Annotated in this window: 45 protein-coding genes and 1 tRNA gene (1 of these 46 running past the window's edge); 15 read left to right on the forward strand and 31 right to left on the reverse strand. The window is 44.8% G+C overall.

Annotated elements, in window-relative coordinates; all coding sequences use genetic code 11:
• Positions 1–1,661 (forward strand): DUF11 domain-containing protein (locus AC23N5_RS20070; RefSeq protein WP_487756982.1); only part of this gene is annotated, 1,661 nt, incomplete at its 5' end.
• A gap of 105 nt (positions 1,662–1,766) precedes the next feature.
• On the opposite strand, the gene AC23N5_RS20075 is transcribed toward AC23N5_RS20070, so the two are convergent.
• Positions 1,767–2,489, reverse strand: coding sequence for a hypothetical protein (locus AC23N5_RS20075; protein WP_487756983.1), 723 nt, complete (start codon positions 2,487–2,489; stop codon positions 1,767–1,769).
• Positions 2,490–2,637: 148 nt separating this feature from the next.
• Between AC23N5_RS20075 and AC23N5_RS20080 the strand changes: the two genes are divergently transcribed.
• On the forward strand, positions 2,638–3,954 hold the full coding sequence (locus AC23N5_RS20080) for a hypothetical protein (protein WP_487756984.1): 1,317 nt from the start codon (positions 2,638–2,640) through the stop codon (positions 3,952–3,954).
• Between the two features lie 60 nt (positions 3,955–4,014).
• On the opposite strand, the gene AC23N5_RS20085 is transcribed toward AC23N5_RS20080, so the two are convergent.
• The 4 genes from AC23N5_RS20085 to AC23N5_RS20100 are packed head-to-tail and all read right to left on the reverse strand — an operon-like array spanning position 4,015 to position 11,925.
• Complete coding sequence (locus tag AC23N5_RS20085) at positions 4,015–6,195, reverse strand: ATP-binding protein (RefSeq protein ID WP_487756985.1); 2,181 nt, start codon at positions 6,193–6,195, stop codon at positions 4,015–4,017.
• 35 nt (positions 6,196–6,230) lie between these two features.
• Positions 6,231–8,423 (reverse strand): ATP-binding protein, encoded by a 2,193-nt coding sequence (locus AC23N5_RS20090; protein ID WP_487756986.1) that lies wholly within the window; start codon positions 8,421–8,423, stop codon positions 6,231–6,233.
• Between the two features lie 11 nt (positions 8,424–8,434).
• Complete coding sequence (locus tag AC23N5_RS20095; protein ID WP_487756987.1) at positions 8,435–10,558, reverse strand: ATP-binding protein; 2,124 nt, start codon at positions 10,556–10,558, stop codon at positions 8,435–8,437.
• Positions 10,558–11,925, reverse strand: coding sequence for an ATP-binding protein (locus AC23N5_RS20100; RefSeq protein ID WP_487756988.1), 1,368 nt, complete (start codon positions 11,923–11,925; stop codon positions 10,558–10,560). Before AC23N5_RS20100 ends, AC23N5_RS20095 begins: the two co-directional genes overlap by 1 nt.
• Positions 11,926–12,030: 105 nt before the next feature.
• Here AC23N5_RS20100 and AC23N5_RS20105 point away from each other — a divergent pair, with 105 nt between their 5' ends.
• A complete protein-coding gene (locus tag AC23N5_RS20105) occupies positions 12,031–15,144 on the forward strand; it encodes a cyclic nucleotide-binding domain-containing protein (protein ID WP_487756989.1) in 3,114 nt (1,037 codons plus the stop codon).
• 115 nt (positions 15,145–15,259) lie between these two features.
• Here AC23N5_RS20105 and AC23N5_RS20110 read toward each other — a convergent pair whose 3' ends face one another.
• The 6 genes from AC23N5_RS20110 to AC23N5_RS20135 form a co-directional block, all read right to left on the reverse strand.
• Entirely contained in the window at positions 15,260–16,387 is a 1,128-nt protein-coding gene (locus AC23N5_RS20110) for a DNA alkylation repair protein (RefSeq protein WP_487756990.1), read from the reverse strand.
• A gap of 52 nt (positions 16,388–16,439) precedes the next feature.
• On the reverse strand, positions 16,440–17,165 hold the full coding sequence (locus AC23N5_RS20115) for a response regulator transcription factor (protein WP_487756991.1): 726 nt from the start codon (positions 17,163–17,165) through the stop codon (positions 16,440–16,442).
• Between the two features lie 50 nt (positions 17,166–17,215).
• Positions 17,216–18,520 carry a sensor histidine kinase gene (locus AC23N5_RS20120; RefSeq protein WP_487756992.1) on the reverse strand — a complete coding sequence of 435 codons (1,305 nt, stop codon included), beginning with the start codon at positions 18,518–18,520 and terminating at the stop codon, positions 17,216–17,218.
• Positions 18,521–18,741: 221 nt separating this feature from the next.
• Entirely contained in the window at positions 18,742–19,008 is a 267-nt protein-coding gene (locus AC23N5_RS20125; protein ID WP_487756993.1) for a hypothetical protein, read from the reverse strand.
• Between the two features lie 83 nt (positions 19,009–19,091).
• Positions 19,092–19,712, reverse strand: a complete 621-nt coding sequence (locus AC23N5_RS20130) for an NADPH-dependent F420 reductase (RefSeq protein ID WP_487756994.1) — start codon at positions 19,710–19,712, stop codon at positions 19,092–19,094.
• 15 nt (positions 19,713–19,727) lie between these two features.
• The gene (locus AC23N5_RS20135; RefSeq protein ID WP_487756995.1) at positions 19,728–20,666 is read right to left on the reverse strand and encodes a bestrophin family protein; all 939 of its coding nucleotides are present in this window, start codon (positions 20,664–20,666) and stop codon (positions 19,728–19,730) included.
• 86 nt (positions 20,667–20,752) lie between these two features.
• On the opposite strand from AC23N5_RS20135, the gene AC23N5_RS20140 reads away from it, so the two are divergent.
• Positions 20,753–21,136: a GxxExxY protein gene (locus AC23N5_RS20140; RefSeq protein WP_183971256.1), complete on the forward strand. Its 384-nt coding sequence runs from the start codon at positions 20,753–20,755 to the stop codon at positions 21,134–21,136.
• Between the two features lie 180 nt (positions 21,137–21,316).
• On the opposite strand, the gene AC23N5_RS20145 is transcribed toward AC23N5_RS20140, so the two are convergent.
• On the reverse strand, positions 21,317–22,075 hold the full coding sequence (locus AC23N5_RS20145; protein ID WP_487756996.1) for a type 1 glutamine amidotransferase domain-containing protein: 759 nt from the start codon (positions 22,073–22,075) through the stop codon (positions 21,317–21,319).
• 411 nt (positions 22,076–22,486) lie between these two features.
• Here AC23N5_RS20145 and AC23N5_RS20150 point away from each other — a divergent pair, with 411 nt between their 5' ends.
• Positions 22,487–22,834, forward strand: a complete 348-nt coding sequence (locus AC23N5_RS20150; RefSeq protein WP_310586958.1) for a winged helix-turn-helix transcriptional regulator — start codon at positions 22,487–22,489, stop codon at positions 22,832–22,834.
• Between the two features lie 60 nt (positions 22,835–22,894).
• Here AC23N5_RS20150 and AC23N5_RS20155 read toward each other — a convergent pair whose 3' ends face one another.
• Positions 22,895–23,464, reverse strand: coding sequence for a hypothetical protein (locus AC23N5_RS20155; protein ID WP_183971258.1), 570 nt, complete (start codon positions 23,462–23,464; stop codon positions 22,895–22,897).
• An 18-nt stretch (positions 23,465–23,482) separates the two neighbouring features.
• Positions 23,483–23,800 carry a DUF4890 domain-containing protein gene (locus AC23N5_RS20160; RefSeq protein WP_183971259.1) on the reverse strand — a complete coding sequence of 106 codons (318 nt, stop codon included), beginning with the start codon at positions 23,798–23,800 and terminating at the stop codon, positions 23,483–23,485.
• Positions 23,801–23,896: 96 nt separating this feature from the next.
• On the opposite strand from AC23N5_RS20160, the gene AC23N5_RS20165 reads away from it, so the two are divergent.
• Positions 23,897–24,235 carry a winged helix-turn-helix transcriptional regulator gene (locus AC23N5_RS20165; RefSeq protein WP_487756997.1) on the forward strand — a complete coding sequence of 113 codons (339 nt, stop codon included), beginning with the start codon at positions 23,897–23,899 and terminating at the stop codon, positions 24,233–24,235.
• 10 nt (positions 24,236–24,245) lie between these two features.
• Here AC23N5_RS20165 and AC23N5_RS20170 read toward each other — a convergent pair whose 3' ends face one another.
• From AC23N5_RS20170 to AC23N5_RS20190, 5 genes are read right to left on the reverse strand one after another with little or no spacing between them, the layout of a single operon-like run.
• Positions 24,246–25,025, reverse strand: coding sequence for an alpha/beta hydrolase (locus tag AC23N5_RS20170; RefSeq protein ID WP_487756998.1), 780 nt, complete (start codon positions 25,023–25,025; stop codon positions 24,246–24,248).
• A gap of 11 nt (positions 25,026–25,036) precedes the next feature.
• The gene (locus AC23N5_RS20175; RefSeq protein WP_487756999.1) at positions 25,037–26,143 is read right to left on the reverse strand and encodes an alcohol dehydrogenase catalytic domain-containing protein; all 1,107 of its coding nucleotides are present in this window, start codon (positions 26,141–26,143) and stop codon (positions 25,037–25,039) included.
• Positions 26,144–26,183: 40 nt separating this feature from the next.
• Positions 26,184–26,510, reverse strand: coding sequence for a HopJ type III effector protein (locus AC23N5_RS20180; protein WP_487757000.1), 327 nt, complete (start codon positions 26,508–26,510; stop codon positions 26,184–26,186).
• Between the two features lie 28 nt (positions 26,511–26,538).
• Entirely contained in the window at positions 26,539–27,285 is a 747-nt protein-coding gene (locus AC23N5_RS20185) for a hypothetical protein (protein WP_183971264.1), read from the reverse strand.
• A gap of 18 nt (positions 27,286–27,303) precedes the next feature.
• The gene (locus AC23N5_RS20190; protein WP_183971265.1) at positions 27,304–28,314 is read right to left on the reverse strand and encodes a bestrophin family protein; all 1,011 of its coding nucleotides are present in this window, start codon (positions 28,312–28,314) and stop codon (positions 27,304–27,306) included.
• A 192-nt stretch (positions 28,315–28,506) separates the two neighbouring features.
• On the opposite strand from AC23N5_RS20190, the gene AC23N5_RS20195 reads away from it, so the two are divergent.
• Together AC23N5_RS20195 and AC23N5_RS20200 are read left to right on the forward strand one after the other, a co-directional pair.
• The gene (locus AC23N5_RS20195) at positions 28,507–29,706 is read left to right on the forward strand and encodes an NAD(P)/FAD-dependent oxidoreductase (RefSeq protein WP_487757001.1); all 1,200 of its coding nucleotides are present in this window, start codon (positions 28,507–28,509) and stop codon (positions 29,704–29,706) included.
• Between the two features lie 144 nt (positions 29,707–29,850).
• Entirely contained in the window at positions 29,851–30,969 is a 1,119-nt protein-coding gene (locus tag AC23N5_RS20200; RefSeq protein WP_183971267.1) for a DNA polymerase III subunit, read from the forward strand.
• Here the strand turns inward: AC23N5_RS20200 and AC23N5_RS20205 are convergent.
• Genes AC23N5_RS20205 through AC23N5_RS20220 form a run of 4 tightly spaced genes read right to left on the reverse strand, consistent with a single transcriptional unit; the run spans position 30,937 to position 37,273 of the window.
• Positions 30,937–31,578, reverse strand: coding sequence for a hypothetical protein (locus AC23N5_RS20205; protein ID WP_487757002.1), 642 nt, complete (start codon positions 31,576–31,578; stop codon positions 30,937–30,939). The two genes, AC23N5_RS20200 and AC23N5_RS20205, sit on opposite strands and share 33 nt — an antisense overlap.
• Positions 31,578–32,675: an efflux RND transporter periplasmic adaptor subunit gene (locus tag AC23N5_RS20210; protein ID WP_487757003.1), complete on the reverse strand. Its 1,098-nt coding sequence runs from the start codon at positions 32,673–32,675 to the stop codon at positions 31,578–31,580. The genes AC23N5_RS20205 and AC23N5_RS20210 overlap by 1 nt, the downstream gene beginning before the upstream one ends.
• Before the next feature lie 5 nt (positions 32,676–32,680).
• A complete protein-coding gene (locus AC23N5_RS20215) occupies positions 32,681–35,872 on the reverse strand; it encodes an efflux RND transporter permease subunit (RefSeq protein ID WP_487757004.1) in 3,192 nt (1,063 codons plus the stop codon).
• A gap of 18 nt (positions 35,873–35,890) precedes the next feature.
• Positions 35,891–37,273: a TolC family protein gene (locus tag AC23N5_RS20220; protein ID WP_487757005.1), complete on the reverse strand. Its 1,383-nt coding sequence runs from the start codon at positions 37,271–37,273 to the stop codon at positions 35,891–35,893.
• Positions 37,274–37,457: 184 nt separating this feature from the next.
• Between AC23N5_RS20220 and AC23N5_RS20225 the strand changes: the two genes are divergently transcribed.
• Entirely contained in the window at positions 37,458–38,135 is a 678-nt protein-coding gene (locus AC23N5_RS20225; protein WP_122929110.1) for a response regulator transcription factor, read from the forward strand.
• On the forward strand, positions 38,132–39,502 hold the full coding sequence (locus AC23N5_RS20230; protein ID WP_487757006.1) for a sensor histidine kinase: 1,371 nt from the start codon (positions 38,132–38,134) through the stop codon (positions 39,500–39,502). The genes AC23N5_RS20225 and AC23N5_RS20230 overlap by 4 nt, the downstream gene beginning before the upstream one ends.
• Positions 39,503–39,523: 21 nt before the next feature.
• Here AC23N5_RS20230 and AC23N5_RS20235 read toward each other — a convergent pair whose 3' ends face one another.
• From AC23N5_RS20235 to AC23N5_RS20255, 5 genes are all read right to left on the reverse strand, one after another.
• Positions 39,524–42,937, reverse strand: coding sequence for a VCBS repeat-containing protein (locus tag AC23N5_RS20235; protein WP_487757007.1), 3,414 nt, complete (start codon positions 42,935–42,937; stop codon positions 39,524–39,526).
• Between the two features lie 24 nt (positions 42,938–42,961).
• Entirely contained in the window at positions 42,962–43,615 is a 654-nt protein-coding gene (locus AC23N5_RS20240) for a hypothetical protein (protein WP_487757008.1), read from the reverse strand.
• Between the two features lie 76 nt (positions 43,616–43,691).
• On the reverse strand, positions 43,692–44,456 hold the full coding sequence (locus tag AC23N5_RS20245) for a glycosyltransferase family 2 protein (RefSeq protein ID WP_487757009.1): 765 nt from the start codon (positions 44,454–44,456) through the stop codon (positions 43,692–43,694).
• Between the two features lie 89 nt (positions 44,457–44,545).
• Positions 44,546–46,399: a RagB/SusD family nutrient uptake outer membrane protein gene (locus tag AC23N5_RS20250; RefSeq protein ID WP_487757010.1), complete on the reverse strand. Its 1,854-nt coding sequence runs from the start codon at positions 46,397–46,399 to the stop codon at positions 44,546–44,548.
• Between the two features lie 18 nt (positions 46,400–46,417).
• Positions 46,418–49,642 carry a SusC/RagA family TonB-linked outer membrane protein gene (locus AC23N5_RS20255; RefSeq protein ID WP_487757011.1) on the reverse strand — a complete coding sequence of 1,075 codons (3,225 nt, stop codon included), beginning with the start codon at positions 49,640–49,642 and terminating at the stop codon, positions 46,418–46,420.
• 556 nt (positions 49,643–50,198) lie between these two features.
• Between AC23N5_RS20255 and AC23N5_RS20260 the strand changes: the two genes are divergently transcribed.
• The 3 genes from AC23N5_RS20260 to AC23N5_RS20270 all read left to right on the forward strand — a co-directional run bounded on the left by AC23N5_RS20260 (position 50,199) and on the right by AC23N5_RS20270 (position 52,447).
• Complete coding sequence (locus tag AC23N5_RS20260; RefSeq protein ID WP_183971272.1) at positions 50,199–50,669, forward strand: ATP-dependent zinc protease family protein; 471 nt, start codon at positions 50,199–50,201, stop codon at positions 50,667–50,669.
• Positions 50,670–50,786: 117 nt separating this feature from the next.
• Positions 50,787–51,689: a 30S ribosomal protein S6--L-glutamate ligase gene (gene rimK / locus AC23N5_RS20265; RefSeq protein WP_183971273.1), complete on the forward strand. Its 903-nt coding sequence runs from the start codon at positions 50,787–50,789 to the stop codon at positions 51,687–51,689.
• 50 nt (positions 51,690–51,739) lie between these two features.
• The gene (locus AC23N5_RS20270) at positions 51,740–52,447 is read left to right on the forward strand and encodes an NUDIX hydrolase (RefSeq protein ID WP_183971760.1); all 708 of its coding nucleotides are present in this window, start codon (positions 51,740–51,742) and stop codon (positions 52,445–52,447) included.
• Between the two features lie 277 nt (positions 52,448–52,724).
• Here the strand turns inward: AC23N5_RS20270 and AC23N5_RS20275 are convergent, their stop codons facing one another.
• From AC23N5_RS20275 to AC23N5_RS20285, 3 genes are all read right to left on the reverse strand, one after another.
• Positions 52,725–54,014, reverse strand: coding sequence for an adenylosuccinate synthase (locus AC23N5_RS20275; protein WP_487757012.1), 1,290 nt, complete (start codon positions 54,012–54,014; stop codon positions 52,725–52,727).
• 108 nt (positions 54,015–54,122) lie between these two features.
• Complete coding sequence (locus AC23N5_RS20280; RefSeq protein ID WP_037302452.1) at positions 54,123–54,626, reverse strand: Fur family transcriptional regulator; 504 nt, start codon at positions 54,624–54,626, stop codon at positions 54,123–54,125.
• Between the two features lie 107 nt (positions 54,627–54,733).
• On the reverse strand, positions 54,734–56,992 hold the full coding sequence (locus AC23N5_RS20285) for a RelA/SpoT family protein (protein ID WP_183971275.1): 2,259 nt from the start codon (positions 56,990–56,992) through the stop codon (positions 54,734–54,736).
• Positions 56,993–57,244: 252 nt separating this feature from the next.
• On the opposite strand from AC23N5_RS20285, the gene AC23N5_RS20290 reads away from it, so the two are divergent.
• Positions 57,245–57,326 (forward strand) — tRNA-Leu (locus AC23N5_RS20290).
• Positions 57,327–57,464: 138 nt separating this feature from the next.
• Positions 57,465–57,671, forward strand: the start of a protein-coding gene (gene tig, locus AC23N5_RS20295) for a trigger factor (protein WP_487757013.1). 1,140 nt of this gene lie beyond the right edge of the window; 207 of the gene's 1,347 nt are visible here — the first part of the coding sequence; its start codon is at positions 57,465–57,467; its stop codon lies beyond the right edge, outside the window.

Consider the following 57,671-nt stretch of genomic DNA (forward strand, 5'->3'; position numbering starts at 1 on the left):
TTCCAACGGGTCTGACTTTGTCGGACGCCAACTGGACGGCAGTTGGGGGCATTGCCACGTTGAACACGCCGATTGCCGCTTTGGCCGCGGGAGCCAGCACGACGCGAGACATCAGTTTTACGGTGAATGCAGGCTTTACGGGCACGGTAACTAATCTAGCTGAGATTAGCAGTGCGAAAGATACTAACGGTAATCCTCAGACAGACATAGATAGTACCCCAGATAGTAACCCCACGAACGATGGTAACCCTAAAAACGATGTCATTGCTGAAAACGGTAAAAACGGCGGTGATGAAGATGACCACGACCTGGAAGTTATTAATGTTTTGTGTATCAAACCAATTCTGACTACGGGTAACATCGTTTGCAATGGCACTACGTACAGTGTGGTCTTTTACAGCAACGTGGCCAATGTAACGACTAATGTAGGCACAGTGGCCAACGGTATGGTAACGGGTATTCCAGTTGGCAGTAACGTGACCCTGACGGCCACGCAATCAGCAGGTTGTGTTACGATTCTGACAGTTCAAGGGCCAAGCAGTTGCCAGGTTAATCCAAGTTGTACTATGCCAAGCTTGATTGTGGGTCAACCCGCCTGTGAAGGTAATAGTACTTATACGGTTAGTTTCTATGTGGACCACGGCACAGTTACGGTGAGTGCTGGAACCATCAGCGGCAATACAGTGATTAATATTCCGATTACTCAGGATTTGACCATTAATGCTACTGATGGTACCTGTGTTTCGACAAGTGTGGTGCCTAAACCAGCCAATTGCAGCGATCCCTGTGAGAATCCATCCGTGAGTTTGAGCGGGCCTGTTTGTGATAACAGTACAACGTACCATCTGAATTATGCCCTGAGTCCTGGGGCAACGCTGTTGAGTAGTGCTGGCACAGTGAGTAACGGTCAGATTACGGGTTTACCTACGGGCACTAATGTGACACTGACCGTACAGATGGCAGGTTGTGTGGATAAGATAATCGTTTTCCCGCCCGTCTATTGCAATAGCTCGAAAGTAGATCTGGCTTTGAAAAAACTAATCAGTAAAAAACAGGCTAAAATCGGTGATTTTATTGACTACACCATCAAAGTCTGGAATGAGTCTGCGACGCAGGCTACAGGGGTAGAAGTGACTGATTCCTTGAATACAGGAGTGCAATACATTAGTAGTAGTGCTACACGCGGAAGCTATAATCCATCGACTTTACATTGGACGATTGGCAATATTGGAGCTAATGGGGATACCGTCACGTTAGTGATTCGGGTAAAGGTGCTTTCTCAGGGAGTTTTGTTTAACACGGCTGAAATCACCAAAACAAATGAGCCAGATGTGGATTCAACGCCAGGCAATAAAAAAGAAAGCGAAGATGATATATCTAGCCAGTGTTTTACAGTACCAATCGGTTTATGTGCATCAGAGCAAGTAGAGGCTATTATACCTGCTCAGTACACGGACGTAAAATGGTACAAAAATGGTAGTAGTGTTCCAATTGCAACGGGTAATGTCGTATTGTTTAATGAAGTAGGAACTTATACATATACTTCAACAAATAATACCTGTCCAGCGGGAGGATGTTGTCCAATCATCATTGAGGCGGGTACAAACTGTTGCCCAGCAACATTATGTGTGCCTTTCACTACCAAAAAAATAAAGAAATAAGGTAAACGGTATCAAGTAAGTACTCAACCCCGATAACATCGTTGTCGGGGTTGAGTTTTAGTTTGCACATGAGAAGAGCTAATCTTTATCCTTTAAAAAGCTTCGTTATAACTCATAAAACCACTGACAGAACGTTTGCCAAAAAGGAAACTTGTAGAAATTGAGCACAGAGTAATGATAGACTAAAAGAATCCCGAGGGCAAGTGGAAATACATTTAGCCGTTTGTGCGACCGCCAATCCCAAATACTGAGCGCTATCAACAGCAAGTCGGCCAATAAGAAACCTGCTACGGGCGTGATAGGCCATCCTTCTAATGTGGGCAGATAAGCCCGAATCCCACGGGCAAAATGACCAATGAGTCGGTCGGTAATGGGGGTAACCATGGGAAAAGCACTACAAACCAAGTACCGTGCGTGAATGGTTGCCTGCTTTTTGTAATAAATCCCCAAACCGTACAAAATCAAAAAAGCAATGAGTGCGTTGATTACCAATGCAATAAAGAAATATTCCATGGTTCCTAACGCCTGGCTTTTGTCAATTTGGAATTTGAGCAAATCCAACGTAGTGAGGATAATCAACGGAACCAATACGTACGAATACTTCCCAATTTGGCGGTGCAATGCCGTTTTCTTTTGGCGAATCAGGTAAGGTTGTACAACCAACATAGCGCACCACAAAATGAGACTGATGCCGTGGGTGTGCATTCGATAATTGGCTTGGTCTAGCAATCGTGAAAAATAACTAAACCAAAAGCCTCCGACCATCAACAGAAAAAATCCAATGAAGTAGAAGTGACTCTTTTTAAATAGCGCGGTTTCGAGTTTCATAAGTAAAGGTGTTTTTAGGGGAATAGATTGCGTGAATACGATTTATTAAATAGTTGACTCTCTCTTGAATATTTGCAAAATACCATTAAAATTATTACAATTGTACTTGTGAATCAATACATTAACCACACATTTCTTGTTGGCTGCTATGAAAAACTTTCTGCTGTTTGTATCGTTTTTGTATGTACTTGGCAGTTGCCGAGACAAAAATGAAAACCCTCAACCCAGTGTTTATCCTGAGTTACAAATCAAGGCTATTCATTTCCCTGGCATTCCAGATGAAAATGTAACAATTGACCCTCTTAAATGGACTATCCATGTCAAAATTCCTGCGGCTTTAAGCGCGACTCATTTTATCCCAACTTTAGAACTTTCTGATGAAGCGCAACTGTATGATTCTTCTGAGCTTACTGAGTTGAGTAGGGTCTATAGAATGAAATACCCCAATGAACAAGACTTGAGTGTACGAATTAAAAGCAAAACCTCAAACAGAAAAATAACATATACGATAAAGACAACACCGAGTGCTCCGCTCAAAATTACTCAAACAGAGCCTCTCGTAGATTTTGTTATTGGTGATTCTTCTTATATCAATATCAATGCTGAAAATACCGCTGGAAATGAAGTCCCTCAAATGGCTATTTTTAGGAATAAGAAATCTGGGACTGAACATACGTTGAATTTTAATTCAATTGGAGCACTTGGAACTATTCATAACAGATTAAGGCTCTCTGCGGGAGCGCTCCACTTTGAATTAGGCGAGTATGAACTGTCTTTTCTGATGGCGGATGGAACCGAACTGAAAGTAGGGCCGACGGTCAGGATACTGCAAGGTAAACCTAGCTTAAATATGAGTGCTGGTAGCAGCATGATTAGGCTGGTAGGTAAAGATTTGGCAGTTGGTGGAATCAATTTGTTTGAAAACACGGTTACTTTTCGGTTACATTATCCCAATGGTACAACGGTTCCGTTGCAAGCCAATTATTCCTTAAATGGACGAGCGGCTTCTTTGTCAATGATTTCCTCGTTGGCTCCTGGTTATTATGGTATTGAGATTCTTCGGGACAATCGGCCTTTGGGTATCAGTTACCGATTGAGTATTTTAAAAAATGACGTACAAACGATGATTATGGCCTTGAACAATTTACCCTTTAGTAACTATCCCAGTGCAGAACCGATGGTTTTGGCTCGTAATCAGCGTATTTCTGTGCATTTTAATGCGGTAGTGCCTTACGGGATTTATGGTGTAACCGATAAATACGTGATGACTTACACCGACGAATCAAAACCTACATCTGTTTTTCGTTTTCCGATTACGATTCCCAATGAAGCGACACCTCACTTTACAATTCCCGCCGATGTTCCTCCTGGACGTTACAAAGCTATAATTCAGGAAATTAATCCTGCCACCAAAGAAGTAGTACAGCAAAGCGAGCCTTTTGAACGAATCGTGGTATTGCAATAATGACTTAAATCCAAATGCTTCCGTTTTTTGGGCGGGTTATTATACTCAAACGCATGGCTTTTACGATGACTTATCTAACGGTAGTTTTATCGTAAACGTTGTTCCTTTTCCTTCCACACTTTCTACCTCCAACGTTCCATCGTGCCCTTTGGTGATGATGTCATAACTCAGCGACAAACCCAGCCCCGTGCCTTCACCCGTGGGTTTGGTGGTGAAGAAAGGCTGGAATATTTTGGGCAAAATGTCGTTTGGAATCCCGTTTCCGTTGTCGCTTACTTTTATTTCGACCGCGTTTGCAAGGCGTTTTGTTTGCACCGATACGGTTGGGTTTGGTAGGGACGTTGCATGCAACGCCCCTACGGTATTTCGTTGGTTGACGGCGTAAAAGGCGTTGTTAAACAGATTTAACAATACGCGGCCAATGTCTTGCGGTACGATGTTGATTTTGGAGAGGGTAGGGTCAAGATGAATCTGAAAATCAGCATTAAAAGCTTTGTCTTTTGCCCTCATTCCGTGGAAGGAGAGTCGTAAATATTCATCACAAAGGGCGTTGATGTCGGTGGGTTGTCGTTCGCCTGTACCCATGCGCGAGTGCTCCAACATGCCTTTGACGATACTTGAGGCGCGCTTGCCATGGTGGTTGATTTTTCCAAGGTTTTGCGAAATATCGGCCAATATTTCTGCTCCCAACCCCTCAATATGGGCTTCTTCCTTGAGTTCATCAATAAGTTCGACGGACAATTCGGCGAAGTTATTGACAAAGTTCAACGGGTTTTGAATCTCGTGAGCGATGCCCGCCGTGAGTTCGCCGAGGCTGGCCATCTTTTCTTTTTGAATCAATTGATTTTGCGCCGCCCTCAATTCTTCCAATGATTGCTCAAGCTGCGACGTTCGTTCGCGTACTTGTCGCTCAAGCGTTTCGTTCTGAACTTCAAGTAGTTGCTGCCTTTCTTGCTCTTGCTGTAGCGTTTTTTGGGTAAGGGTATTGTTTTCTTGCAGCTTCTCAATCAGCACTTTATTGGTTTGAGAAAAACTAATGGCCAAATAGAGCGAAATCGACAGCGGTACGCACAAAACGGCGATTTGATAAGTGAAAATGCCTCCAAATCCTTGAGGAAACAAGGGTGCAAAACCGTAGTATGCAAGGAGAAGGTCAAAATAAAACAGCATAAACATCACCAACGAAATCCCCATTCCAATCATAATGAGGCGAGCCCCAGGGAGATGTTTCCGTAAAGCCACCACCGTCACTCGAATCACCTCCGCCGTCATCAGTAGTTCGGTGCCGAGCTCGGCCCAAATGGAGCCTAATGAGTAGGGGGTAAAAAGGCTTAACATAATGACCGCCCCAAAAACGACAATGAGCCAAAAGAGTATCCCTGTTTTTTGGTGATAAATCTCATAAATGGCCCGTATCAAAAACAGGTACGCAATGGGGAAAGAAAGGGTCTGAATGAACTCGACAATAAAATAAAGCGAGAGGGTTTCGACAAACTCAAAAGAAAGGGGAATGCAAAAAAAAGCAATTCCCAACGCCAAGGTTGTTCCTGAAAAATAGAGGTTGGCGCGTTGGGTTCGGTAGAGGGAGAAAAAGGACAAGTGCAAAAAGGTGAGAATAAAAAAGACCCCGACCTGAAACCAACCGTAATCGCTTTGCTGGCGCTGGTAAGCTTGGCTTTTGGGGGCGTTTTCGGTTTCAATCAGCGTGGCTCGGAAACAATGGTTCTTGTTGAAACCCACACGGTTATAAAAAGAGTTTCGCTCGTATGCTACCCGTACTGCGATTTGTACAAACGGATAACTGACCGAATAAGGCAATCCGATGGAGTTGTTGTGGAAAATATTGGCCGCTTGAGTAATGCCTCGTTTGGCGTCGATGTCGCCGATTTTTCGGGCCAAAATGCCGTTGATATATACTTCAGAAGCTACACTTTGGCTGATTTGGAGGGTGGTTAATTTTTGGGCAACCATCGGCGAAAACTCAATCGTGGTGCGAAACCAGCCGTAGCCCTTTCGAGAGAGTTCTGGGATGGCGTTGACGTCTTGCGTAGGGTCAATTATTTTCCAGTCGCTGTCATCAAATTCGGGGTCAGCCCATTCGTGGTTGTCGCCTACGTGCCATTTCCATCCGTTGGTAAGCACCAAACCTTTGGATGGAATGCTGTCGATGTTGTTTACATTTTGGCCTTGGGCCCCGACCCAAAACAGCAAAAAGAAAAGGATTAAAATAGGGTTTTTCATGGAAAGGCTGTATTGAAAAGAATGGTTTGGAAATGCTAGGAAACGGCAACGGGCGCGGTTGCTATGGGAAGCCGAATCGTAAATGTGGTACCGTTGCCCTCCGTCGATTCTACGTCGATTTTGCCACCGTGGCCTTTGGTAATAATATCATAGGCCAACGACAACCCTAAACCAGTGCCTTGGCCTGTGGGTTTGGTGGTAAAAAAGGGTTGGAAAATTTTGGCTTTGACTTTGTCGCTCATTCCCCCGCCGTTGTCTTTGACTTTAATAATGAGCTGGTTGTCGCTTTTTTCGGTGAGCACACTTACCTTAGGTTTGAAGGATGGGCTAGAAGCCCGTGCTACATTGACGGCATAAAAGGCATTGTTGATAAGGTTAAGTAGGACACGTCCAACGTCTTGAGAAACTACACTGATTCGGGGAAGGTCAGGTTCGGTAATGAGTTCAAAATCAGCGTTGAAACTTTTGTCTTTGGCGCGCATTCCGTGGTAAGAAAGGCGCAGGTATTCGTCACACAAGGCATTGATGTCGGTGAGTTGGCGCTCACCCGTACCTATCCTCGAATGCTCCAGCATTCCTTTGACAATACTACTGGCACGCTTGCCGTGGTGGACAATCTTTTGCAGGTTTTGCTGTAAATCGCCCGCAATGGCTTTCACTTCTTCGGTGTCGCCGCGCTCGATTTCTTCTTTCATTTCGTCGATTAATTCCGTCGATACTTCTGAGAAATTATTGACAAAATTCAACGGATTCTGAATCTCGTGGGCAATCCCCGCCGTCAATTCGCCCAATGAAGCCAATTTTTCCGACTGCACCAACTGCGCTTGCGTGGCTTTGAGGCTTTGCAATGACTTTTTGAGTTCGGACGTACGCGTGGCTACTTGTTTTTCGAGCAACTCATTTTGGGTACTCAAGAGGTGCTGTTTTTCTTGCTCTTGGGCTAAGTTTCGCGCTGAAAGCTCTTCGATTTCGGTGATTTTTTTGAGCAACGAACGGTGTGTGCGGGTGTATTCTTTTACCAACGACAAAGAAAGTCCAACAGGAATGCTCAATACAAAGATGAGGGCTAAAATTCCTAAAACGACCAAGAAGTATTCGCTAGTAGATTGAATCGAGTCAATGTTGTAAGCCAACATCCCAAAAAGAATGGATACTGCAAAGAACACCACGATACAAACCGCCATCGCGATGAGGGTATTGACGGGCACTTTGGCGTTGGGGTGGCGTCGGCGGTCGGCAAGAATACTGACCCGAATAAAATCAACAAATAACAAAACGAAGAAAGTCCAAGTTTGAAGCTCGAAGGGAAGCGTGATGTCAAAAATCGTGGAGGTCAAGGCCAACACCATGAGCCCCGCTTGCAGGTAAAAGAAATACTTGAAGGGCTGGTCGAGGTAGAGATACAGCGAAACATTGATGAGAAGCAGGCCAAGGTAGAGCGTAATCAACGTGATTAACTCATTGATTTCGTGTCCACTAATGGTGGTAATATGGTCGTCGAGAAAGTCGGCGAAGAACGAAATTCCAAAAAATAACAACGTAAATCCCAGCGATAAGCTAACCTTTTGCTGGCGATTGGTTGAATAAAAAAGAAAGTGTAATAAGCTAAAAATAAAGAAAACGCCAATGCAAAATGCCAGCGCTCGACTCATTTCTAGGTTATCCCGATAAAAGGAGCCTCCCCAGCGATTAATGTCGTGAAGTTTGATTTTGAAAAGCTCTTGGCCCGTGCCTGGAAAATAAAAATTACTTTTCGTAAACGAGTAGCGAATGGCCAATACGTGCTGCAACGTGTCTGGAAGCGTGATTGGAAGCAATTCGGCCAGCACCTTGGTTTTTTCTACGGCAGGATTGGTACTGACGACCCCAATCTTGTGGAGTAGCTTGCCGTCGAGGTAAATCTCCGAGGCACCCATTTGCTCGATATTAAGGAACAACGTCTTTTTAGCAAGGCTCGAATCGAGTCGAATTGGTTTGCGAAACCAACCAATTTGGGCTTTGCGTAGTTCGGGAAAATGGCTGATATTTTTGTACAAAACGGGGGCATCTTTCCAAGTAGAGTCATTGAACGACGGAGCCGCCCACGCAGCGTTGTCGCCTTCTTTCCATTTCCAAAATTTAGACAGGGAAAAGCCATCTGAGGAAATGCTTTTGATAGGGGCGCGGCTTTGAGCCCAAACCTGACAACCGACTAAAATGAAAAGAAAAACTTTAAATAAATGCTTCATAAAAACTAAGATTAGGAAGGGTCAGGTAACGTAATGGTAAAGGTCGTTCCTTCTCCTTCAATGCTGTCGAGTTCGATGGTTCCTCCGTGGCCTTTGGTGACGATGTCGTAGGCCAAACTTAGCCCCAAACCTGTGCCTTGTCCTGTGGGTTTGGTGGTAAAAAAGGGTTGGAAAATTTTGGATTTAAGTTCTTCTGGAATACCCGTTCCGTTGTCTCCCACTTTGACGACAATTCCTTGCTCGGTGGTTTGGGTATGTACCGAAACCGTGGGGGAATAGTCCTTGATTTCTAATTTTTCTTTGGCTTGTACGGCGTAAAAAGCGTTGTTGATGAGGTTGAGCAATACCCGTCCAAAATCCTGTGGAATGACGTTGACTTTGGGCAAAGATGGGTCAAGATACGTATTCATTTTGGCATTAAATGATTTGTCTTTGGCGCGCAATCCGTGGTAACTCAGGCGTAAATATTCGTCGGCGAGGGTGTTGAGATTGACGGGTTCTTTTTTGCCCGTACTCGCCCGCGAATGCTGGAGCATCCCTGTTACAATGCTCGATGCGCGTTTGCCGTGGTAATTTATCTTTTCTAGGTTTTGGAAAATATCATCCAAAATCTCGTTCTCCAATTCTTCGTCGCGCTCTTCTTTGGTACGTTCTGATTTGAGTTCGTCGAGCAGTTCTACTGATACTTCCGAAAAGTTATTAACAAAGTTAAGCGGGTTTTGTATTTCGTGGGCGATGCCCGCCGTAAGTTCGCCCAAACTCGCCAGTTTTTCCGACTGAATCAGTTGTTGTTGGGTGGCTTTTAGGTGTTTTAGCGATTGGGTGAGGGCAGAGGTTCGTTCGGCTACTTGTTTTTCAAGCACGTCATTTTGCTGAGAAAGAATGCGTTGTTTTTCCAACGACAACTCTTCTAGCTCTTTTAGTTTTAACTGCAATTCTTTTTCGGTGGTTGAAATACTACGCGCAATCAACATGGAAAGCGTCAGCGGCGTACACGCATAAAAAGCAATCATCAAGAAATTGGCCCAGTTTTGAACCGAACCGACCTGAATGGTTCCCGAAATGATGAGCAAACGAGCGCTCAAAAAAACAATCATTAAGACAAACGAAAGAATCAGAGAACGAGAGTCGAGCTGATTGGATTTGCGGGCAAGTACGACTTTTCGGACGACTTCTATCAATAGACCAAGAATACTCCCGTAATAGATGTATTGGGTGAGCGGAGCGTTGGGGGCAAGAATGCTTACAGAAGTAACACTTAGAAAAACGACGCCTAACACCTTAAAAAACCAAGAGATGGGCTGCTGTAAGTAGCTGATAATAGTATAGCAAAGGATGAGTAAATAAAGTGAAATAAAGAGACTGTAACCAAAAGTGAGAAGTGAGGCGGTAAAAGGATGGCTGGTGCCAAATAAAACATCGCCTGTTACAAAATGTAGGGTGGCAAACAAAAGACACAGGGCAAAGGTGCGGTTGTAGCTTTTGGTTGTATTGTAGAGATAAAGGATAAAATGCAAAACGGCCATGACCAGAAATAATCCCGCCAATGACCAATGATACCAAGCGACGTATCGACCCGATTGAAAGGCTTTTTCAAAACGCCCCGTTGGGTCAATCAGCGTACATTCAAACAGCGCCTTTTGGGAAGGAAATAACGTTTGAAAAAACGTCGTTGGACGACTGGTGTACGAATGTCGAACGGTGAGGGTATAAGTTCCTGCTTTGGGAAAAACAAGGTAGGAAATACTGCCCAAGCCCGTCGAATAGGTGCTTTCGGCGGTAGGGTCTTCACTTACTTTTCCAAGTTCACGAATGCGTTTTCCGTTCAGATAAACTTCGGATGCACCTGCCTGACGGGTGAGGATGGCAAGCGGGCGTTGACACAAGCTGGAATCTATTGTTAGGGTAAGTCGCAACCAGCTGACTTTTGAGGACGCAAAGTCAGGGTTTTCAAAAAAGGGTAAGGACACGTCGATGGGTTTCCAGACGGTATCTTTTGCGTTTTCTGACCGCCAACTCCATCCTTTATCAAAGCGGACGCCAGTGGCTGGTAGAGAGTCCACTTGGAGAGGAGGAAGTTGCGCATTGGCGAGGGTGGCAGCGCAGAAAAGAAAAAAGAATAAAAAATGCTTCATCAATGATTGGGTAAGGTAATGGTAAAGGTCGTTCCTTCTCCTTCGACGCTGTCGAGTTCGATGGTGCCGCCGTGGCTTTTGGTGACGATGTCGTAGGCCAAACTTAGCCCCAAACCTGTGCCTTGCCCCGTGGGCTTGGTCGTAAAAAAGGGTTGGAAAATTTTGGATTTGAGTTCTTCTGGAATCCCCGTTCCGTTGTCACCTACTTTAATGATGATTCCTTGGTCGGTATTTTGGGTACTAACCGTCACGGTAGGCATATAGTTTTCGGGTTGGCTGATGCTTCGGGCTTGTACGGCGTAAAAAGCGTTGTTGATGAGGTTGAGCAATACCCGTCCAAAATCCTGCGGAATGACGTTGACTTTGGGCAAAGATTCATCAAAAAACGTATTCATTTTGGCATTAAACGATTTGTCTTTGGCGCGCAATCCGTGGTAACTCAGTCGTAAATATTCGTCGGCGAGGGCGTTGAGATTGACGGGTTCTTTTTTGCCCGTACTTGCCCGCGAGTGTTGTAGCATTCCCGTAACGATGCTGGACGCGCGCTTTCCGTGGTGGTTTATTTTTTCTAAATTTTGAAAAATATCGTCCAAAATCTCATTTTCAAGTCCTTCGTCGCGGTCTTCTTTGGGTCTGGCACGTTCCGCTTTGAGTTCGTCGAGCAGTTCAACCGACACTTCCGAGAAGTTATTGACAAAGTTGAGCGGGTTCTGAATCTCGTGGGCGATGCCCGCCGTGAGTTCGCCCAAGCTCGCCAGTTTTTCCGACTGAATCAGTTGCTCTTGGGTGGCTTTGAGGTGTTCGAGGGCTTGTTGTAATTCTTCTTTTTGTTTGGTGATTTCGGCAGTACGTTCGGCTACTTGGTATTCCAAATCCAATTTTTTGGCTTCCAAGATTCGGTTGTTTTCTTCTTCTTGGACCAATTTTTGGCGTTGCTTGTTAAACTCTCGTTGCTGGTTTCGGGCAATAATGGCAAGCACAAAACTGAGGACAAAAACGATGGATTTGGCCGTTTGAAAGAAGAGATCGTAGTTTTCGTAGAAGCGAGGCATCCAGTATTCGGCCAAGTTATCAATAAAGAAAACAACTCCCAATGGCACAATCATCCAAAACAACAAGCGGGCATTAGGGACTTCTTCTTTTAAAAGATAGGCGGGGTATGCCACCAAAATAAGTAAGCCAAAAAAAACGGGTGGGGAGATTTTTTCTCCATCGGTCACAACCTCCACCAATAATAAACCAAATGCAATCAATCGCCCGATGCGAATTCGGTCGTGCCACTCGGGCAGGCGCTCAGCAGTTTGTAAAAACTTTTGAACAAAAGGCAGCAAAAAGAAGGCTACCAGAAAAGGGAGTATAAAGCTCATAACCGTGACCGAACGAGGTTTTGTTAGGAATAAGTTATATCAAAGGTCGCAATAAGTTGTTTTTTGTCCAATATCTGTATTTTTGTCCAATATTGCTTACTCGCTATGTCTTTTTACCCACTATACCGTTCGTTAGGCATCAGGGCTGAAGAAGTCCGAACCGTAGGACTGTTTTTCTTGCACCACTTTTTTTTAGGCTTTGGTACGATGCTTATTTACGTGTCGGCCAACGTCATTCTCCTTGAAAATCACCCCGAAACGAGTCTTCCGCTGGCGTACATGGCTTCGGCGGTGGGGATGATGCTAGTAGGGAAAATCTATAGTTATTTTGAACACCACTTGTTGCTCGACCGCCTGGTGATTCGGGTGCTTGGGGCAGTGCTGGTGCTGACGGCCGTCATTTTGGCGTTGGTTTATTTTGGGCATTCGGTGGCGGCCTCTGTTGCTATCATGGTGGGTTTTCGAGCGATTTATTTATTAACAAATCTTGAATTTTGGGGCGTCTCAGCGGTGGTATTTGACGTGCGTCAAAGCAAACGGTTGTTTGGGGTAATCAGCGCGGGCGATATGCCAGCCAAAGCCCTTGGGGGTGTTTTGGCAGTCTTAATTCATGGCCATACCGAACTGCTGGTGCTTATTTTATTGGCATTTGGGTTCTTTTGGGCGGCGATGTACACCGCCGTGCAAACGTTTCGGTCGCACAAAGTCGCCACCGAACACGGGCACGCTCCTGTGCGTCGTACTCACATGCCCCGCCTGATTGCGCAGTTGTTTGGAGGGAGCGAGTTGATTTTTGCCATGTGTCTGAGCCTGACCGCAGTAGCCATCATGGCAACGGGGGTAGAATACGCCTTTTTTATTAACGTTAAATACAAACTTCACAGCCAAGCCGACGTGATGAAATACCTCGGTATTGTATTGGCACTCACGTATTTATTGGCAACATTTGTGAAACTGATTGTCTCCCGCCAAACGGTCGAGTACTTTGGCATCAACCGAATGTTGGCATTGCTTCCCGTAGGAGGATTGTTGGTGTCGATGGCATTGGGCGTGATTTTCTTCACGGAGGCCGATGTGTCGGTGCAATTGGTGGCTTATTGCTTTGTCTATTTAGGCTTTGAGGTTGTGCGTCGGGCTTTGTTTGATCCCGTTTTTTTGGTGCTTTTTCAGCCACTTTCTACCCACCAACGTCTGCGCGGACATACCCTCGCCAAAGGGTTCTACGAGCCACTGGGGCTAGGAATTGGGGGGGTGATGCTGTACTTGAGCCATCATTTATGGCAAGGTGGCGACTGGTTTTTGGTAGAAGAAATTGTGATTGGGGCCTTGTTTGCCTTGTGGTTTTTGAGGAGAACGTACCGTCAATACGTGCTTACGTTGCAAGAGGCATTGAGCAAACGTTTTATGGCGGCCGAAGATTTGGCCGTCCCCGATGAGGCTGTTCATGCGGTGTTGAAAAACTTGCAAAGTGATAAACCTAAGGAAGTGATCAACGCGATTGAATGGTTGGTGGCCAATCGCCCCAAAAGTGTGTCGTCTGATCGTTTGTATCGGTACGTGACGGAGTTGGTAGGGCATTCCAACGAACGGATTCGGGTAAAAGCCCTTGACATTGCCGACCAACTTAAAGTAAAGCTTAAACCTGCTCAGCTTCGCATGATGATTTTGCATGATGCTGAAGCCAGTGTACGGGAGAAAGCGGCATTTGTGTTGAGTAAAGATTCGGAATCGGCGGCGGTAGAGTTTTTGTACCACGACGATTTGGTGGTTAGAAAGGGGGCATTGCTTGGGTTATTGACCACCCATCCTGAGCAAGCACAGGGGCAAACCGCGCTCAAAGCGATGTTGCAAAGTGAGCAGGTGAAAAGTCAGTTGGCCGCCCTCGACATTGTAAAAGAATTGGGCTTGTCAACCCACAGTAAACTGATAGGTGACGCACTAAAACAGCCTGACCCCGCAGTGGTCATGTCAGCGATTGAGACAGCTGGAAGGCTGAAAAACCCAGCGCTGACTGATCAAGTAGCGGGATTATTAAATGAAAAAATATACTGGCGGCAAGCAGCACGAAGCTTGGCCAAACTAGAAGCGATACCCGTACTAGCTGCTTTAGAAACCTCGGCTAACTCCCTGACAGTGACCCAGCGGGTGATAGCTACGGCGGGACAGATGCAGTCGGAAGAAGCCCATGCTTTGTTGGTAGAAATGGTGCAACGCCCCGACGTGACGGTTCGAACTTCGGCTTTGCAGGCGTTGCGAAATTATCCCAATGCGCGAGGAAAGGCTGCTGTTTTTGAGCAATTACTGAAAGAAGAGTTTTTGTTGGCACAACGTTTATTGCACGCTAACAATGAAACAGACCTTGGCAATGACCTGAAAAATAGCCTTAACTACGAGCAAGAAGTGCTCATTCAGCGGATTTTTGGCTTGCTGATGCAACAATATGACCAAGAGGCGATTCTGAGCACGCAGGCAAGTTTATTGCACAGCTCGCGCGAACGCCGTGCCAATTCGCTGGAATTGCTTCAAAATGTGGTGCCTCGTCAGGTATATGCGAATTTACACGCGCTGCTCGACAACGTTGCCGATGCCGACAAAATTCGGATGATGGATGCTCAATTGGGAACATCTACGGTTACAGGTTCTATCAAAGACTATATTTTACAGCAAGGAACACGCTATTTTACCGATTGGACTATCCGATTGGCTTTGCGTGGTATCCCGCTCGAAACCCTATTTCAATACCCCGATTTACGCCTTATGAGTCATTCTTCTGCCACCGCTACGGTTTCGATTACGGAACGGGTTATGGTTCTAAAAAACACCGAACTTTTTGCCGAAACCCCCGAAAACGTCCTGAGTAGCATTGCGCCCATCATGCGCGAAGTTAGCTACCACGAAGGTCAAACGATCTTTGACAAAGGCGATTTGGGGACGAGTATGTTTGTGATTTATGACGGCGAAGTTGGCATTTACGATGGCAAAGTTCAGCTGGCAACCTTTGGTCGGGGAGATGTTTTTGGAGAACTAGCCCTGCTTGATACAGAACCTCGCTCGGCTGGCGTGGTAGCGCTATCAGATGTACAATTGTTCCGCATCGACCAAGGCGATTTTTATGATTTGATGGACGAACGCGGCGAAGTGCTTCGGAACATCATCAAAATTCTTTGCCAACGGATTCGCACCCAAAATACCAAGCTACGCCAGCTTTCGACGAAATAAAAAAACGCTGGGAAAAGCGTCGGGTTTTGAGAAACCCTCGACACGATAATCGGGTTGTGAGCAACCCTCCACACATTTAGATTGCTCACAACCCGACGAAATCAATCTTCTGTTTTTACACTTCCAACTCAAACTGAAAAGAAGTCAAAACCGACCCATTGATTTGAATATCAATCTGATGAGTTCCTGCGTATAATTGCCTGGTAGTCATGTTGGGACGAAAAACATGGCGCTTAGAAAGCGTTTGGGGCGCTTCGGGATGAAGGGTAAGCGTTTGTAATTTAAAGACTTTTTTGCTGGTCATCACTCCTTGCTTATTCTGAAAATACAGAATATAGTCCACCACGGCGGTTTTGGTTTCGGTGCTGCTTAGTTCAAATGAAAACGAAAGTGCGTCGCCTACTTTCACCCGCGTATCAAACTGCACAGCACTGAGGTTGAGGTTGGTGCTGTTTCCAAATCCTAACATACGCAGCGCTTCGGGCTGACCCATTTTTACCAATGTTCGCAAGGAATGTTTGGTCATAAAATTCATTTCAGCCTCGGTCTGCTTGCCCGACGATTGCCATTGTTTTAAGGTAGTTAGCACCAATTCAGGCTGAATTTTGGCAATATCATTGAGGTGATTAGCGACACTTCTTGTAACAAAGCGGGTTTTATCGGCATAAAGACGATGAAGAATGGGCAAGGCGTCTTCGGCGGCAATATGAATTTTTTGAGCCCACGGCAATTTAGGCCGACTCCCTTCGCTGCTAAGGCGCCGAACGTGGTAATTGGGGTCGTTGGCCCAGTTGAGGAGGGTAGCTAAGGTTTCTTGGGGAAAGGCATTGATAAAAAATCGAATAGAAAACTCGGCAGAAAAACGTTTGGTCATTTCTTTGATGGCTTCCAACGAGAAATGAAGCTGTTCGCGGGTGCAGCCATAATGCGCCACAAAGTCGCTGAAAGGGGCATAGATAAAATCCCCGAAGTCATTGTCGCTCAAGGTTTCGTCCAAAGGCGCGGGAAGTGCTTGAAGCAGAATGTTGGTAGCCTTTTGATAATCTTCGGGTAAGTATTTCCGAAAACACTGCCGAATGTGTGCGATGCGTTCTTTCAGTTCTAGTTGAGGAAAGGCTTTAAGGACTTCTTGTTGAAATAGTTCTTGTTCAAAAGCAGGATACACATTGGCGATTGAACGAGCGAGAAATGCCACCTTCGACGGGTTAAAAAGATGGTCTTTGAGGGAAAATTTTTCTTCCATGAGTAATTTGTTTTGTAAGGCTGTTGACCCTGCAAAGATACAAATAGCGGTGCTAAACCTCGGAAGAAATTGGCAAAATAGTGTCGGTTTGTACATTTAGAATGAAACCCACCCGAAATACATTGTCGATGCTAATGCGGGAGTCGTGCTGGAGCATTTTGCGGAGTTTTGAAATAAAAACGTCAAAACTGCGACCTAAGAAATAATCCTTTTTGCCATAAATTTTTTCCACCGCATCTTCACGGCGCAGGATTTGGTTTTGGTGCTGACACAGTAGTTTTAATACTTCGTTCTCGGTTTCGGTCAAGCGCCACGTTTCGTTTTGGTACGTTAATTCTTGCCGCGAGTAATCAAACACATACGCACCGATGGAAAACCGTTGGCTGGGCACGGCGGTAGCAGGGGAGACTTGCCGACGCAGTAGCACTTTGATACGGCACAGCAACTCGTCTTCGTCAAAGGGCTTGGTAATGTAATCTTCGGCACCCAACTCAAACCCTTTGAGTTTGTCGTCTTTGAGAGACCGTGCTGTTAAAAATAAGAATGGAGTGGTTGTTGATTTTGCTCGACAATGTTGTGCCAGCGTAAAACCATCCATGTTGGGCATCATTATGTCAAAAATACATAGGTCAAACGGGCTACGTTGAAGGGCGACAAGTCCACTTTCTCCGTCGCGGCACAGTTTTACTTCAAAGCCATTATCCTCCAAAAATTCCGTCAACAAAAAGCCCATGCTGAGGTCATCTTCTACCAGTAAAATGCGTTGTTTTTGTTTCATTTTCAGATGATTGTGGGTGTTAGTTAAGGCCATTGATGGTCAGACGGTAGTCAGACCATACTTTGACGATTTTTCACGGTCTGACTATCGTCTGACCTAGTCAAACCCTCGTTTGATACCGTAGGGAGATATACCTCAAACTTACTTCCACGATTTTCTTCGCTACTAACCCGCACAAAGCCGTTGTGCAGTTCAATCATACTTTTAACGTAGGACAATCCTAGCCCAAAACCTTTGGCAGCGTGCTTGTCTCCGTGATGAATGCGTTGAAATTTCTCAAAAATCATTTCTCGTTGATTCGTCGGAATCCCAATGCCGTTATCCTGAACCGCTATTATTACGCCTTTATCGTCGGTTTTAGCTGAAATCCGAATCAAGGGTCGTTCTTTGGTGTATTTGAGGGCGTTATCAAGCAAATTGCGGAAAACATTTCCCAAATGTTGTTTATCTCCAAAGATATAAAGGTCGTTAGGGACATCTTCGAGTAAGAGCGTAGCTTGGCGCTCGGCAATTGGCATGGACAAGCTATCAATGGCATTTTGGAGGAGCTGGCTTACCGATACGTGTTCTTTTTCGAGGGCGTAGTCGCCATTTTCAACTTTGGCCAACTGTAAAACTCGCTCTACTTCGTGCAGCAGTTGCTTGTTTTCGCGACGGATGATGTCTATTAATTGATTGCCTTTCAGTTCGCCGTGTTTTTTGGATAACATGTTTACGGCCAATCCGATATTGCTGAGTGGAGTTCGGAATTCATGGGCCATGTTATTGAAAAAATCAACGTTGGTTTGTAGCAAGCGTTTTTGTTTCATCAACGACCAGTTGACAAGTAATAGGAGTACTGTCACAAAAATCAAAATTATGACCGTAGCGAACATCATCAAGTTCATACTGCGAAGAATGAAGCTTTTTTTATTGGGAAAACTCATTCGTAGATACGCTTCTTTGCCTTTTAAAGATGGCAACGATACGACGGTTTGATAAACATCGGGTTGACATTGTTTGGTGGTCGAAAGGCTCAATTGGTAGTCCAAATCAATTTGATAGAATGCCAGTGTTTTGTTGAGTTCGGTTCGAAAATCGGGCTTATCAATCAATCCTGCGGGTAAATGATTGACATTGGCGAGGACAAGCGTTTCCGAGTTTTTGGCCATTGAACAATGACTCCCCGCGCACAGAGAACCGCCATCGTAGGTTTCGATGGTAGCACAAAGCGCCATTGACACACGCTGGTTAAAAATCTCTTCTGAGAGTTGCCAGGAGTGCCGCATCCAAATCAATTGAATTACTACCAGCGCAATTCCTCCCAGCGCCGACGCGATAAGAATGACCGATAGGTTGTTTCGTTGAATTTTCATAGAACAAATGTAACACCTAGCTAGAGAATAAACCCCTAAAATAACAACTTGATAACAAGTGGGTAACATCCCAATGACACCAAGCAAAGGGGAGGCTGCCGTACCTTTGTAGCGTTAAAACAATCAAATCAATTAATCATTCTTTAACGTATTTTTATCATGAAAAAAGTTCTTTTGTCTGCGTTGTTTTTGGTAGCTGTAGCAACGGCTGGAGTGTCAGCTCAATCAAGCCCTAACTGCTGCGACAAGTCGAAGTGTTGCAAAACTGCTTGCGAAAAAACAGAGGCTTGCGCCAAAAACGACAAAAATTGCCAAACATCTTGTGCCAAAACAGCATCGGCAAAACCGAGTAAACTTTCAAAATCAAAAGCCATTGCGAAATTGTAAGTTGATAGCTTGGTGCTAAAAAAACGCCACCCTGCGGAGTCTCCGTAGGGTGGCGTTTTGCTAAATGTAAGTGCAGAATGTGCTTTTAAGTAAGAAAGCAAAATTAGGGTGTTTGCCTTGGTGTAATTCGTTGACTTTGAACGGATAACAATTAACAGATAACGATTAACGTGTGCTTGAGTACCTAGCGTCTCATTAGCTTAAAACCAATGTCGCGGCCTTGGCCTTTGAACATCGCAAGGTTTATCCAAAAGAAAGCAAACTGTTCCATGAGTTGAAATTTATCATTTCCACCTACGTCGTAGCAAGCACCAAAACCCGCATCCAACGCTAATTGCGAAGCAATGGTTTTCCCTTTTTCTGAGTCACCCGCCACAAATGCGTCGATGGCGTGGTCACCATAAGTAGGGTCAAGCATGTTATTAAAGCCTGTGGTGTTAAAGCACTTCACCACGTCGGTGGTGGCGGTGTTGGCCAAAATGGCTTCCGAGGTATTGGTAAAACCTGCGGGGCCACGCCCCATCACGATGTTCATGGTGTCGATGATTACTTTGCCCGTGGTATTGCCCAGCGATTGGGCTACTTCTGGGGCCAAAGGGGCAGGCGTAGCGAGCACAATGATGTCGCATTGTTGGACAGCACTTTCGATGCTTGTAAAACGGTCTTCGCCGATTTGGGTAGCGAGCTTGATTGACTTGTCGCTTAACGGGAATTTGGCTCCCATCAAGACGGTATGTCCTGCACCGATAAACTTCTGAGCCAACGCCCCGCCGACGTTACCCGAACCGATGATTGCTATTTTCATATCTGTTTAGTTTTTTTAGAAAACAAATCCGTTTTCGGCTTCGATTTTAGTAGGTAAGTTACGTTCTTCCAGCATTTCTTTCAAGTCCCGCTCAATCATATTGCAAATAGACGTCATTGGAACGTCCGTAATTCGATTTTCAAATGGGTCTTCGTTGACTTCACCTACCTTTCCCATTACCCCAAATACGAACGAAACCAAGATACTCACGGGAATCATCAGCGCAGGAATGCCCATTTTATTGAAGTCGCCTATTAAAGAAAACGGAAGAATAACCATAAACACCACCATAAATAATTTAGTGAAAAAGTGGTATTGGCGCAACAGGGGCGTGTTTTTAATGCGTTCACAAGCCCCTTGGAAATTGTTGAAGCCTGCTAGTGTAGGTTCGAGACTAATGTTGTCAAATGCCCCTAAAATTTCTGAACGCATTCCTTCTTTGATACGAATGCCTTGATTTTGAAGTAAATAGTTGGGCTTGTTAGTTTTTTGGAGGAGGTGTTGGTACTCATGTTCTGACAATAAGTGTTTGACCTCGTCCCACGAATCTTGACGACGAAGGTGCAAGCGCAGTGCATGGGCAAAGGCAATCTGACGGTACATTAATTCCCTTTTGTAGTCATCGACCTGCTGTGAGGAGGCTTTGCCAATCGCGACGGCATTGTCGGCATTGGCGATGATTTGGCGGGCAAAAATTCGACTATTGTTAATAATACTCCCCCAAAGGGTGCGCGCCTCCCACCAGCGATTGTAGGAATTGTTGTTGCGAAAAGCCAAAAAAATGGCCAAGGCACTCCCTAAAATAGCTGCGACGGAAAAGGGTAAAACTACTTTTTCGAGGTGCTGATTGTGGTATAAAAAATAAACAGCAACGGAGAGGCCTGCCGAGGCAAGCAATTCGGTACGCATGTAACGAGCAACGGCAATAGGGTTAAATACTTTGCGTAGAATCATGATTGTTAAAATTCGTTTCGTCTCGATGAATTGAAGTTACCTTCTTGTTTTGAATCAGTCATAAGCCAGCCCAAAAAGATAGAAAAATGACCGAAAACGATATTTCTTACAAAATACGAGGCTGTATTTTCAAGGTGTTTAAAAATCTTGGACCTGGACTTTTAGAAAGTGCTTATGAAGTTGCTTTAATGTATGAGCTTCGTAAGGAAGGTTTGATGGTTAGTAACCAAGTAAATCTTCCCATGATTTATGAGGAAATGAGGGTGGATATTGCCTATCGCTTGGACATTGTGGTTGACAACAAGGTCATTATTGAACTCAAATCGGTTGAAAATCTTTTGGATGTTCATCACAAACAGGTCATTACCTATTTAAAGCTTTCAGGAATGAAACTCGGTATATTGGTGAATTTTAATACGGATGATATTTCAAAAAGCATTTTTCGAAAAGTCAATGGTTTAGCTTCTTAGTCCGCCGACTCTCGCAGATTTTTTCGCAGACTTCCGCTGACTGATTCTGCGCTGTTCTGCGGGTATTAATTCTGCATAATCAGCGGGTTAAAATTTTTCTACCCGCCGACTCACGCAGATTTTTTCGCAGACTTCCGCTGACTGATTCTGTGCTGCTCTGCGGGTATTTATTCTGCGTAATCAGCGGGTTAAAATTTTTACCACCAATTCAGCCGCAGCGGCACCCGAATTTTGTTGTTGACCCGTAATCAAATTCCCGTCTTGGATTGCGTATGATGAGAACGGAGCAGCTACTTTGAAAGTCGTTCCTGCTAATTTCTGAGCTTCGGTTTCGATGCGGTAGGGCTGAATTTTCATGCCCACGGCTTGGTCAGCAAATTCTTCTTCAGCATCGGCAAAACCCGTCCACGTTTTTCCTGCGACAATTAGTTCGCCGTTTGATTTTTTAGCTTCTAGCAACAACGTTGTCGAGTGACAAACGGCGGCACTTGGCTTACCCGCTTCATAGAAATCCGCAAAAAGTTTTTCTAGTTCTTGGTTGCCGCGAAACGTGTACATCGGGCCTTGGCCGCCCACCAAAAAGATAGCATCGTATTCGTCTGCCTTTACTTCGGTTAGTTTTTTGGTGCTAGAAAGCATTTCGTTGAACCACTGCTGCTGCATGTAGCCCAACGAAATTACATCGTGAGCAGAATACCCACTAGCATCGGCAGGATTTGAGTAAGTATCCATCTCCAATTTTCCACCTTCGGTCGATACTAGTTCTACTTCATAGCCCGCTTCTTGGAAAACGCGAAGTGGGTGTGTGAGTTCGGCTACCCAAAAACCAATGGGCCAACCTGTTTGTTGTGAGACACTTGGCGAACTGGCTACCATTAAAATTTTGCCCTTAGTAGGTGCGCCGTGGAAATGTACGTAGCTGTTAATTTCAGTAATCATTGTGAGGTGTTTTGGTCGTTTATTTGTGGGGCAAAATTGGGAGGCCAAGCACACAAAACCATGTGTACCACTTTTTTGTATGATACGCACTAAAAAGTATGTATAGAATTATGAAGATGTATGTTTATTTTTGAAGACAGATAGGTCTCGAATAAGCGTAATTGCTGCGCAATCAGTGGGTTAAAATTTTTTACCCGCAGACTCACGCAGATTTTTTCGCAGATTTCCGCTGACTGATTCTGCGCTGTTCTGCGGGTATTTATTCTGCGCAATCAGCGGGTTAAAGTTTTTCTACCCGCAGACTCACGCAGATTTTTTCGCAGATTTTCGCTGACTGATTCTGCGCTGTTTTGCGGGTATTTATTCTGCGAAATCAGCGGGTTCAAATAGTTCTACACTGACTAATTCAAAATGGGAGATTTTAGATACAACGGTAAAATGTATTACAATCCAGTAGAGTTCGCAATGGACCGAATTGGTGGGACCTGGAAAATGCCGATTTTGTGGCGGTTGAAAGACCGTGTTATGCGGTACAGTGAGTTACAGAAAGACATTCCGCATATATCGCAAAAAATGCTCACTACCCAACTGCGAGAACTCGAAGACGATGGATTTGTGGTAAGAAAAGTATATGCAGTTGTGCCACCCAAAACCGAATACACCATCACTGAACGCGGGCTCAGAGCTATCGAAGTAGTGAAAGTTATCAGAAACTATGGACTAGAACTGATGGATGAAATGGGGATAAATGATAAATGACTTTTTAAATAATAGCAGAAGGGACAAACCTCCGTTCACAGATTTTTGCCCCTTCAATGACTACTTTCTTACAATGGGTACCTGTAAATTAGTTGGACGGTTTTCGGGTTTGTCAAAGCCTCTCCCGTCCACATGTTTGCCCCCCATAAAGAGCATATCATTGTAGATGTAGATAAGGTCATAATCGCCTACTGTTTCACCCGCTTTTACCCCAAACAATGGAAATTCTTTTCCTTTGATGTCTTGCGTTACGCCAACTGCCCAAGTGTTTAGACCTTCTACGGGAGCAGAGTTGAGTTGGTCGGCAAACATGGGGTGTAAGGGAGTTACTTCAAAACCTTCATCCAAGATGTAATCAACCTCAAAAGCCCCCTCAGCAATTGGGTGGGCTTTACCCCAAATAGTGTGCCCTTTAAAGGTGAATTTTACCAAAGGAAGCTGTCCATAGGGGTCTGCTGAACTTAAAATACTTCCCTCAAAACGGTCATTGGAAAAATATTGAAAATTGCGCTGAACATAAAAAGGTTCAATTTTACCAGTGCCAAGTCTGTCTTCAAAAGGACGCAGTTCAGGCGAAATACTTACCCATTCGCCACCTTGTACGTACGTTTTAATCTGCTCAATTGTCATTTTTTGTTGATTTTAATGTTAGTTAATACGCAATTTTTGTGCTTGCTCGGTGGTTAATACCTGTTTCAACTCGGCCTGCCATTTGGCAACAGCTGCATAAATCACTTCTTTTTTTCGGCCTTGCTTGTAGGCTTCTTCATGCCCATTGGCTCTTTCGAGGTTGATTTGAAACACTTTTGTTTTTTGCTCCTCTGTCAGCGACAGTTTTTTTGCCATTTTTTCGGTAATGTGCTTTATCTTTTCTTCCTTATTGAGGCGGGAAAAGCTGAATGCCTTGAAACTGATGGCTGAGATGGCAAGCAGGGCCAGTCCGAGGATGATTTGCTTTGTTTTCATTTGTCTGTTTTTTAAGTTAACGCTACAAAACTCTTATATTTGTCTGTAAAAAATAAGTAGTCATATTTTTTATATATAGTACAAAAAAATAGACTAATGGAAGATAAGAGAAAAAACAAAGATTTTAACCCGAATGGTTGCCCTGTGACGCATTGCATGAACCTGATTGGGGGAAAGTGGAAGCCCGTCATTATTCATTTGATACGAAAAGACTGCAACCGTTTTTCGATGCTTCAAAGGGCGATTCCTGATATTAGTAAACAGATGCTCGTGAATCAACTGCGAGAATTGGAAGAAGATGGGCTGGTGGAACGCATTATTTATGCCGAAATTCCACCCCGTGTGGAATATAAAATGTCAGATTATGGCCAAACGTTAGTGCCCATCATTGATGCCATGAGTAAGTGGGGGTTGCAGGATATGAAAGTGGAGTAAAGAAAGCGGGTTAAACGTATTGATTAAAAAACAGCAACGTATCCGCAATGTGTTCTTCCCAATACTCCCACGAATGACCGCCTGAAAATTCTTGGTAGGTATGAGGTATGTTGTTGGCAGTTAGGTTTTTGTGTAATTCTCGGTTGTGTTCAATCAAAATGTCTTCGCTACCACAATCGAAACGAAAAGGAGGTAAACAGCCTTCGTTTTGGAGCAAATACTCCCACACGCCGTCTTGTTCCAACGCATCGGTTTGTAATTGGTCAAAGTCTTCCACAAACTCACCAAGCTGATTGAAATGGGTAATACTTGACAAGCCCGAAAACGCCCGAAATAAGTTGGGGTACTTAGCTCCCAAGCGCATTGCCCCAAAACCACCCATCGATAGCCCCGTAATAAAAACGGGCGACTCGTCCGTCGCTTGCGGGAACTGCTCTTTTACTACTTGTAGTACATCTTCTACAATCCAACGCTCATAATCGGCGGTTTTGTGGGGTACATAACCACTGCCATCCCCGTACAATCCATCAGACGGCATTACCAAAATCATGGGGGTGATTTGTCCTGCGTCAATGAGTTTTTGTGCCGTTTCGTGTACTTTTCCTTTTACTGCCCAAGCCCAGTGGCTACCATATACGCCGTGTAACAAAATGACAATAGGAAGCACTCCCTCCGCCTTTGATGGGGTATAAACGGTTAAATCTGCCCGTTTTTTCAACGCATTACTTTTCACGGTAATAAAGTGTAAACCTTGAAAAAAGGCATTTTCGGTCGTAAAAAATGAACTCATAGGGGTTGTTTTTAAAACACAATGACTCCTTTGGCATTCACGCCCGCGTGCATGTCGGCAAACGCCTGCGACAAATCACTGAGCGGGTAGGTACGGGTCACCATTTCGTCTAAAATCAAATCACCTTTGGCGTAGAGGTCTTGCAAAATGGGGAAGTCTATTTGTGGACGGGTCTTGCCGTACAACGGGTTGATATATACTTTATCCCATTCAAATAAATTCATATCAATCACAATCTCCTGCTCTATGCCGCTGACCTGAACGGCCATCCCCGCATTTCGAACCATCGCCAACGGTGCTGCTCCCAATTCTGGAATGGCGGTACATTCAAACGCATAATCGGCACCGCGCCCGTCGGTCATGGTTTTAACTACTTTGGACGCATTCACCAAGCCTTTGTCGGTTTTTTCGGCCAAAACCGTGTGCGTGGCGCCGTATTCTTTGGCCATTTCGAGGCGCAAAGGATTAATATCGACGGCAATGATTTTGCCTGCTCCTGCGATGCGTGCGCCTTGGATGACGTTCAGACCCACGCCGCCCGTACCCAATACTACCACCGATGTGCCTGGTTTTACCTTGGCGGCATTGACCACTGAACCGTAGCCTGTCATCACGCCACAGCCGACAATCGCCGCAGAGCTGAAAGGCATCTCAACGTGCATTTTGACGCACGCGGCCTCACGCACAAGGGTGTATTCGGACATGGTACCGAGGCTAAAGGCACGTTCAATCGGAATATCGTTGTAGGTGGTTGAACTGAAAGTCGCATGGCCTTCGCTTAGTCTATTTCCCGCCGTGACTGCCGAGTTACGTTCGCAAATGTGTTGGTTTCCTTCTTGGCATTGAAAACATTCGTAGCAGGGAATCGCCCAATTGAGCATTACTTTGTCTCCCACTTGTAGCGATTTTACGCGATTTCCTACTTTTTTTACGATACCAGCCCCCTCGTGCCCCATAACCAGCGGCTTCCCCCACGACTGCGAATCCCAATCGGTATGGCATACCCCTGCGGCCTTGATTTCTACCAAGACTTCATCGCCTTGCGGGTCGGCTACGGTGATATTTTGAATGGAAAAATGGCCGTTGCCATCGGCAACGGCGGCTTTGGATTGTAACATGGATTCGTGCTTTTTTAAATGTTGCAGCTTATCTCACGAATTAGTGCGCTTTCAATGCTTCACCCTCAAACTGAATGCCGTCCCAACCGTACTTGATAAAGTTGCGGATGTTTTGGTGGTCGGTGCCATCGGGGTCGCCGAGGACGTCTTTGTTGTAAAAATCACCAAAGCAGTGGAGGGTATCTTGTTGGCTTAAACCTGATATTTTGGCAAAAGAAAATACTTTGCACGAACCCGAGTTTTGTCCCACGGCATTGTAGGTGTCTCCGTTCTTGAATGCCGTAGGGGTAAACTCAAAATTTGCCTCAATGTGGGCAATCACTTCTTGAAAACTGACTTCGTTGGCTTTAATTTGATCTAAAATCATGGGTCTTTTTTTGCCACAAAGGTAGGAATTATACGGTCAGCAATTCCATCAAATCACGTTTTTGGCCCGATTCTAAGTTGATTAACTCAAAGCGTTTGGCGGAGGTATAAGACCCCATGTCGGTATCACTGTTGATAAGAACTGCCCCCATCAAAATCACGTATTTGCAGTTGTAGGTAGTTTTTGAAACCAATTCGCAAATGCGAGCGTCGATGGCTTCATAAATTACTTCGGTTGCCTCAAATAGTGGCGTTTTAGCAGAGAGAATCCGTTCTTTTTGTTTGAGTAATATCTGTTCAAGGGTATTCATTTGGTAATCCAAATCAGTGACATTCCCTTCCACAATTTGGTCGTTCATTAATTTGGCCAACGCTCCCTTCGCAGCTCCGCAGCAGCCGCTATTTTTGTGCTGACCAAAACGGTGAATTTCTCCAATAGTTCCTGTTTTAGTGATTCCGATGTGCGGGCCGTAGTAGATAAACACCGCGCCATCGTCGGGAACGTGGCTGGCAAAAGCGCCCATGCCCGTCAGTCCCGTAAAAGGAAACCCGTCTAGGCCACCCATTTTGAAGGGGCCGAGCAGTTCTTTCGTACGAGCAGGATATTGAATACTGTTGACGTCGTCGCTACAAACGCTGTCGGCAAGCATTACTTGTTCGGGTTCGAGGTCAAGGTGTTCTTCAATAAAATCAATAAAACGATTGACACTGTCGATGGTCGTAATGGCATTAGGATACCACTGACGGATGATTTTTAATTTTTCTTTCTTGAGCATGATTTTTGAGAATTTGGGTTATAAAACAATGTTATTTTGGGGTTGAATGGCGGGTGGAAGGTCAGTTTCTCCGAGCATTTCTCGCATGTCAATTTCGATGGTTCGGCTCATTTGTGAAATCGGAACGTCGTTGGGACTTCCTTCAAATGGGTTTTCGGTACTTTCACCCACTTGGTCGAGCGTGGTGTACATCCAGCAAATCAGAATACTAAACGGCACCACAAACCAAATCATGTGTCCTTGCAAGACGCCCGAAATGGTTTCGTTGAGTTTGTCAAAATCTTTGAGCATTCCGTAGGGGAGGAGAATGCAAAAAATCCGAATAAAAACGGTGTTGATGGTCGCAAACTGACGCGGATAGGGGAAGTTTTTGATGCGTTCGCTGCGGCCTTGCTGGTCGTACAAATCCTTGATAGCGCGTTGCATTTCAACAAATTGAATGCTGTCGATTTGGTGGTTGCGGTACAACTCCTTGATGGTTTTGCTTTGTAAGCTCAGCAGTTGAGCCGCCTTGTTTTTGGTACCCATGATATACGAAAGCTCGTCTTTCGAAAGGTATTTTTCCAATTCGCTTTCCAACGAGCTTTGTTTTTCAGGAACAGAATAATATTTGTCTTGGTACTCGAGGTTGTGCTGAAGCGACTGTGCTTCCCACGAGCGGCCATCGCGCATGGCATAGCGCAAGGCGGTTAGCCACGCAAAATGCCGATAAACCAGTTGTTTAGATTGTTGAGGATTGTCCAAAAAATCGCGTGCCATAACGCCCCACGCGCGGCTACTGTTGAGAATACTACCCCAAATTTGCCGTGCCTCCCAGGTTCGGTTGTAGGTTTGGGTATTCTTAAAACCCACAATGAAGGCCGTGGCAGTACCTAACAAGGCGACTACTGTCCAAGGTACGGCCAGCCATTGCAAGTTTACATATTCGTACAAAAGCACAGGTATGACGCTCAGAATGACGAATTTGAGGATGTTTTTTCGAGTCCAGATGAGAAGCTCGGCGGTTGAATATCTTTTTCCTGCGTGCATGGGGCTATGTTGGGTTTTGAAATGAGTTTACAAATTATTTTTTCCTCTTAATATAACCAAATTTTTGGGAGGAACATGGGGGTATAGGTAAGACGTGAGGGGATGATAGAAGTCATGTTTTTAGCTGACTATTGTGTCTGTTTTGATAAAGGAGAGTGACTACTTTCGGGAGTCTTACCAATCATTATACTCATGAAAGTACTTGTTGTCGGCGGAAATTTTGCAGGAGCAACAGCCGCACTCGAAATTAAACGTAAACTAAAAGAGAAAGCAGAAGTTACCCTCATCGACCGTAACGAGAATTTTATATATATCCCTTCCTTGATTTGGGTACCCACCAAGCGTCGTGAGGTGTCCGAAATTGTTGTTCCCCGAAAAAAAGTGTTAGAAAAACGCGGTGTAAAGTTTGTTTTAGATACCGCTACCAAAGTGATACCTTCCGAAAACAAGGTTGTTACTGAAAAGGGAGAATACACCTATGACCAATTGGTGATTGCCACTGGGCCTAAGGTAAAGTTTGACATTGCACCAGGCATTAAAGAACACACTTGCTACATCGGAACGCCTCCTGGTGCGATGGATACACGCGCCAAATTGGAGGAATTTAAGAAAAATCCAGGCTCTATTGTGATTGGAGCTACGCAAGGAGCAGGTTGCATGGGGGCAGCGTATGAGTTTTTGTTCAACGTAGAAAAATGGCTTCGCGAGCAAAATATTCGTGAAAAAGTAGATTTGTATTGGGTAACTCCTGAGCCATTTTTAGGCCACTTCGGTATTGAAGGAATGCCACTTGGAGAAGAAATGCTCAAGAAGTTTATGGAGATGTTCCATATCCACTACCGTACGGGAGTAGGGATTAAAGAAGTAACCGAAAAATCGGTGATTTTGAGTACAGGAGAAGAAATTTCTTCTCAGTTTAATATGTTTATGCCACCTTTCATTGGAGTTGATTTTATTGCCAATTCACCCGAATTGAACACCCCTGCCAACCATTTTATTCCTGTGTTGCCTTCGTATCGTCACGAAACCATTCCGAATATTTGGGCAGCTGGACTTACCGTTGACGTGAAGCCTCCTTTCCAACAAGGCTCTGTTCCATTTTCGGTTCCCAAAACGGGGTATCCAAGCGATGTTTCGGGTAAAATTGTTGCCAATAACATTGTGAAAACGGTTCGAGGTGAATCAAAAATGGAAGAATTGCCGTGGGGAAAAATCACAGGTTTGTGTATCATGGATGCGGGAAAAAAAGAGGTCATTATCTTCAGCAACACGCTCTTTAAACCAAGGAAGTTTGCCGTAATGATTCCTAACGTAATCTACGATTTTGGAAAAGTATTGCTCGAAAAATACTTTATGTGGAAACTACGACACGGTTTGTCGTACCTGCCTTAGTCGATTTGAAGGTTTCCTTATTTACGTTCCCATCGGTGTCTTGCAAAAAAGCAAGAAGTCGGTGGGAACGATTATTTAGAGAAGAATGCCTTAAACCAACCGACATTCTTTAATTTTACAGCCTACATTAAACTTCGTTCTGTTTTGCTGTTTAAAGATATTATCGGTCACGACGAAACCAAACGCGCGCTTATTCGCTCAGTTCAAACCAACCACGTCGCTCATGCTCAGCTATTTGACGGGCCCGTAGGCGGGGCAGGTATTGCGCTGGCTTGGGCGTTTGCTACTTATGTCAATTGCGAAGACCGACAGCCCGAGGATTCTTGTGGGCGGTGTCCATCGTGTATCAAAATGCGTAAACTCGTCCATCCTGACGTGTATCACATCTTTCCATTGCCTCGTACACCCAAAGAGGGCGAAGATTTGTTGGCCGAGCTTACTCCCAAATGGCGCGCTTTTCTGGAAGAACAACCTTACCGAACGTTATCCGATTGGTTGGCGTATATCAATGCCACGGGTAATCAACAGGGGATTATTCCTATTCGTGAATCACGCGGCATTATCAATAAACTTTCACTCAAAGCGTTTGAGGGAGAGTATAAAATTATGTTGTTTTGGCAGCCTGAACTGCTCAATACAGCGGCGGCCAATGCACTGCTTAAAATTTTGGAAGAGCCTCCCCAAAAGACGTTGTTTTTGCTCATTTCGAGCCAGTCGGATAAGCTGCTGACAACCATTATTTCGCGGACACAACGGGTAGCAGTGCGGGGTTTTGATGACGAAGAGGTTACTCAATTTTTATCCCAAAAAGGAATCGACGAGCGCCGTGCGCGGCAAATAGCGTTTTTGTGCGAAGGCAATTTGTCGGAAGCCATGCGCTTGACCCACGAAACCGAAGACGACCGCCATGCGTGGTTTGCCAATTGGATGCGGAAATGCTACTCGCGCGATTTTGGGGCTTTGGTGAAGTTGGCGGATGAGTTTGATGGTCTTGGAAAAGAAAAACAAAAAAGGATTTTTGACTACACTCTCAATCTATTTCGTGATTTGTTTTTATGGCAAAACGGCGTGGAAGATTTGCTTCGTTTGCAAGATGAAGAACTGGGTTTTGTGCAAAAATTTGGGAAAGCAGTTGTACCTGCTTCCATCGAATTGCTCATTCAAGAAATGACGGAAGGGTATTATCACCTTGAGCGAAATGCCCGCGCTAAAGTGCTTTTTTTGGACATTTCACTGACGGCTGCTCGAACGATGCGAGGGTAAAAACTGGGAACTAAAATGCAGTTTGTGGGCTGACGAAAAAATGTCCAATATCAACGGCTCACCTGTGTTGGTAGCATTGTCTAACAAACGACCCTTTTTGACCATTTGTAATAAGTTCAGAAATGGCTGGTCTTCTTCGTACGCCTTTTTTATTTTTTTGAGCGTAAACCAAACGAGTTTATCATGAAATGTTTTGCTAAAAAAGTACGTTTGAGAAGAGCCTGTATCAGACCAATCGTGCCGCGCAAAAAGCCATAATTCTTCCTTGGGTAAAGACGATGTGGCTTCATAACCCAAAATTTCGAGCAAATAGCCTTCTTTATAGCACCAATCAACCCCATTTTCTCGGTATCCAAATACATCTTCCAAACTGTAGTTGTAGGTCGAATCGGGGGTGGTTAATTTCATTCGAGTCATGCGAGGAATGCGCAAATGATAGCCTTTGGCATCGTTTGAAAAGCCATTGGTGAGGCGTTGATGGATAAAATCATCAAAGGTGAGGTAAATGCCGTTGGTGTTGTTTGCCAATTTACTTTGTGCAAAGGAAGTCTCAATGGACAAAACCCCAAACGCCCCTAACAATTGAAGAAAAATAAATAATCGCTTCATTAAATTTTGGCTCCTTCTTTGATGTCCTCTCGTGCGTTGACAATAATTTGACTTTCTGGTGTAAGGCGACCGAAAACTTCGACTTTTTCGCCCGATTGTTGCCCACGTCTGACGTCAACGAAACGGGTTTGGCCATTTTCGACGCAGATAACGTATTGTCGTTCGGTGGAAGTGATGACGGCCGAGGTGGGTACAGATAAGGCGTCAGGCGAACCGTGGGTGTCTAAAATTACTTCGGCAAACATTCCTGATTTAAAGGTGCTTTTTTCGTTTGGAACGTCAATTTCGACAGTTTCGGAGCGGAATTGGTCGTTTAAGTCACCCGAACGCCGACTGATTTTTCCTTGAAAAACCTTGCCAGGCAAGGCACTAACGGTATAGCTAACGGTCTTGCCTTGTGTAAGTCCAACACTGTACGATTCGGGAATATCCACGACTAGCCTCAAGCGGCTGTGTTGTTGTAGTACCAACATCGGACGCTCCATTTTTGCCCCCGAACCCACCAATGTTCCAGGGTGAACGTTCCGTTCGGTAATGACGCCGTCGAAAGGGGCGCGCACCGTTAGGTAGTCCCTGATTTTGGTAAGGGCTCTAAAATTGGCTTCCTCGCCTAAGGTAGATGCGCTGTCGGCCATCATTCGGGCACGTGCAGCCTCCAACTCAAGTGCGGCTACAGAGCCTGCCACCTTGCTACTGGCTTTCAGCCGCAAATAGTGTTCTCGACTGGCGGTTAGTAAGGCGTTGGCTTTAAGGTTATTGGAGCGAGCTGCTATTAACTTCTCCTCTGATTCTGGCGAGTCTAATACCATTAAAATTTGACCCTTACGGACTAAACTCCCGCGGTCAACCAGCACTTTTTCTACAAAACCGTCGGCTTTTGGATAGATGTTTACTTCCTGATAAGCCCTAAATTCGGCAGGCAGTTGCACAACTTCTCCTACTTTGTCTTGCGACACCCGCCCGAGGGTATAAGTGGGTTGTACCTTTTGGGTTTTGGCCTTTTGCGGTGGTAATGAGGTGGATTTGGACGACCGAAAGAGGACGAAGCTTACGAAAGCAATAAATACGGCTAAACAAATAAATAGAATGGTTTTCATTGCTATTAATGAACTAAAGAATGATGAGTGATGGATGTGGTTTCGGTAATGTCAGCATCGGGAATTGGTTCAGAGTCAGGCAGAAGCGACGGGTTGCCGAAGGAGGTTTTTTGTTGGAGTAGCACATATACTTGCGGAACAATGTAAAGTGCCGCAAAGGTGGAAGCAATCAATCCACCGATAACCGCTCGGCCCAACGGTGCTACCTGCTCACCTGCTTCGCCCATTCCTAACGCCATCGGCACCATGCCCGCAATCATCGCAAAACTGGTCATAAGCACAGGGCGGAGTCGAATCCCAACGCTGTCGATGGCGGCTTGTTTGGCATTGTGGTACAGCATACGAAGTTGTTCGGCATTCGTAACAATTAAAATGGCGTTGGCCACCGAAATCCCAACCGACATGATGATGCCCATGTATGATTGTAGGTTGAGGGTGCTGCCCGTTAACAGTAATAGTCCAATGGCTCCCACTAACACAGCGGGAATCGTTGATAAGACGACAATAGAAAGTTTAAATGATTGATAATTAGCCGCCAATAATAAAAATATGGCCAAAATCGCGATGGCAAGCCCCTCTTGTAAGCTTTGGAGGGTTTCGATAAGCAAAGACGACATTCCCTTGATTTCGGTAAGAAGTCCTTTCGGGGTATCGCCTAGTTCGGCCATTGATTTTTCGACGGCTTTGGTGGCATTCCCCAAATCTTTGTGGTGGATGTTGGCCGAAACGGTTACAAAGCGCCGAGGGCCTGTGCGCGCGTATTCTCCTGGTAAAGTATCCATTGAAAAAACAGCCACGTCCGACAAAACGGGCCGAACCTGCCCCGCAACCAGCGGAATTTCTTTTAATTGTGTAAGGTTGCTCATGGCATATTCGGGAATTTGTACCTGTACCTGATACGTATAGGCCGACTGTTTATCGAGCCATTGGTTTTTTTCGGTAAAACGGCTAGATGAGGTGGAGGCTGTAACCGAACGAGTGACGTCCTGTAGAGATAAGCCCATCAAGGCCAATTTTCGGCGGTCTAAGCGGATATTAATAACAGGAAATTTGAGCGGTTGAATGATACGAACGTCGCGCAAAAAAGGCACATGAGCCAGTTGAGTGACTAGCTTGTTGGCGTAGCCCTCAATTTGTTTCATGTCTCGTCCTGCCACTTGTACTTCGATGGGAGTATAAGCGCCTTGGCTCATCAATTTTTCGGTCAGGTCAGCAGGCTCAAACGACAGGGTGAGGTCGGGCATTTTTTCTGCCACGGTGGTTCGCAGCTGTTCCTTAAAATCCTGCATATTGACATGGTAGTCGTTGTTTAGGGCTACTTTAATCACCGCATCGTTCGACCCGCTAGTGCTTACGTAGAGGTTGGTGGTTGCATAATTGGTAGGAACGACCCCCACATAAGCCGACGAAACGGCAAGGTTGCCTTCGGAAACCTCATCGACGGCCTCCAACAGTTTCTTTACGCGTTCTTCGGTGCGTTCGAGCCGCGTTCCGTCGGGGGTTTTCATCCGAATCACCATCTGTTTACCGTTGATTTGCGGTAACATGTCTTTCCCAATGAACATAAAACCAAGCCCTGCCAATACCAAAACCAGCACAGTATAGCCCGTCACCATCCAGCCGTTGAACCTCAGTAGTTGCTGGGTTTGTTGAATAAATCCATTTTTTAGGGAATCAAAAAAGCTGGGTTTTGCTTCAAAATCAGGGCCTTTAGGTTGGTGGTGGACTTTGATTAAATAATTGGAAAGAATCGGAACTAAGCTTTGTGCCAAAAAATACGAGACGGTCATGGCAAAGCCAATCGAAAGCGAAAGCGGCAAAAACATGGCCTTGGGGACGCCTGTCATCAGAAAAGAAGGGGCAAAAACCGCCAAAATACACAACAGAATCAACAACAACGGCAAAGCAACCTCTTGGCAAGCTTCAAAAATAGCCTGCTTTTTAGGCTTGCCCATTTCTAGGTGTTGGTGAATGTTTTCGATGGTGACCGTGGCCTGATCTACCAGAATACCAATCGCCAAAGACAGGCCAGACAACGTCATAATATTGATGGTCTGACCTGCCAAATTCAACAAAAAAACAGAAATGGTTATCGATACAGGAATAGTTAAAATGACAATCAAAGAACTGCGCCAATCACCCAGAAAAAGCAAAACCATCAGGCCCGTAAGAATGGCGCCAAGCCCACCTTCAAACAAAAGACTTTTGACGGCATTGATTACAAAAATTGACTGGTCAAACTCGTACGAAACCTCGATGTCGTCGGGCAATAGACTGCGCATTTCGGGCAATTTTGCCTTTAATTTCGTAACCACATCCCAAGTAGAGGCATCGGCTGTTTTTACGACAGGAATATAGGACGACCGACTTCCGTTGACCAACGCATAGCCCGCCGTCACGTCTGAGCCGTCTGAAACGGTGGCTACGTCCTTCAAAAAAATGCTGCGGTGGCCTTTGGTAACAATCGAAATTTGGTTAAAATCTTCCACCTTGTCTTCGAGCGAGTTGAGGGTGGTGATGTACGATTTGTTTTCTACCCGAATATTTCCCGACGGCGTCATGACATTGTTGGTGGCCATAGCATCTACGACCTCATCGGGCGACACATGCAGGCTGCGAATTTTCTCGGGGTTAAGGTTGATGACAATCGTTCGGGAATTGGTACCAATTGGCGGGGGCGCTGAAAGTCCAGGAATGGTTGAGAAAAGGGGGCGAATGCGGGTAACGGCCAATTCGTGGATTTCTTTCAGCGCCCGCGTTTTGCTACTAAAGACTAAATCGCCAATCGGTACCGACGACGCATCGTACCGCACTACTTGGGGGGGTAAAGCACCTGGGGGAAAAAATTTCATGGCACGATTTACCTGAATCGCCACTTCGGCCGCCGCTTGGGCCATGTCAGTGCCTTCGTAAAACGCTAATTTGACAATCGTCAGTCCTTGTACACTGCGACTTTGGATTTCTTTTATACCCGACACATACAAAAACTGGTCTTGCATACGTGTCGCAAAAAAACCTTCCATTTGAGCAGGCGACATCCCTCCGTAGGGTTCGATAACGTAAATCACGGGGGAGTTAAGCTTGGGAAAAATATCAATGGGGATTCTGGTAGAGGCCAAAATGGAAAAAATGAGCATTCCCCCAATGAGCACGAGTGCGGATAATGGACGTTTTAATGAAGTGGATAGGAGCGACATAACGACAAATGATGGGGGCTATCGGTGTTTGAAAAGCTTAAAAAATGAGTCAAAATCGTTGGTAACGTACGCTTTTTGTAACAGCAGAGCGACCGAACGATGCTGCGTCGCTAGGTAGTCTTTCTCAACCGACGTCAGTAATTGGAGGGATTCACTTAGGCCAAGTATGTTATCTAAACCATTTTGGTAACGCGACAAGCGTTGCTGATACACATCAGAGGCGGCACGAAGCGAACTCGAAAAATCGTGGAGCTCGTGTTGCAAAACAGCCAATACCGAATCGGCTGTCGTGGAGATGTTTTGCAATTGGAGTTGTTCGGATGCTTGTTGGAAATTCGCTTCCTGAACGCGGTATTGCTGCAACCGAATACGGTTGGCTACCCGCCGAAAATCCATCAAATTGACTGTAATGGCCAGCCCCGTTAGGACATTGGCGCGGCTATACACCAAGCCTGCGGGCAGCGGGCCGTACTTATTTTCCACATTGATACTTGAACCCCGTGCCGATGCAGCGGCTAAGAAGGACACCCTAGGCATGGCCGCTTTCCGAATGACGTCTATTTCTGCTGACTGCCTCCGTACGATGCTTTCTTGGTATTTCAGTAAGGGATGATTGGCCGAAACGTCGGTTGGGCGAAGACTTTCCAAAGAAGATTGAATACGAAGTGTGGTGTCTATTTTCAGGGCATTGACGGGCTTGCCCGTGAGCGTGGCCAGTCGTATTTGGGCTTGGTAGTAATTTTCTAATACCTGACGATACGCTATCTGTGCTTTTGATACTTGTACCCTTACGAGCGAGGAGTCTAGCCCTGCTTTGATGCCATTGTTGACAAGGTTGGTGATGATTCGTCGGACGGTATCAATGCGGGCAATGTTCTGCTGTTCAATGCTTAACTGCTGCCCAAACCGAAGCATTTCTAGGTAGGTTCCGATGACCAATTGCTGTAATTGAAACTTTTCTTTCTCCAGAATGGATTCCCCCACCACTGCTTCGGTACGAGCAAGCTGGTCTTCTGATTTGTACCTGCCAAAATTATAAATCTCCCAATCCATGCTCGCTAGGGCAATGTTTCCCGAAGCTAAGTCCATACGATTGACACCTCTTCGAGCGCCAGAAGTGGGGACAATAAGCCCAAGTGAAAAATACGAACCCGACATGCCATTGGCGGTGCCTAGGTCTATTTGATCATGCAACCGTACGTTGGGAAGTCGGTTTTCACGCATCACAGCGGCATTGGTTCGGGCGGCATCTAAGGCCGCCCTTTTTGCAGCAATGGTGGGATAATGTTGTATCGTCAACTCGATGGCTTGTTCTAATGTAAGTGTCTGGGCATGAAGGCTGTTTGCGCTGAATAGCACAAGCAAAAAAGCAAAATAGTGATAAAGACGACCCGCTATCATGTGTTGGTTAAAGGTAAATGGTGTTGGTAAATTGGCGCACTTACAACGATTTCCCAAAGTACGTACCCATTCCATTAGAGGCTAATTAGACAATTATTAGAATTTGATTAAAAACCCATTCAAGGGGATAAATTGGTTACTTTAGCGGTATTAATGAAGTTGAAAAACCATGCCATAACGTGTTATGAATGTATTAGTAGTAGAAGACGACGCGGAGCTTGCCCAGTTCATTCAGAAAGGCTTACACTCAGAAGGAAACTCCGTAACGTTGGCTTTTGATGGGACAATTGGCCGAAGTTTTGTCAATGACCATCGCTTTGATGTGGTTGTTTTAGACGTAAGTCTTCCTGGAATGAACGGCTACGATTTGTGTCATTATATCAAACAAAATTGGCCAGCTATTCCCGTTTTATTACTCACGGCTTTGGGTAGCTTAGATAATAAAGTCGCTGGTTTTGAGGCAGGTGCAGACGATTATTTGACAAAACCTTTTGCTTTTAAAGAATTATTGTTTCGACTTAAAGCGCTTTCTCGCCGCCATTCTGTTCAGCCAATGGTACCCAAACGCCTCGAAGTAGCGGATTTGGTGCTTGATACCGACTCGCATCAGGTGTGGCGAGGAGGAAAGCGTATTATCCTTACGGCACGTGAATATGCGCTACTTGAATACCTACTGATAAACCAAGGACGCGTTATGAGTCGGGTGAATATTCAAGAGAATGTCTGGGATATTCATTTTAACACCAATACCAACGTGGTGGATGTCTATATCAATTATTTGCGTCGAAAAATTGATACCGAAGAACCGAAGTTGGTACACACTGTTTTTGGCGTAGGCTACATGATAGGGCTAGAACCATGAGAATTAAACAGAGAATAACCATCGCATTTGGTCTATTGGTTGCGACCCTCCTTTTTTTATTTTCACTTTTTATCTACCAAGCCTACGAAACCAACCGCCGTTCGCTGATGAAAACCCGTTTGCAGCGAAGAGCGCTTGCAATTCAGTCGTATTTCAAAAGCCGAAATGAGTTCTGGCAATCCAGCTATTTGACGCTGCTCGATCAGCATGAATCATTGTTTGATTCAAAAAACAAGCGGGTATATTCGACTTCGGAAGCATACGTCCCGTCGGCCAAAATACTTCAAGAAGCCCGCAAGGGAGAGGTTTATTTTAGTTACAACACTTCCACTTGGGAATACCCGATGGAAGGGGTAGCCCTTTCGTTTATCAATAAGGGAGAAAAGTACGTTGCAATCGTCACGGCCTATGATTTGACGGGGCGACAAACGGGAGATAACCTCATCTTGACTTTAATTGCGGGCAACAACATTGCGCTGGTCATCATCGTTTTTGTGGGTTTTTTGTTTGCCCAACGGGCCATGCAACCTTTTGACCGATTGATTCGGCAAATCAATGGGGCGAGTGTAAATGACTTCTCGTTTCGGTTGCAATACGACAATACAAAGCCCAACGAGGCGAGTTATTTGGCCGACGCCTTCAACTTGCTGTTGAATCGGTTGCAGCAATCAATGCGTAGTCATGAGCATTTTATTCGTTATGCCTCGCACGAAATTCGGACACCATTGACGGTTGTGAAGGGAATGTTAGAAACAAGTTTGGCCTACGATAAATCGCTGGCAACTACCCGCGAAAGTACCGAAAAAGCCCTCGTACGTTTGGAAGGTGCCATCGAACTGGCAACGGTGCTGTTACAGCTGACCGAAGTAGAAGGTTTAAAAGACAGTCGTTTGCAAGAGGATATAAATGTTGTCGATACCATTTTGGATACGATGGGGTATTTTCAGGAAAAGTACCCATCGCAACTTGTTGACCTCCAATTGAGCGATGCCTTTATTGAACATAGTTCTGTCATTAAAGTTGTCGGAAATAATAGTTTACTCCGAACAGTTTTAATCAACATCATTGACAATGCGTGTAAATATTCTGCGCATCAGCCTGTTTTAGTTCAGTTAGATTATCAACCACAATGGACTGTTATTGAGGTGGTAGATAAAGGTATTGGCATTCCTGAGTCTCAGCTTGATGAGGTTTTTTTGCCAATGATGCGTGCTGAAAATGTAGGTGACATCAAAGGATTTGGATTGGGACTTACCTTGGCGAATAAAGTGATGACCATTCACCAAGGTAAGTTAGAAATCCAATCCGTCCCGAATCAGGGAACAACCGTGTCGCTGAGTTTGCCCACTTCTTTGTTAAAGGTTTAACTCCTTTTCTTTTGACGTTCGCTAATTGCTTTTATACGAAACTACCCCCTGCTGATTAATCCCAAAGAAGAGGAAATTAGTAACAGAAAGAACACTGCGAACTTCGCCTTGCAACATAAAGCCTGAGCGAGCCTGCGGAACATAACTGAATTTCCCCTGGCCGTTGTTGTGTAAAAGCACCCCAAAATTGGCGTCGTAATGTCCAAAGCGCAAGCGAGTATGCAATTGGTTTCCGCAAAGCAGCAGGTCTTTTTTACCGTCTTTGTTATAATCCAAAGCTACCAACGCATGAACAGGCGATGCTTGGACTTCGAGCGGAAGGGCTTGTGGAGCAAATTTACCGTCGGCACCACGGATAAACAAAGTAGTGGCAAGATGAGTGGCTTCCAAATGCCCCGCACCACTCAACTCCGACGAGTCAAAAACATCTTGCAGTGTCGCGTCGGCGTACGTTTTGTAATCGGTATAGCGCTTGCCCATAATCGGAAGTTGTCCAATCAACTCATCACGCGTGACATAAGGGTAGCTTTTCCCTTGGATGTAGGTACACAAAATGGGGTCAATTCGGCCGTTTTGGTCAAAATCTTTGAAGTACAATTCGGCAGGTTGTTCTTTCGAGGCTTTTACTTGCGAGTTTAGCCCCAAATTCCCCACAACCAAATCCATTTTTCCGTCGCCGTTGAAATCATCCACCAACAATTTGTTCCACCAACCGCTGTATTTTTGGTCAAAATAGGCATCCGTTTTGTTCTCCAATTTGCCATTGACGTTTTCAAACACCGTTACGGGCATCCATTCGCCCACCACAATTAGTTCAGGTCTTTTATCACTGTTGAGGTCAAGCCAAACGGCATCCGTTACCATACCCATTTTTTTCACTTCAGGAGCTATACTAGCTGTTACATCTTTAAAAGTAACCCCATTTGAGCCGCCAATAGGGCTGAGTATAAAACTTTGCGGAGTCTCAGGATAACTTCCAGGTACCACTCGCCCACCTACAAACAAATCAGGTTTTCCGTCGCCATTCACATCTGCTACCCGAACGCAGCTTGTGCTTACGGGCATTGAAGGAAGTGCGGCGGCGTTTTTGGTGAAATTTCCTTGGCCATCGTTTAGGTAAAGGGCATCTTGCAAAAGCGGGTCGTTGGGCTGAAAATTGGCATAGCCTCCGTGGCAAACGTACAAATCAAGGTCTTTATCGCCGTCGGCATCAAAAAACACGGCGTCCGAAGCATCGCTTTTCGCATCCATTTCAAAAGCAGGCTGGGATTTTTTTGCAAAACGCGGAGCTGCGTCCGAACTGCCTTTTTGTTGTAAAAACAAGGCCCCTGCTTGCCCGTTTCCACCTCCCACAAAGACGTCTTCGAGGCCATCGCCATTCACATCGCCTTTGACAAGACACGGCCCGACGTACGATTGTGGGTTGACCATCAAAATCTGACGTTTGAAATCATTGAAGCCTGTTGAGGGTTGTTGGTACGCAATGGACGAGGAGGTAGGTTGAAAAAGCGGCGCGGGAGCGGTAGTCTTAAAAGGATTCAACGTCGCGTCTTTCTCATTCAGCGTTAGCCATTGGTCACCTTTAAGCTTGGTAAGACGCTGTTGTTTGCCGTTGGACCAAGTCACGTGCAGCGAATCAACGGTGGCGTTTGTCCCTAATCCAAAATTGAGCACACCCGACACGCTCGACTGATACCCACGCATGGGCATTTGTTCGAGGTACTGAGGTTGGCCTTTTTGGAAAATGGTCACTTTGGCACCGATTCCAAAACGGTTGTTTTCTGAACCAGCCAAACTGATTTTGAGGTAGTGGTTTTGGAGTTTTTTGTTGGCGTCGTTTTGATAAATAAAAGCGGGGGCGTTGATGTTATTAACGACCAAGTCCAAGTCGCCATCGTTGTCCAAATCGGCATATACCGCACCATTGCTGTTGGAATGTTGACCCAATCCCCAAGCCATACCAACGTTTTTGAAGGTCAGGTCTTTGTTGTTTTTATAGGCATAATTGACCACGTTCGAGGCGGGCATCTGTTGCACGAGCTTCATCACGTCGTCGCGGGTTACGTTGGTCGCATTTTGCTGAAACTCATTCATGTATTTCAGAAAATCGAGGTTCGTATAGTCGCGTAAGTAGCCGTTGGTAATGTAGAGGTCTTTCCAGCCGTCGTTGTCATAATCGGCAAACAAGGCGGCCCAGCTCCAATCGGTGTTGGAAATCCCCGCCATTTGGCCGATTTCGGAAAACCTCACCCTGCCCTCTCCTTTCAGGCGAGGGTTCAATACCCCTTCTCCTGAAAGGAGAGGGGGGCAGGGGGTGAGGTTAAGTTGCAACATATTCCGCATAAACTGCTTTTGAAAACCCGAGCGCACGGTCATGTCAAACTTTTCGTAGTTGTCGGGGGCCATCAAGAGTTTTTGGCGTCGATTTTCTTCGGGCAACATATCGAGGGTGAAAATATCGGGTAAGGCATCGTTGTTCACGTCTGCTACGTCATTCCCCATCGAAAACTGCGAAATATGCCCCATCGACTGCCCAAGTTGGTCGTTGAATCCTCCTTTTTGGTTGTTGATATAGAGGCGGTCGGGGATAGTATAGTCATTACTTACGTAAATATCAGGCCAACCGTCTTGGTTAAAGTCGGCGATTCCCGCCCCCAAACCATACGACAGCGGTGAACTATTGATGCCCGATTGGGTAGTAATGTCGGTAAACCGTTTGTTATCGTTCCTAAAAAGCCGAGAGCCACTTACCTCATCATTCATTTTTATCCATTCGGCACTATTGGATTCATTCAGCACGGGCAACGATTTGATGTTGTGGTTGAGCAAAAACAAATCCAAATCGCCATCGAGGTCGTAGTCAAAGAAATACGCGTTGGTGCTTGATGCCATGCTGTTGAGACCATATTCAGCGGCTTGTTCTACGAAGGTAGGAATGCCTTGAGCGTTGTTACCTTGGTTGATAAACAGTTCGTTGGCTTTTTTCTCAGGCATCAAATTGCCCGAGTGACACACGTAAATATCCAATCGCCCATCGCCGTTGACGTCGGCCATGGTCACACCTGTTTTCCACGGTCCCGAGCGCCCAGCAGCTCCCGACGGAAGCGTAATGTCCTCAAATTTCATGTTGCCACGGTTGAGGTACAGTTTATTATCGCTCATGTTGGCCGTAAAATACAGGTCTTCGAGCTTATCGCCGTTGAGATCGCCCACGGCCACGCCACCGCCGTTGTAGAAATATTCGTACATCAACACGTTGGTATTGAGTCCTTCGTTGATGATGTTTTGAAAGTCAACCCCCGTTTGCTCGGCGGTTAGCTGCGTAAAAAGCGTGGGTTCGTTGGATTCTTGGGCGCTTTGATTGTTGGGAGAATTGGTACAACCGCCAAGGAAAAGGGCAACACAGGCTATATAAAGAGTAGATGTTAGCTTCATAAAAAAGTGGAAATCGAAGGTAAACTAGGTGAATTGACGACAAAATTCAATAATATCTTTTAGGTCTTTTTCATTTCTAAAGTCGGGTCTTTTTTCTTGTAAGTAATTCGTAATCTGTTTTTTATACTTAGGGAGTATTTTGAAAAGCGATGATTTTGACGCTTTGTAGCAACTGTTGTTTTTGTCAACAAAGTAATAAGTAGTGTTTTTACTAAAGACAACATCGCCTTTGGGGTCAAGCTTTTGGATGGAGCCGTTTCTGTTGGAAAAAATAGTGAATGTTCGTATGGAAGAGACTCCTGTTGATTGTTGATATGCCCCAATTTTTTCCAGATTAGCTAACCTAAATTGCTGTTTTCTACCAAGCCGAACGGACGAAGAATCGTTGGGTTCGATGAACAAGTAACCATATTTGGGGGCAAAAACAAAAGGTTGTTTCCCTACAATAATCATCTTAATAAGTTGCTCATTGGTGAGTGATAGAGTGTCATTTTGTGTCCCTACAAAGTGAATCTCTCCTAAAAGCAAGTTATAGTTAAGCTGGGCGTTTGTGTTATTTCCATTATAAAAAATAACTCGTCCTGGTTGAAATTGTGGATAAAGATATTGTACCGAGTTGGGGATTGCCTTTTTGGGGTCTTCGCCAGCTTTTACCTTAAAAAACTCTTGGGCCTTCATTGGGTGAATGAAGTACAGCATTACTATTACTAAAGATAAACAAACTGCCTTCATGGTCAAGCTCAGATTAAGTGGGTTAATTTATTTTTCGTAAAATACTTCTTAGTACAATAAGAACGTGGTTCCAAAGCGTTGGTAAAAAGCCAAAGTGTTTTGATAGAACATTGAACCTGTCAATGAGTGATTTTCGGTGTTTTTGTACCGAAATGCCTCCCGTGAGGTATTTACACAAAACAAATTCTACCAAGTAAGTTTGGTGTGATTTTTTTAAGATGTCAATTTCCCAGCCGATATCAGCACTAAGATTTTGTACATTGTACAATGGAGCCAAAGCCCTTTTGGCAATAAAAGCCTGATGGCATACTTTCATCCCCAGGGCCATGTCTTGCCAAGTAAGTTGCCGAGGCAGACTGTGGGGCGTCACTTGGGAGCGAAGGCCAACGGTGGAGCCATCGTTGTTTACAAACAAAGCGTCGCTGTAATAGACATCGGCTTTTGCGGATAGCAGCGGAAACAAGCGTGCAAGTACTTCATTGTCATGTATTTCGTCGCCTGCGTTCATAAACCAAACGTACTCACCCGTTGCCAATTTTAGCCCTTTGTTCATGGCATCGTACAAGCCTTTGTCGGGTTCCGAAACAAGCTTATTTATGATTGAATGATACGACTGCGCGATGGCCAACGTAGTATCTTTTGACGACCCATCCACGATTATATATTCGAGAAGGGAGCGTTGGTCGGGAGCAAGAGAAGCCAAGTTGGCAGATATACTTCTGAGGGTGCGTTCTAAAAAAGCTTCCGCGTTATAAGTAATGGTAATGATAGACAATAGCCGCGTCATGAAACGTACATTTTCTCAAAAATAAAAGAAAAAATCTACCTCTAAAGCAGAGGTAGATTTTTTCAAATAGGTAACTGCTATGAAATATCCTAGTAACCAGGGTTTTGAACCAACTTGCTGTTACGGTTCATTTCATCGCGGTGAATTGGCAAATAATACATTTTGTCCAACCAAGCACGGTTTTCTTTACCTGGGTCGATTTCAAATACTTTGTATGTGTAATCGTAGCTAGTTGGGTCGTACTTGTAAATTGTCACAGTTTTACCTGCTTTCAATGTACCTGTTACGTTGATACCGTTGGCTTTACGTCCGAGGGTTGTTGGAGCAATCATCCAACGACGTGTATCGTGGTAGCGTTGTTCTTCCATGTACATTTCGATACGCTTTTCGTTGCGGAAACGCTGACGAAGTGCATCGCCCGACTCAGTAAGTGCTGGCATACCCGAACGGAAGCGGATTTTGTTGAGCCACGTACGTGCTTCTGCATCTTGACCCAATTCGATACACGCTTCAGCGTAGTTGAATATCGCTTCGGTATAACGCAATACAGGCCAAGGAATTTGTTGCCACGTATTTTGATCTACAATCGCAGGGCTAGGATCTACAAACTTACGAGCATAATAACCCGTGTAGCTACCGTTCCAGTCTTCTACCGACGACTTACGTGTATCCAAACCGAAGAACGGAACTTTTGAGCTTCCGCTTGAAACTTCGTACGTTCCAGTTTGGATTTGGTTTGCAGGATCTTTTGCTGCTACGTCAGCCGTACGTGGCTTCCAGTTAGAACCATCATACAAGATAGAAGCGTAGAAACGTGGGTCGCGGTTGTCGTATGGTTTTGAAGCATGTTCTGCTTTGCTCCAATCAAACTTGCTACCGTCCATCATTTCGTAGTCATCCACCATCAACTGAATAGGCGTGTTTCCAGCCCAGTTGTGGTATCCGTTAGGACCGTTGAACAATCCTTGGCGACCACCGTCTTCTTGTTTAGCGTTAATGAAATAACGTGCCATCAATAGCTCTTTCTCCCCACCGTTTCTTGCCATAGCAATATTATGGTAGTTGGCAGTTCCTTCATCTTTTGACGCGGGAGCCGACAAAGTGAGCGCATAGCCATAGCCAGACAAGTCTAATACTGCTTTAGCCGCATCTTTGGCTTTTTGCCAACGGTCAGCTTGGCTGCCGCTGGTGTAGCCGATTAGCTCAGGCTTTGAAAAACTTGCTAATACTGTTGACTTTGCTTTTGCTTTGGTCATATCGTGCAAATCACTTGCTGCATAGGTAAGTATGCGAGCTTTGAGAGCCAAAGCTGCCGCACGGTTGGCACGGCCAGACGCCAATGACTTTCCATTCAACAACGTAGCTGCGTCGTCACAATCTTTCGTAATAGCGTTTACGCATTGCTCAAAGGTACTACGTTCTGCTAAGTAGTCAGCTTCACCTAGTTCGTATGGACGCTCTACAACAGGAAAACCTCCGTAATAGCGTAGCAATTGGTGGTTGTAATAAGCACGCATAAACTTGGCTTCTCCTTTCAAACGATCAACAAGGGTTGCATCGTTAAATAGAGGTTTTTCAAGTTTGCTAAGTGCTAAGTTACAAGCGCGAATACGAATGTACATTTGCTGCCAGCTAAGTGTACCGTTTACCCAACCAATATCGGCAGGGTTTGAACGAGACTCAGTGATGGTTGTAATACCGCGACCTGGGTGAGTAAAGAGGGTTTCGTCGGTCAAAGAAGCAAGCATTTGCTCATTAAAACCACCCTGTCCAAACCCTGCATAAATTTCGGTTACAAAAGCCTCACTTAAAGCCGCATCGGTCCATACCGTCGATTCAGAAAGCTGATCTAAAGGTTTGGTGTTGACAAAGTCGCCATTACAGCCAGAAAGAAATAAAGCAGCTGAAACGGCAGTGATAGATAAATATTTGAATCCTTTCATCGTGTTTCTTTGGGAAAATTAGAATGTAACTGATAGACCAGCATTGATAATCCGCTGTTGTGGATAGTACTGTCCAGAAGCTGAGTCTGATTCTGGGTCAAACTCTTTGAATTTGCTGATTGTAAACAAGTTCAATCCGTTAACGTAAAGACGGAAGTTGTTCATGCCCGCTTTGTTCGTTAGAGAGAATGGTAGGGTATAACCTACTTCAAAGTTTTTCAAACGAATATAATCACGGCTCTTGAACCAATAGGTATTTCCACCAGAGAAGTACTGATCACTACGGTTTGCAATACGTGGGTGTACGCTGCTTGGATTTTCAACCGTCCAACGATCTGTGTACATATCTAACAAGTAGTTACCGATGTTACCCATTTCACCTGGACTAACGTATTGCTTGGCACCAGTAGAACCTTGGAATAAGATGTTTAAGTCAAATCCTTTGTAGCTACCAATCAAGCTAATACCTCCTTGGAATTTAGGAATGTTGTTGAACGTTGTACGTACTTGGTCATCAGGCGTGATTTTACCGTCGCCGTTATAGTCAAGGTACTTCATGTCACCAGGGCGGAGGGTATTTACGATAGATTTGTAATCAATTTTGTTTTCATTGATTTCTTGTTGGTCTTTAAACACACCATCGTAGATGTAAGCTTGTACAGCATTGATAGGTTTGCCAGTTGTACGTTGCCAATCTGGAGCACCTGGAGCTTCGTCCCAGAACAAGATTTTGTTTTGAGCATATCCTCCATTTACGTTTACGCTGTATTTGAACGGACCTGATTGGTTACGGTAGCCAAGGCTAAATTCCCATCCTTTGTTAGATACTTCACCGATGTTTTGAGCAGGCAATGTCAAACCAGTTGACTGAGGAACTGATGCGTTTTTAAACCACAAGATGTTAGTACGCTTGTTGTTGAATACGTCAAATTCAAAGCTGATTTTTCCACCCAACAACTGACCTTCCAAACCGATGTCAGCATTGTTTGCCACTTCCCACGTGATGCTGTTGTTCGGAACGCGAGTTTCAAACAACGTTTTTGTTTCCGTGTTGTTGATAATGTAGCTGCGGAAACCGTAGGTTGACAAATACTGGTAAGTAGCAAGAGTTTCGGTATTTGGCAAATACACTTGGTCGTTACCCATTTGACCGTATGAAGCACGGAGTTTCAAGTAGTTAAAAACTGGAAGTGATTTCTTGATAAATTCTTCTTCAGAAAGCACCCAGCCCACCATCGCGCCTGGGAAGAACCCGTAGCGAGTAGCAGCAGGGAACATATCAGAGCCATCGTAACGCCACAAGAACTCAGCCAAGTATTTCTCTTTGTAGTTATAAGCTACGCGACCGAAGTAGTTCAAACGAGCACGCTCAAATGCGCCACCACCGTTGTTTTTTTCCAAGTCACCACCTGCAAAGATTTGGTCAAGGGCAGTAGAAAGGAAGTAACGACGATACGCGTTGAAGTTGTCTCCTTGGATTGTTTCTTTGTTTGTACCCGCCAAAATAGTAACTCCGTGACCCGCAAAATTACGCTCGTAGGAGAAAACACCACCTAACAAAACGTTAAGCTGGTTGGTGTTTGTGAGTGTCAAACGTGGTTCTGCTGGTCCGCGCTTACTAGCGACGAGCTTAGGAGTTACACCATCTGCTTCAAAGCCACTTCCACGCTCATACAACGTCCAAGGTGTTTCCCAACGGCGTTGATTTCTTGACAAAACGTCAATAGAGGCGGTTCCTGTAAATTTCAAACCTTCAACACCAGGAATTTTGATGTCCAACTGTCCATTGGTTTGTAGGTAGTTACGCTTGTCTTGGTCATATCCAGTAGCATTGGTAGTAATGGTTACTGGGTTTTCACCGTTTTCGATGTCAGGACCAGGGAATCCATTTGGCCAGTAGGCAGGCTGGTTTGGCTTACCACGCATCAACATACGGAAGATAGCTCCCGCGCTTTTGGTTGGGTAAGAACGGGATTCTTGGCGACCTGTTACGCCCAAGTTCACGTTGATGAACTTGTTTACTTTTGCGTCGAGGTTAATACGGAAATCGTATTGCTTATAGCCTGTTGCGGAGTTGATGTAGTTTCCGTCTTGATTTTGGTAACCCAATGAGGCCAAGTATTTCACGTTTTCACTACCACCGTTTAGTTGTACGTTGTGGCGTGTCTGTGGCGACCAGTTTTTGAGCGTAGCGCTGTACCAATCAGTATTTGGGTGTCCCCATGGATCAGAGCCATCAAGGTATTTTTTGAAATCATCAGGTTGGTAAGGCGCCTTACGTTGTGCGCCAGCAGCTGTTGTGTAAACCCCCGCTGATTTGTAAGCCGCCGTAGCAGCCGACCATTCTGATGCTGGTAAACCGTAAATGTCCAAGTCGTTTAGCATTTCGGCGTACTGGGCTGCATTTGCCAACGATGGAAGTTTCGTAGGCTGAGACCAACCTTGGTTGAACGAGTACGAAAGCTCTGGTTTACCTGATTTCCCACGTTTAGTGGTAATCAAGATAACCCCGTTTGCTGCACGAGCACCGTAAATAGCGGCCGAGGCATCTTTCAAAACGGAGATACTTTCGATGTCGTTCGGGTTGATACGGTCTAAGCCCCCTTCACGACCAGGAATACCGTCGATTACGATAAGTGCGGAGTTGTTTCCTAAGGTGTTTGAACCACGGATACGAATTCCTGCTCCGTCATTTCCTGGCTCACCACTACGGTTGGTAGCAACAACCCCAGGTAAACGTCCAGCAAGTGATTGGGAAAGGTTAACGGCTGGTGATTTTACCAAATCTGCTCCTTTTACACTCACAACTGACCCAGTTATGGTTTCTTTCTTTTGCACACCGTATCCAACGACTACGACTTCGTTGAGTGATTTTACGTCAACGGCCAAAGTTATATTGACACTTGAACGGTTGCTTACTGGTACTTCTTGCGAAAGATAACCAATAAAGGAGAATACCAACGTGGCATTTTTTTCATCGGTAACATTGATAGAATAAGCACCGTTGATGTCGCTGGATGTACCTACCGAGGTTCCTTTGACCACCACACTTACGCCAGGCAGAGGCTGCCCTTGCTCGTCTGTGATTTTACCTTTGACGGTAATCGCCAGGTTCCCTGAGTTGCGCTCAGGTTGGAGTTTAGCAAATACCACCGATTTGCTTTCTTGACGTGCTTGCCACCGAGTTGCTTCTTGGGCATAACTGCTCATCGTGTGACCCACGATTAGCATAGCCAGAGGCATTCTTAGCAAACTGAGTTTGTAGCTCACTTTTGTCATAAGAAATTGGGATTATTAAGTTGATAGATAAAATGAAAAAAATTCGGTATCAGAGAGAATCAATTTTTGGAGTTAGGACGAAGGGGCTGTAGCTGCCTAAAAACACTCCTCAAGAAGTTGAGTATCAGTGGGTCATAAAGTATGTTTAGGTTGATAGATAGGCGTAAGGCGACAATAAAATCTCTTACAGAATATAATGTACAAATATATACTGATATAGTGCAAAAAACTTAGCTGTTTTTTGCAAATACTGACTATATTTTGACTAAAAAAGCGATTTATTTATAATTTTTGAACAAAATATTCTTAGTTGATTAATATATAACTTTCTTTTGTATTGGTATAATCCAATAAAGTTGTTTGAATGTAGCACTTGATTGAAATCAGTTTGAGTGTGCAAATAAAAAGTGTTTTTATCCTATTTTTGATTAAGATACTACCAAAATTGTAAGGAATTTTACCATTAAAAACAGATAAAACGTTTTGTAACAAGTTAACTTTTTGCTGTACTTTTGCTGTGATGGAAGTCAAAAAGAAAAAGAAGCCTAGCGTGACCGAAAAACGGGTCATTGGCCGTAATGACATGATAGATTTTCCTGATTTGGGATTAACGAACGTTCGTGTAAAAATTGACACGGGCGCTTATACTTCGTCTATCCATTGTTTTAAGATAAGTGTGGAAGAAGGGGTACTTTCTTTTTTCTTGCCTGCGCATCGTAGTGAAAAGCACCAAAAATTTACGACTGATCAATTTGAGCTAAAAGCCATCAAAAATTCGTTTGGCCAGACAGAAATGCGGTATGTCATCAAAACCAAAGTGATCCTTTTTGGCAAAAGCATTAGAACCGAGTTTTCGCTGGCTGACCGCTCTCAGATGCGTTATCCCGTGCTTTTGGGGCGGAAATTACTGCGTAGTCGTTTTTTGGTGGATGTCTCTCTCGAAAATTTATCCTACGATTTTATGCAACGCAAAAGTAGGACCAAAGCGTAGTTAACAAAAACGTAATATTATCTCAACGTACTTCCTTATAATTTTGTCACGCAGGAACATAAAACACGAGGGTTAAAGGAAGCCTTGTGTAGCGTTCCATTGTTTGTCTTTCCAATTATGAAAATTGCGGTTTTATCAACCAATGCTAAGTTATATTCTACTCGAAAGCTAGTCGAGGCCATTCAGCAACGCGGCCATGAGGCAGTGGTAATCAACCACGCGTTGTGCCACGTACTCATCGAGGAGGAAAAGCCTGTTATTTTGTATAAAAACAAAGAAATTGAAGGGATTGACGCCGTTATTCCTCGAATTGGTGCATCGGTAACCGACTATGGAAGTGCCGTAGTGCGCCAGTTTGAGATGATGAAAGTCTTTACTACGGTGAAGTCGCAGGCCATCATGCGCTCGCGAAACAAACTGCGAAGCCTTCAAATTCTTTCCAAAGCTGGAGTGCAAATTCCCAAAACAGTTTTTGCTAATCAAGCAAAAGACATTGATAGTTTGATTAAACTGGTGGATGGGCCGCCCGTTATTATTAAGCTACTAGAAGGTACACAAGGCGTGGGCGTGGTGTTGGCGGAGTCTAATAAAGCAGCCAAATCGACGATTGAAGCCTTTTATGGGCTAAAAACCAATGTCTTGATTCAAGAATACATTGCGGAGGCAAACGGAGCCGATATTCGGGCGTTTGTGGTGGGCAACAAAGTGGTAGCTGCCATGAAACGTCAGGGAACGACGGGGGAGTTTCGTTCAAACCTTCACCGTGGTGGAAAAGCAGAAGCCATTTTGCTACCGCCAGAGGAAGAAAAAGCAGCTTTACAAGCGGCAAAGGCACTTGGAGTAAGGGTCGCAGGAGTTGATATGATTCGATCGAATCGGGGGCCGATGATTATGGAAGTAAACTCTTCGCCAGGATTGGAGGGTATCGAAAAGGTGACAGGTATCAATGTTGCAGACTTGATAATTGGGTATATTGAAGAAAAAAAACCGATGGATGAAGGGGATACGATTGGGGTATAGGTAAAATGTACTATTTTTCGACTTTGAACCTATGATGAAAAAAGTACTCTATGCTCGATATAGCATCCTACAGTAAACAAACTAAATACCTTGTTGCGCTTGACTCCATTATTTTTGGGTTTGATGGCAACCAGCTAAATATCCTTTTGGTAAAACGTGGTCCAGATTCTACCATCGACACTTGGTCGCTGATGGGAGGGTGGCTGGCCGAAAATGAAAATCTCGAACTGTCGGCTGAGCGGATTTTGTACGAGCTTACGGGACTGAAGGAGGTCTATCTCGAACAATTATACACTTTTGGAGACATTCACCGTGACCCCATCGCACGGACGGTTTCGGTGGCGTATTTTGCCCTGATTAATGTCGAACATTATGATTCGAGTGTCTCGGAAGTGCATCATGCGCAGTGGTTTCCTGTCAGTGAGATGCCCGCCGAAATATTGTTTGACCACCGACAAATGATCGATTTGGCGATTCAGAAACTACGCTACAAAGCAGCTTTGCACCCGCTTGGCTTTGAGCTTTTACCTGAAAAATTTACAATTCCCCAGCTTCAAAAACTGTACGAAGCCATCTTCCAAACAACCTTTGATAAGCGGAATTTTAGCCGAAAAATCCTTTCAACGCACTTGTTGGTGAAGTTAAAGGAAAAGCAAAAGTCTTCTAAAAAAGGAGCGTACTTGTACCAAGTCAACGAAGAAAAATACAAAACGTACAGCAATTCGTTCCTGAATTTTGTCTCAAATCCTGAATTTTAGAGGTACATGGATATTATGAATAATATGTAACTTCTCTAACCCCACGCCTTTAGGCTGGGGATACAATGTGAAAGTTTTATTTGGGGCTTTAGCCCTGATTTTTAGCGCCTTGCTGTCAAAAAATCAGGGCTAAAGCCCTAAGTTTTGCTCTTTTTTAGACCCCAGCCTAAAGGCGTGGGGTTAAAGGAATAGCAATAAAAATGCCGTCGTTTTTGGGCGACGGCATTTTTATCGGACCTAATAGCTAACCGCTATCAACTGACTGCTAACCGCTGATTTAAGCGGTCTGCGCTTCGCGGTGAATGATGGCTTCGCGGTCAGGGCCAGTGGAGATAAAGCTAATTGGAAGTTTCAATTCGGCTTCCAAAAACTCAATGTAAGCAGCAAGTTCTGCTGGAATTTCGTTGTACGAATGAAGGTTTTCTAGTGATGTAGCCCAGCCTTTCAACGTTTTGTAAACAGGCGTTACTTCTTCGTCGCAAAGGTCGTAAGGGAGCTGGTCAGTAGTGCTACCGTCGGGCAATTGGTAGTGCGTACAAATTTGAATTTCATCAAAAATATTCAAGACGTCCACTTTCATCATAACCAACTGCGTGACGCCATTGATCATAATGGCGTATTTGAGGGCAGGAAGGTCAATCCATCCACAACGACGCGGACGCCCCGTGGTTGAACCAAACTCACGTCCTTCTTGACGGATACGTTCTCCGACTTCATCCAACAATTCGGTAGGGAATGGGCCGCTTCCTACGCGTGTGCAGTAGGCTTTGAAAATCCCAAATACCTCGCCGATGTGCTTTGGTGCAACCCCCAAGCCAGTACAAGCCCCCGCAGCGGTGGTGGTAGAACTGGTTACAAAAGGATACGAACCAAAATCAATGTCCAACAATGAACCTTGTGCACCTTCTGCCAATACCGTTTGACCTGCTTCGAGTGATTCGTTCACTACGTATTCGCTGTCAACAAATTGGAATTGTTTGAGGAATTCGATTGCTTCAAAGAACGCTTTTTCCGCTTCGGCAAGTGAGGTTTCAAACTCATAGTTATAAAACTTGAGGATGACCTTGTGCTGATCCACTAGGTGGCTGTACTTTTCTTTGAAATTTGGAGAAAGAATGTCACCCATTCGCAATCCCATCCGCGCTACTTTGTCTTGGTAAGTGGGGCCAATACCGCGCAATGTAGAACCAATTTTGGCAGCACCTTTAGATTGTTCGTAGGCGGCATCAAGCAAGCGGTGGGTTGGAATAATGACCGCCGCCTTTTTTGAGATAAACAAATTTTTATCAAGTGGGAGATTGAACTTAGCCAAGCCATCAATTTCTTTTTTGAGGACGATGGGGTCAAGTACAAGCCCGTTTCCGATAACGTTTTTGATTTCAGGACGGAAAATCCCTGACGGAATTTGGTGCAAAACGTGCTTAAAACCGTCAAATTCGAGTGTATGCCCCGCGTTAGGCCCACCTTGGAAGCGAGCCACCACTTGGTACTGTGGCGCCAAAACGTCCACTATTTTCCCTTTTCCTTCGTCGCCCCATTGGAGGCCGAGTAATACATCAACTTTCATTAGAAATTATAACCCCTAACCCTGAAGGGGATTTTATTGGATGTGATACATGCCCATAGGGTTGGGGTAGGGCACGGTGCATGTTGGGCAAGTAGCCCCCTCTCCGCACTATTCAACTTCTATTCTTTTGGGCCGTTCGGCAATGGCCTTGGTTTTATTTTCACAGTTTGCCCGTTGGCAATTACCATAAAAAATTAACGAGTGATGAAGTACGTTAAATTTAAGAAGTTCGCCCACCATGTTTTGAATATTCTGGACGCGAGGGTCACAAAACTCCATTACTTGGTGGCAATCCATACAAATCAGGTGGTCGTGTTGACGGGAGCCGTAAGCTTTTTCATATTGGGCCAAATTTTTGCCAAACTGGTGTTTCGTAACCAAGTCACAGTCAACGAGTACATCCAATGTATTATAAACAGTTGCCCTACTTACCCGATACTTTTTGTTTTTCATCGAAATATACAGCTCATCCACGTCGAAGTGGTCTTCGCGGGTGTATATTTCTTCCAATATCGCAAATCGCTCAGGGGTTTTGCGAAGCCCTTTGCGCTCTAAGTAGGCAGTCAGAATGCGCTTCGCAGCTTCTAAGTTTTCGTGCTTGGCCTGTGGCATGATTACAATAAGAAAATTTGAAAATTTGAAAATTTGAAAATGAACCTTAATTTTCAAATTGGGTGCATTTGCAAATTTTCAAATTAGAGTGGCAAAAGTACTAATTTTCAATCAAACCTCGCTACTTTAAATACACCATCTACTTTTTCGATTTTGTGGATGAGTTGTTCTAAGTGCCGAGTGTCATAGACATACAGTTTGATGAGTCCTTCAAAGAGCCCTTCTTCGGTTTCTACCGAAATAGAACGAATATTAATATGGAGCTCATTGGATATAATCCGAGTCAAATCGTTGACCAATCCCACGCGGTCGGTGCCGTCGATGCGGAGTCCTGCCAAAAAAGCAATTTTTTGTTGTGACGTCCATTTTGCTTTAATGACGCGGTTGCCGTGGTTCGACAAAAGCTCTGGGGCATTGGGGCAGGTAGTTCGGTGAATTTTGATGCCTTCGTTGACCGTCACAAACCCAAACACGTCATCGCCAGGAATAGGGTTGCAGCATTGGGCCAAGATGTAGTCAATCTTGTCCATGTCTTCGCCAATGAGCAGCGCGTCGGCGTCGGTGCGCTCGCCGTGCATTTTTTTGAGCTCTTTGGTAAACTGCTTGCCGTCTTGGAGGTCGTCGGTATTTATTTTGGCTTGTATGTTCTGTTTTGCCTCTTTTTCCTGTTTAAATTTCTTGATTTCGTCAGGTTGAATGTAGGCTTTTCCAAAACGATAATAGAGGTCGCTGGGGGTTTTACAGTTAAAATACGCCCTCAGCTGATTGATAAGCTCAAGGGTAACGTCAAGGTGTAAGATTTTACACTTTTTCTCAATAATACTACGGCCGTCGCTGATGTATTGTTTGTTTTCCTCCTTGATAAGTTCTTTAATACGAGCTTTGGCCTTGGAGGTTACCACAAACTTGAGCCAATCTTCGCTTGGTTTTTGGCGTTTGGCCGTGATGATTTCCACTTGGTCGCCGTTGTTGAGTGGCTGACTAATGGGTACCAACGTATTATTGACTTTTGCCGCGATGCATCGAGCTCCCACTTCAGAGTGAATGTCAAACGCAAAATCGAGGGCTGTAGCGCCGCGTTGTAGTACCCGAAGCTCCCCTTTTGGGGTAAAGACAAATACTTCTTCGGCAAACAAGTTGCTGCGGAAATCATCCAAAAACTCCAATGCTGCCGACTTGCTGTCTTTGGTTGCTTCAAGCATTTCGCGGACTTGGTTAATCCACTGGTCGATTCCTTGTCCCGTGCGGGTGTCGTTGCCTTTGTATTTCCAGTGGGCAGCTACGCCTTTTTCGGCAATTTCGTCCATTCGTTTTGAACGAACTTGTACTTCCACCCACTGTCCTTTGTCGGCTCCCTCAGGGCGGTACATAACCGTAATGTGCAACGACTCGTAGCCGTTGGCACGGGGTGTGGCCAACCAATCCTTGAGGCGGTCGATATTGGGCGTGTAGTGGTCGGTAACGATGGAGTAGGCGTGCCAGCAATCCGATTTCTCCGCCTTAATGTCCACCGAATTCATAATAATCCGTACGGCAAACAAATCGTAGATTTCTTCAAACGGCTTTTTTTGTTTCCTCATTTTGTTCCAAATCGAATAAATCGACTTGGGGCGTCCTTTAATAACAAAGTCATAGCCTTGTTCTTTGAGGTCGATGTCAATAGGTTCGATAAACTTATTAATAAACCTATCGCGGGAGGTTTTGGTCGCACGTAGTTTGTTCTTGATTTCCTCGTAGCTTTCGGGCTCGGTATATTTGAGGTAGAGGTCTTCAAGGTCGGTTTTTATCGAGTGCAATCCCAAACGGTGGGCGAGTGGGGCATAGATAAAGATAGTCTCAGACGCAATTTTCAGCTGCTTGTCGCGCGCCATGCTGTCGAGGGTGCGCATGTTGTGGAGGCGGTCGGCGAGCTTAATCATAATAACCCGAATGTCATCCGAGAGCGTAAGGAGCATCTTACGGAAGTTTTCGGCTTGTTGCGACGTACCAAACTCAAACTGTCCCGAAATTTTGGTTAAGCCATCGATGATTTGGGCAACCTTAGGCCCAAACTGATGTTCGATGTCTTTGAGGGTGTAGTCTGTATCTTCTACTACGTCGTGAAGCAACGCACATATAATAGAGGTAGTACCGAGTCCAATTTCCTCAACGCATATTTGGGCGACGGCAATGGGGTGGTAGATATACGGCTCTCCCGACTTGCGGCGCATGTCTTTGTGAGCTTCTACCGACAGATTGAACGCTTTCTTAATTTTTTTGGCGTCATCATCTTTTAAGAAGGGTTTGGCGGCGCGTAATAGTTTTCGGTACCTTTTAAGAATTTCTAAGCGCTCCAATTCCAAATCAATTTCTACTTCGATGGGCATGTTATTGGTGTTCGGTCATCCGAAATTTGTTGTACTCAATACGACTAAGGTAATAAATCGTTGTGTTTTTAACAAGTTTTTTATGATGTAGTAAAAAAAAATAAGTGTTTTTTTTGAGAGTAAATGGCTGATTTATAGTAAGTATAGGCCAAGTAAGATAGGTTTCTCTTTTTAAGAAAGATAAAAAAAATAAAAAAAAGCTTGCATATTGTATTTACAAAAGGTAGTTTTGCATCCCCAAACACACACGCTGCGGGCGTGGTGAAATTGGTAGACATACCAGACTTAGGATCTGGCGCCGCAAGGCATGGGGGTTCGAGTCCCTCCGCCCGCACTATCTGGTTTTATAAATGAGTGATTTAGTGACTTAGTGATTTAGTGATTTCTTACCCACTTTTTCGCTAACCTAATTCACTCATTTTTTTTATAGCATATTTTCAAAATCCCCAATTCAGAAATTTAAACATATATCATGGAGGTTCTGTTAGAAAAAAGCACACCCACCAATGCCACGCTAACCATCAAATTAGCGAAAGAGGATTATCAACCAAAAGTAGATAAAACAATCAAAGATTATAGCAAGCGCGTAGCTTTGAAAGGTTTCCGTCCTGGAAAAGTACCTGCTAATGTAATCCAAAGAATGTACGGTAAAAGCATTGTTATCGACGAAGTAAATAAC

Source organism: Runella sp. R5_40 (assembly GCF_057652295.1).

What these genes read in the sequence shown, in the direction of transcription:
- AC23N5_RS20100 (WP_487756988.1), bottom strand. Translation starts at nt 11,925, where the DNA reads ATGAGCTTTATACTCCCTTTTCTGGTAGCCTTCTTTTTGCTGCCTTTT.
- AC23N5_RS20085 (WP_487756985.1), bottom strand. Translation starts at nt 6,195, where the DNA reads ATGAAAAACCCTATTTTAATCCTTTTCTTTTTGCTGTTTTGGGTCGGG.
- AC23N5_RS20145 (WP_487756996.1), bottom strand. Translation starts at nt 22,075, where the DNA reads ATGATTACTGAAATTAACAGCTACGTACATTTCCACGGCGCACCTACT.
- AC23N5_RS20170 (WP_487756998.1), bottom strand. Translation starts at nt 25,025, where the DNA reads ATGAGTTCATTTTTTACGACCGAAAATGCCTTTTTTCAAGGTTTACAC.
- AC23N5_RS20150 (WP_310586958.1), top strand. Translation starts at nt 22,487, where the DNA reads ATGGGAGATTTTAGATACAACGGTAAAATGTATTACAATCCAGTAGAG.
- AC23N5_RS20105 (WP_487756989.1), top strand. Translation starts at nt 12,031, where the DNA reads ATGTCTTTTTACCCACTATACCGTTCGTTAGGCATCAGGGCTGAAGAA.
- AC23N5_RS20225 (WP_122929110.1), top strand. Translation starts at nt 37,458, where the DNA reads ATGAATGTATTAGTAGTAGAAGACGACGCGGAGCTTGCCCAGTTCATT.
- AC23N5_RS20120 (WP_487756992.1), bottom strand. Translation starts at nt 18,520, where the DNA reads ATGAAAATTCAACGAAACAACCTATCGGTCATTCTTATCGCGTCGGCG.
- AC23N5_RS20155 (WP_183971258.1), bottom strand. Translation starts at nt 23,464, where the DNA reads ATGACAATTGAGCAGATTAAAACGTACGTACAAGGTGGCGAATGGGTA.
- AC23N5_RS20195 (WP_487757001.1), top strand. Translation starts at nt 28,507, where the DNA reads ATGAAAGTACTTGTTGTCGGCGGAAATTTTGCAGGAGCAACAGCCGCA.
- AC23N5_RS20205 (WP_487757002.1), bottom strand. Translation starts at nt 31,578, where the DNA reads ATGAAGCGATTATTTATTTTTCTTCAATTGTTAGGGGCGTTTGGGGTT.
- AC23N5_RS20245 (WP_487757009.1), bottom strand. Translation starts at nt 44,456, where the DNA reads ATGACGCGGCTATTGTCTATCATTACCATTACTTATAACGCGGAAGCT.
- AC23N5_RS20160 (WP_183971259.1), bottom strand. Translation starts at nt 23,800, where the DNA reads ATGAAAACAAAGCAAATCATCCTCGGACTGGCCCTGCTTGCCATCTCA.
- AC23N5_RS20230 (WP_487757006.1), top strand. Translation starts at nt 38,132, where the DNA reads ATGAGAATTAAACAGAGAATAACCATCGCATTTGGTCTATTGGTTGCG.
- AC23N5_RS20240 (WP_487757008.1), bottom strand. Translation starts at nt 43,615, where the DNA reads ATGAAGGCCCAAGAGTTTTTTAAGGTAAAAGCTGGCGAAGACCCCAAA.
- AC23N5_RS20115 (WP_487756991.1), bottom strand. Translation starts at nt 17,165, where the DNA reads ATGAAACAAAAACAACGCATTTTACTGGTAGAAGATGACCTCAGCATG.
- AC23N5_RS20280 (WP_037302452.1), bottom strand. Translation starts at nt 54,626, where the DNA reads ATGCCACAGGCCAAGCACGAAAACTTAGAAGCTGCGAAGCGCATTCTG.
- AC23N5_RS20250 (WP_487757010.1), bottom strand. Translation starts at nt 46,399, where the DNA reads ATGAAAGGATTCAAATATTTATCTATCACTGCCGTTTCAGCTGCTTTA.
- AC23N5_RS20080 (WP_487756984.1), top strand. Translation starts at nt 2,638, where the DNA reads ATGAAAAACTTTCTGCTGTTTGTATCGTTTTTGTATGTACTTGGCAGT.
- AC23N5_RS20190 (WP_183971265.1), bottom strand. Translation starts at nt 28,314, where the DNA reads ATGCACGCAGGAAAAAGATATTCAACCGCCGAGCTTCTCATCTGGACT.
- AC23N5_RS20130 (WP_487756994.1), bottom strand. Translation starts at nt 19,712, where the DNA reads ATGAAAATAGCAATCATCGGTTCGGGTAACGTCGGCGGGGCGTTGGCT.
- AC23N5_RS20165 (WP_487756997.1), top strand. Translation starts at nt 23,897, where the DNA reads ATGGAAGATAAGAGAAAAAACAAAGATTTTAACCCGAATGGTTGCCCT.
- AC23N5_RS20075 (WP_487756983.1), bottom strand. Translation starts at nt 2,489, where the DNA reads ATGAAACTCGAAACCGCGCTATTTAAAAAGAGTCACTTCTACTTCATT.
- rimK (WP_183971273.1), top strand. Translation starts at nt 50,787, where the DNA reads ATGAAAATTGCGGTTTTATCAACCAATGCTAAGTTATATTCTACTCGA.
- AC23N5_RS20110 (WP_487756990.1), bottom strand. Translation starts at nt 16,387, where the DNA reads ATGGAAGAAAAATTTTCCCTCAAAGACCATCTTTTTAACCCGTCGAAG.
- AC23N5_RS20185 (WP_183971264.1), bottom strand. Translation starts at nt 27,285, where the DNA reads ATGCTCAAGAAAGAAAAATTAAAAATCATCCGTCAGTGGTATCCTAAT.
- AC23N5_RS20285 (WP_183971275.1), bottom strand. Translation starts at nt 56,992, where the DNA reads ATGCCCATCGAAGTAGAAATTGATTTGGAATTGGAGCGCTTAGAAATT.
- AC23N5_RS20215 (WP_487757004.1), bottom strand. Translation starts at nt 35,872, where the DNA reads ATGTCGCTCCTATCCACTTCATTAAAACGTCCATTATCCGCACTCGTG.
- AC23N5_RS20090 (WP_487756986.1), bottom strand. Translation starts at nt 8,423, where the DNA reads ATGAAGCATTTATTTAAAGTTTTTCTTTTCATTTTAGTCGGTTGTCAG.
- AC23N5_RS20270 (WP_183971760.1), top strand. Translation starts at nt 51,740, where the DNA reads ATGCTCGATATAGCATCCTACAGTAAACAAACTAAATACCTTGTTGCG.
- AC23N5_RS20235 (WP_487757007.1), bottom strand. Translation starts at nt 42,937, where the DNA reads ATGAAGCTAACATCTACTCTTTATATAGCCTGTGTTGCCCTTTTCCTT.
- AC23N5_RS20220 (WP_487757005.1), bottom strand. Translation starts at nt 37,273, where the DNA reads ATGATAGCGGGTCGTCTTTATCACTATTTTGCTTTTTTGCTTGTGCTA.
- AC23N5_RS20260 (WP_183971272.1), top strand. Translation starts at nt 50,199, where the DNA reads ATGGAAGTCAAAAAGAAAAAGAAGCCTAGCGTGACCGAAAAACGGGTC.
- AC23N5_RS20095 (WP_487756987.1), bottom strand. Translation starts at nt 10,558, where the DNA reads ATGAAGCATTTTTTATTCTTTTTTCTTTTCTGCGCTGCCACCCTCGCC.
- AC23N5_RS20175 (WP_487756999.1), bottom strand. Translation starts at nt 26,143, where the DNA reads ATGTTACAATCCAAAGCCGCCGTTGCCGATGGCAACGGCCATTTTTCC.
- AC23N5_RS20180 (WP_487757000.1), bottom strand. Translation starts at nt 26,510, where the DNA reads ATGATTTTAGATCAAATTAAAGCCAACGAAGTCAGTTTTCAAGAAGTG.
- AC23N5_RS20140 (WP_183971256.1), top strand. Translation starts at nt 20,753, where the DNA reads ATGACCGAAAACGATATTTCTTACAAAATACGAGGCTGTATTTTCAAG.
- AC23N5_RS20135 (WP_487756995.1), bottom strand. Translation starts at nt 20,666, where the DNA reads ATGATTCTACGCAAAGTATTTAACCCTATTGCCGTTGCTCGTTACATG.
- AC23N5_RS20275 (WP_487757012.1), bottom strand. Translation starts at nt 54,014, where the DNA reads ATGAAAGTTGATGTATTACTCGGCCTCCAATGGGGCGACGAAGGAAAA.
- AC23N5_RS20210 (WP_487757003.1), bottom strand. Translation starts at nt 32,675, where the DNA reads ATGAAAACCATTCTATTTATTTGTTTAGCCGTATTTATTGCTTTCGTA.
- AC23N5_RS20255 (WP_487757011.1), bottom strand. Translation starts at nt 49,642, where the DNA reads ATGCCTCTGGCTATGCTAATCGTGGGTCACACGATGAGCAGTTATGCC.